Source organism: Thermoflexus hugenholtzii JAD2, from assembly GCF_900187885.1.
GTDB classification, from domain to species: domain Bacteria; phylum Chloroflexota; class Anaerolineae; order Thermoflexales; family Thermoflexaceae; genus Thermoflexus; species Thermoflexus hugenholtzii.
Genome location: NZ_FYEK01000003.1, coordinates 253,977 through 309,985, shown reverse-complemented (window position 1 = coordinate 309,985; position 56,009 = coordinate 253,977). Strand labels below are relative to the sequence as shown.

Annotated in this window: 54 protein-coding genes and 2 pseudogenes (1 of these 56 only partly in view); 42 read left to right on the top strand and 14 right to left on the bottom strand. The window is 66.4% G+C overall.

Annotated elements, in window-relative coordinates; translation table 11 throughout:
* The 22 genes from CFB18_RS01910 to CFB18_RS01805 all read left to right on the top strand — a co-directional run.
* A protein-coding gene (locus tag CFB18_RS01910) for a PD-(D/E)XK nuclease family protein (RefSeq protein ID WP_088570109.1) crosses the window boundary here: on the top strand, positions 1-843 show its 3' portion. It extends 42 nt beyond the left edge of the window; only the last 843 of its 885 coding nucleotides appear in the window; its start codon lies off the left edge, out of view; it ends in the stop codon at positions 841-843.
* Positions 844-873: 30 nt separating this feature from the next.
* A complete protein-coding gene (locus CFB18_RS01905) occupies positions 874-3,336 on the top strand; it encodes a DUF2298 domain-containing protein (protein WP_088570108.1) in 2,463 nt (820 codons plus the stop codon).
* Positions 3,333-4,946, top strand: coding sequence for a hypothetical protein (locus tag CFB18_RS01900; RefSeq protein ID WP_088570107.1), 1,614 nt, complete (start codon positions 3,333-3,335; stop codon positions 4,944-4,946). Before CFB18_RS01905 ends, CFB18_RS01900 begins: the two co-directional genes overlap by 4 nt.
* Positions 4,947-5,117: 171 nt before the next feature.
* Entirely contained in the window at positions 5,118-8,495 is a 3,378-nt protein-coding gene (locus CFB18_RS01895) for a flippase activity-associated protein Agl23 (protein ID WP_088570106.1), read from the top strand.
* Positions 8,496-8,570: 75 nt separating this feature from the next.
* The gene (locus tag CFB18_RS01890) at positions 8,571-8,957 is read left to right on the top strand and encodes a nucleotidyltransferase family protein (protein ID WP_088570105.1); all 387 of its coding nucleotides are present in this window, start codon (positions 8,571-8,573) and stop codon (positions 8,955-8,957) included.
* Positions 8,958-8,965: 8 nt separating this feature from the next.
* Positions 8,966-9,463, top strand: coding sequence for a ribonuclease toxin HepT-like protein (locus tag CFB18_RS01885; RefSeq protein ID WP_200808030.1), 498 nt, complete (start codon positions 8,966-8,968; stop codon positions 9,461-9,463).
* Positions 9,460-10,644 (top strand): ADP-forming succinate--CoA ligase subunit beta, encoded by a 1,185-nt coding sequence (gene sucC, locus CFB18_RS01880; protein ID WP_088570103.1) that lies wholly within the window; start codon positions 9,460-9,462, stop codon positions 10,642-10,644. The genes CFB18_RS01885 and sucC overlap by 4 nt, the downstream gene beginning before the upstream one ends.
* On the top strand, positions 10,641-10,994 hold the full coding sequence (locus tag CFB18_RS01875) for a HEPN domain-containing protein (protein ID WP_200808029.1): 354 nt from the start codon (positions 10,641-10,643) through the stop codon (positions 10,992-10,994). The genes sucC and CFB18_RS01875 overlap by 4 nt, the downstream gene beginning before the upstream one ends.
* A gap of 3 nt (positions 10,995-10,997) precedes the next feature.
* Positions 10,998-11,366: a nucleotidyltransferase domain-containing protein gene (locus CFB18_RS01870; RefSeq protein ID WP_088570102.1), complete on the top strand. Its 369-nt coding sequence runs from the start codon at positions 10,998-11,000 to the stop codon at positions 11,364-11,366.
* Positions 11,367-11,405: 39 nt separating this feature from the next.
* Positions 11,406-12,284 (top strand): succinate--CoA ligase subunit alpha, encoded by an 879-nt coding sequence (gene sucD, locus CFB18_RS01865; protein ID WP_088570101.1) that lies wholly within the window; start codon positions 11,406-11,408, stop codon positions 12,282-12,284.
* Positions 12,285-12,301: 17 nt separating this feature from the next.
* Positions 12,302-13,543 carry an ABC transporter ATP-binding protein gene (locus CFB18_RS01860; protein WP_159461524.1) on the top strand — a complete coding sequence of 414 codons (1,242 nt, stop codon included), beginning with the start codon at positions 12,302-12,304 and terminating at the stop codon, positions 13,541-13,543.
* Between the two features lie 45 nt (positions 13,544-13,588).
* Positions 13,589-14,656 carry a M42 family metallopeptidase gene (locus tag CFB18_RS01855; RefSeq protein WP_088570099.1) on the top strand — a complete coding sequence of 356 codons (1,068 nt, stop codon included), beginning with the start codon at positions 13,589-13,591 and terminating at the stop codon, positions 14,654-14,656.
* 93 nt (positions 14,657-14,749) lie between these two features.
* A complete protein-coding gene (atpA, locus tag CFB18_RS01850) occupies positions 14,750-16,441 on the top strand; it encodes a F0F1 ATP synthase subunit alpha (protein WP_088570098.1) in 1,692 nt (563 codons plus the stop codon).
* A gap of 15 nt (positions 16,442-16,456) precedes the next feature.
* Positions 16,457-17,113 carry a Uma2 family endonuclease gene (locus tag CFB18_RS01845; protein ID WP_088570097.1) on the top strand — a complete coding sequence of 219 codons (657 nt, stop codon included), beginning with the start codon at positions 16,457-16,459 and terminating at the stop codon, positions 17,111-17,113.
* Complete coding sequence (locus tag CFB18_RS01840) at positions 17,091-17,714, top strand: Uma2 family endonuclease (RefSeq protein ID WP_088570096.1); 624 nt, start codon at positions 17,091-17,093, stop codon at positions 17,712-17,714. Before CFB18_RS01845 ends, CFB18_RS01840 begins: the two co-directional genes overlap by 23 nt.
* A gap of 16 nt (positions 17,715-17,730) precedes the next feature.
* Positions 17,731-18,681: an ATP synthase F1 subunit gamma gene (gene atpG / locus CFB18_RS01835; protein WP_088570095.1), complete on the top strand. Its 951-nt coding sequence runs from the start codon at positions 17,731-17,733 to the stop codon at positions 18,679-18,681.
* A gap of 102 nt (positions 18,682-18,783) precedes the next feature.
* Entirely contained in the window at positions 18,784-20,193 is a 1,410-nt protein-coding gene (gene atpD, locus CFB18_RS01830) for a F0F1 ATP synthase subunit beta (protein ID WP_088570094.1), read from the top strand.
* Positions 20,190-20,933: a nucleotidyltransferase gene (locus CFB18_RS01825; protein WP_088570093.1), complete on the top strand. Its 744-nt coding sequence runs from the start codon at positions 20,190-20,192 to the stop codon at positions 20,931-20,933. The genes atpD and CFB18_RS01825 overlap by 4 nt, the downstream gene beginning before the upstream one ends.
* On the top strand, positions 20,930-21,361 hold the full coding sequence (locus tag CFB18_RS01820; protein WP_088570092.1) for a F0F1 ATP synthase subunit epsilon: 432 nt from the start codon (positions 20,930-20,932) through the stop codon (positions 21,359-21,361). The genes CFB18_RS01825 and CFB18_RS01820 overlap by 4 nt, the downstream gene beginning before the upstream one ends.
* Positions 21,362-21,463: 102 nt before the next feature.
* Positions 21,464-22,486, top strand: coding sequence for a rod shape-determining protein (gene mreB / locus CFB18_RS01815; RefSeq protein WP_088570091.1), 1,023 nt, complete (start codon positions 21,464-21,466; stop codon positions 22,484-22,486).
* 141 nt (positions 22,487-22,627) lie between these two features.
* Positions 22,628-22,846 carry a UPF0175 family protein gene (locus CFB18_RS01810; protein ID WP_088570090.1) on the top strand — a complete coding sequence of 73 codons (219 nt, stop codon included), beginning with the start codon at positions 22,628-22,630 and terminating at the stop codon, positions 22,844-22,846.
* On the top strand, positions 22,843-23,262 hold the full coding sequence (locus CFB18_RS01805; protein ID WP_088570089.1) for a PIN domain-containing protein: 420 nt from the start codon (positions 22,843-22,845) through the stop codon (positions 23,260-23,262). Before CFB18_RS01810 ends, CFB18_RS01805 begins: the two co-directional genes overlap by 4 nt.
* Before the next feature lie 116 nt (positions 23,263-23,378).
* Here the strand turns inward: CFB18_RS01805 and CFB18_RS16160 are convergent, their stop codons facing one another.
* The 6 genes from CFB18_RS16160 to icd all read right to left on the bottom strand — a co-directional run bounded on the left by CFB18_RS16160 (position 23,379) and on the right by icd (position 26,773).
* Complete coding sequence (locus tag CFB18_RS16160; RefSeq protein ID WP_268808060.1) at positions 23,379-23,513, bottom strand: hypothetical protein; 135 nt, start codon at positions 23,511-23,513, stop codon at positions 23,379-23,381.
* On the bottom strand, positions 23,504-23,812 hold the full coding sequence (locus tag CFB18_RS01800; protein ID WP_088570088.1) for a HEPN domain-containing protein: 309 nt from the start codon (positions 23,810-23,812) through the stop codon (positions 23,504-23,506). The genes CFB18_RS16160 and CFB18_RS01800 overlap by 10 nt, the downstream gene beginning before the upstream one ends.
* Entirely contained in the window at positions 23,809-24,261 is a 453-nt protein-coding gene (locus tag CFB18_RS01795) for a nucleotidyltransferase domain-containing protein (protein ID WP_088570087.1), read from the bottom strand. Before CFB18_RS01795 ends, CFB18_RS01800 begins: the two co-directional genes overlap by 4 nt.
* 13 nt (positions 24,262-24,274) lie before the next feature.
* Positions 24,275-24,907, bottom strand: coding sequence for a redox-sensing transcriptional repressor Rex (locus CFB18_RS01790; protein ID WP_088570086.1), 633 nt, complete (start codon positions 24,905-24,907; stop codon positions 24,275-24,277).
* 72 nt (positions 24,908-24,979) lie between these two features.
* On the bottom strand, positions 24,980-25,441 hold the full coding sequence (locus CFB18_RS01785; RefSeq protein WP_200808028.1) for an MOSC domain-containing protein: 462 nt from the start codon (positions 25,439-25,441) through the stop codon (positions 24,980-24,982).
* 102 nt (positions 25,442-25,543) lie between these two features.
* Positions 25,544-26,773: an isocitrate dehydrogenase (NADP(+)) gene (gene icd, locus CFB18_RS01780; RefSeq protein WP_088570085.1), complete on the bottom strand. Its 1,230-nt coding sequence runs from the start codon at positions 26,771-26,773 to the stop codon at positions 25,544-25,546.
* Positions 26,774-26,921: 148 nt separating this feature from the next.
* Between icd and CFB18_RS01775 the strand changes: the two genes are divergently transcribed.
* The 8 genes and pseudogenes from CFB18_RS01775 to CFB18_RS01745 all read left to right on the top strand — a co-directional run bounded on the left by CFB18_RS01775 (position 26,922) and on the right by CFB18_RS01745 (position 33,835).
* A complete protein-coding gene (locus CFB18_RS01775; RefSeq protein ID WP_088570084.1) occupies positions 26,922-28,418 on the top strand; it encodes an aldehyde dehydrogenase family protein in 1,497 nt (498 codons plus the stop codon).
* 206 nt (positions 28,419-28,624) lie between these two features.
* Positions 28,625-28,834 (top strand): Fe-S cluster assembly protein IscX, encoded by a 210-nt coding sequence (gene iscX / locus CFB18_RS01770; protein WP_088570083.1) that lies wholly within the window; start codon positions 28,625-28,627, stop codon positions 28,832-28,834.
* Entirely contained in the window at positions 28,827-29,507 is a 681-nt protein-coding gene (locus tag CFB18_RS01765) for an NADH-quinone oxidoreductase subunit B (RefSeq protein WP_088570082.1), read from the top strand. The genes iscX and CFB18_RS01765 overlap by 8 nt, the downstream gene beginning before the upstream one ends.
* Positions 29,508-29,586: 79 nt before the next feature.
* A pseudogene (locus CFB18_RS16440) lies at positions 29,587-30,036 on the top strand (NADH-quinone oxidoreductase subunit C); the annotation flags it as partial.
* A 174-nt stretch (positions 30,037-30,210) separates the two neighbouring features.
* Positions 30,211-31,365: an NADH-quinone oxidoreductase subunit D gene (locus CFB18_RS16435; RefSeq protein WP_407083997.1), complete on the top strand. Its 1,155-nt coding sequence runs from the start codon at positions 30,211-30,213 to the stop codon at positions 31,363-31,365.
* 24 nt (positions 31,366-31,389) lie between these two features.
* Complete coding sequence (locus tag CFB18_RS01755) at positions 31,390-32,013, top strand: 4Fe-4S binding protein (protein WP_088570080.1); 624 nt, start codon at positions 31,390-31,392, stop codon at positions 32,011-32,013.
* 51 nt (positions 32,014-32,064) lie between these two features.
* Positions 32,065-32,607: a nucleotidyltransferase domain-containing protein gene (locus CFB18_RS01750; RefSeq protein ID WP_088570079.1), complete on the top strand. Its 543-nt coding sequence runs from the start codon at positions 32,065-32,067 to the stop codon at positions 32,605-32,607.
* Between the two features lie 154 nt (positions 32,608-32,761).
* The gene (locus CFB18_RS01745; RefSeq protein ID WP_088570078.1) at positions 32,762-33,835 is read left to right on the top strand and encodes an Mrp/NBP35 family ATP-binding protein; all 1,074 of its coding nucleotides are present in this window, start codon (positions 32,762-32,764) and stop codon (positions 33,833-33,835) included.
* 81 nt (positions 33,836-33,916) lie between these two features.
* On the opposite strand, the gene CFB18_RS01740 is transcribed toward CFB18_RS01745, so the two are convergent.
* Positions 33,917-34,288 (bottom strand): hypothetical protein, encoded by a 372-nt coding sequence (locus tag CFB18_RS01740; protein WP_088570077.1) that lies wholly within the window; start codon positions 34,286-34,288, stop codon positions 33,917-33,919.
* A gap of 329 nt (positions 34,289-34,617) precedes the next feature.
* Here CFB18_RS01740 and CFB18_RS14850 point away from each other — a divergent pair, with 329 nt between their 5' ends.
* A complete protein-coding gene (locus CFB18_RS14850; RefSeq protein ID WP_143597478.1) occupies positions 34,618-34,860 on the top strand; it encodes a hypothetical protein in 243 nt (80 codons plus the stop codon).
* A gap of 292 nt (positions 34,861-35,152) precedes the next feature.
* Here CFB18_RS14850 and CFB18_RS01735 read toward each other — a convergent pair whose 3' ends face one another.
* The 4 genes from CFB18_RS01735 to CFB18_RS01720 form a co-directional block, all read right to left on the bottom strand.
* Entirely contained in the window at positions 35,153-36,511 is a 1,359-nt protein-coding gene (locus tag CFB18_RS01735) for a nicotinate phosphoribosyltransferase (RefSeq protein ID WP_088570202.1), read from the bottom strand.
* Between the two features lie 32 nt (positions 36,512-36,543).
* Positions 36,544-38,160, bottom strand: a complete 1,617-nt coding sequence (serA, locus tag CFB18_RS01730; protein ID WP_159461523.1) for a phosphoglycerate dehydrogenase — start codon at positions 38,158-38,160, stop codon at positions 36,544-36,546.
* A 14-nt stretch (positions 38,161-38,174) separates the two neighbouring features.
* A complete protein-coding gene (locus CFB18_RS01725; RefSeq protein WP_088570075.1) occupies positions 38,175-39,254 on the bottom strand; it encodes a pyridoxal-phosphate-dependent aminotransferase family protein in 1,080 nt (359 codons plus the stop codon).
* 221 nt (positions 39,255-39,475) lie between these two features.
* Positions 39,476-40,306 carry an HAD family hydrolase gene (locus CFB18_RS01720; RefSeq protein WP_088570074.1) on the bottom strand — a complete coding sequence of 277 codons (831 nt, stop codon included), beginning with the start codon at positions 40,304-40,306 and terminating at the stop codon, positions 39,476-39,478.
* A gap of 264 nt (positions 40,307-40,570) precedes the next feature.
* Here CFB18_RS01720 and carA point away from each other — a divergent pair, with 264 nt between their 5' ends.
* From carA to CFB18_RS01665, 11 genes are all read left to right on the top strand, one after another.
* A complete protein-coding gene (gene carA, locus CFB18_RS01715; protein ID WP_088570073.1) occupies positions 40,571-41,689 on the top strand; it encodes a glutamine-hydrolyzing carbamoyl-phosphate synthase small subunit in 1,119 nt (372 codons plus the stop codon).
* A gap of 195 nt (positions 41,690-41,884) precedes the next feature.
* On the top strand, positions 41,885-45,103 hold the full coding sequence (carB, locus tag CFB18_RS01710) for a carbamoyl-phosphate synthase large subunit (RefSeq protein WP_088570072.1): 3,219 nt from the start codon (positions 41,885-41,887) through the stop codon (positions 45,101-45,103).
* 52 nt (positions 45,104-45,155) lie between these two features.
* Positions 45,156-45,641, top strand: coding sequence for a permease (locus tag CFB18_RS01705; RefSeq protein ID WP_159461522.1), 486 nt, complete (start codon positions 45,156-45,158; stop codon positions 45,639-45,641).
* 126 nt (positions 45,642-45,767) lie between these two features.
* On the top strand, positions 45,768-46,382 hold the full coding sequence (locus CFB18_RS01700; RefSeq protein WP_088570070.1) for an RNA polymerase sigma factor: 615 nt from the start codon (positions 45,768-45,770) through the stop codon (positions 46,380-46,382).
* Complete coding sequence (locus CFB18_RS01695; protein WP_088570069.1) at positions 46,372-46,887, top strand: anti-sigma factor family protein; 516 nt, start codon at positions 46,372-46,374, stop codon at positions 46,885-46,887. Before CFB18_RS01700 ends, CFB18_RS01695 begins: the two co-directional genes overlap by 11 nt.
* A gap of 261 nt (positions 46,888-47,148) precedes the next feature.
* Positions 47,149-47,778 carry a TetR/AcrR family transcriptional regulator gene (locus CFB18_RS01690; RefSeq protein WP_159461521.1) on the top strand — a complete coding sequence of 210 codons (630 nt, stop codon included), beginning with the start codon at positions 47,149-47,151 and terminating at the stop codon, positions 47,776-47,778.
* Positions 47,779-47,848: 70 nt separating this feature from the next.
* Positions 47,849-48,970, top strand: a complete 1,122-nt coding sequence (locus CFB18_RS01685; protein ID WP_088570067.1) for an ABC transporter permease — start codon at positions 47,849-47,851, stop codon at positions 48,968-48,970.
* 98 nt (positions 48,971-49,068) lie between these two features.
* Positions 49,069-49,998, top strand: coding sequence for an ABC transporter ATP-binding protein (locus tag CFB18_RS01680; protein WP_088570066.1), 930 nt, complete (start codon positions 49,069-49,071; stop codon positions 49,996-49,998).
* Positions 49,991-50,962: an ABC transporter ATP-binding protein gene (locus CFB18_RS01675; protein ID WP_088570065.1), complete on the top strand. Its 972-nt coding sequence runs from the start codon at positions 49,991-49,993 to the stop codon at positions 50,960-50,962. The genes CFB18_RS01680 and CFB18_RS01675 overlap by 8 nt, the downstream gene beginning before the upstream one ends.
* Positions 50,959-52,215, top strand: coding sequence for an HlyD family secretion protein (locus CFB18_RS16155; protein ID WP_088570064.1), 1,257 nt, complete (start codon positions 50,959-50,961; stop codon positions 52,213-52,215). Before CFB18_RS01675 ends, CFB18_RS16155 begins: the two co-directional genes overlap by 4 nt.
* Before the next feature lie 13 nt (positions 52,216-52,228).
* Positions 52,229-53,464, top strand: coding sequence for an HlyD family secretion protein (locus tag CFB18_RS01665; RefSeq protein WP_088570063.1), 1,236 nt, complete (start codon positions 52,229-52,231; stop codon positions 53,462-53,464).
* A 36-nt stretch (positions 53,465-53,500) separates the two neighbouring features.
* On the opposite strand, the gene CFB18_RS01660 is transcribed toward CFB18_RS01665, so the two are convergent.
* The 3 genes and pseudogenes from CFB18_RS01660 to CFB18_RS01650 all read right to left on the bottom strand — a co-directional run.
* Positions 53,501-53,767 carry a hypothetical protein gene (locus CFB18_RS01660; protein WP_088570062.1) on the bottom strand — a complete coding sequence of 89 codons (267 nt, stop codon included), beginning with the start codon at positions 53,765-53,767 and terminating at the stop codon, positions 53,501-53,503.
* A gap of 201 nt (positions 53,768-53,968) precedes the next feature.
* Positions 53,969-55,129, bottom strand: a complete 1,161-nt coding sequence (locus tag CFB18_RS01655) for a pyridoxal-phosphate-dependent aminotransferase family protein (RefSeq protein WP_200808027.1) — start codon at positions 55,127-55,129, stop codon at positions 53,969-53,971.
* A gap of 106 nt (positions 55,130-55,235) precedes the next feature.
* Positions 55,236-56,009, bottom strand: a pseudogene (locus CFB18_RS01650) (hypothetical protein); the annotation flags it as partial.

Below are 56,009 nucleotides of genomic sequence, written 5' to 3'. Positions count from 1 at the left end.
CCGCAGTGGCTGCGGGAGGACCCGGAGATCCGTCAGGTCCTCCGGGAGGCGCTCATCGAGGTCCTGCGACCGTGGGAAGAGGTGCTATCAGAGCTCCGGGGCTTCCGTCAAGAGGCAGAAAAGCAACGAGAGACCGATCGACAGATGTTGACTGGGCTGACGCAAGCGGTCCAGCAGTTGATCGAGACCAGCCGAGCGAACTCGGACGCGATCCGGGTGTTGGTGGCTCGTTCGGAGGAGCATTCGCGGCGTTTAGAGGAGCACTCGCAGATCATCCGACAGCTGATGGAGCGGGTGGAGGAGCATTCGCGGCGTTTGGAGGAGCATTCGCAGGTCATTCGACAGCTGATGGAAAAGGTGGAGCGCCATGCCCAGGTGATTGAACGGCTTCTGGCGGCTGTGGATCGGCATTCCCAGGAGATCCGCCGCTTGGGAGCGACGATTGGGGCCATCGGGGCTCGTTGGGGCCTCCACAGCGAGGCCGCCTTCCGAGATGGGATGGCCGCGTTGTTGCAGGAGGCGGGCTGGCAGGTGGATCGCTTTCTCGCCATGGATCCGGAGGGCTACGTCTTCGGACGCCCCGACCAGGTGGAGATCGATGTGGTGATCCGGGACGGGAAGGCTATCCTGATTGAGATCCGCTCCTCGGTCAGCCGGGGTGATGTGGCGGCCTTCCAGCGGAAAACCGAGTTCTACGCCCGCCGCACCGGCCTGCCGGTCGCCCGGCGCATCCTTATCTCCCCTATGGTGGATCCGCGGGCCCGCGATCTGGCCCGGCAGATGGGGATGGAGATCTACACCTATCCGGAAGACGTTCCCCCGGAGCCTCCCGCTGGGGGTTGAGTGCGGGCTGGGCCCGATCCGGCGCGTGCTATGTTCTCCGCGCTCCTCTGGTGGTTCCTGCTCACCCTGATCGCCCTCGCGGCTTGGCCGCTCACGTTCCTTGTTTTCCGTCCCTTGCCGGACCGCGGGCTGGCTTTCGCGCGGCCTCTGGGGTTGCTGCTGATGGGCTTCCTCTGGTGGTGGGGCGGCAGCTTGGGGCTGCTGCCGCCCTCCGCTGGAGGCGCTCTGACTGTCGGGGGGCTGATCCTCGCCCTGGGCCTCTGGCTGGCCGGGCGCGCCGGAGAATCCCCGTGGGGATGGCTTCGCACGCGCCTGGGTCAGGTTCTCTTCTATGAACTCCTTTTCGCCCTCGCCTTCGCCGGCTGGACCCTCTTCCGGGCTTACAATCCCGAGATCACCTACACTGAGAAGCCGATGGAGCTAGCCTTTCTCAACGCTGTGGTGCGGGCAGAGCGTTTCCCTCCTCATGATCCCTGGCTCTCAGGCTTCGCCATCAGCTATTACTACTTCGGCTACATCCTTCTGGGGCTTCTCACCGAGCTCTCCGGCCTGCCGGCCCGCATCGCGTTCAACCTCGGGGTCTCCTCCTGGTTCGCCCTGACGCTGCTGGCGGCCGCCGGCGTGGGGTGGAACTTGTGGGCACTCTATCGGCCGGGCCGACCGCGGATGGCGGGGGCGGTTGCCCTCCTCGCGGCCTTCTGGGTGGGCCTGGCGGGGAACGGGGAGGCGATCCTGGATCTGGCCCATTCGTGCGGCTGGATCCGGGACCCCGGGTTCTGGGCCTGGCTGGACATCCCGGAGCTGAACACGTCACCTCCTGCTCGTCCATGGCCGGCGTGCTGGCCCCCCCTGGAGCGGCCCTGGGTCTGGTGGCGGGCCTCCCGGGTGGTGCGGGATTACACGCCGGAGGGCGAGCACCAGGAGGTCATCGACGAATTCCCGCAGTTCAGCTTCCTGCTTGGGGATCTCCATCCCCATGTGCTGGCGTTGCCCTTCAACCTCATGGCCGTTGCCCTTGCCCTGGCCCTTTTCCGGGCTGGGGAAAGGTTCCCCGGCTTCCAGCCGGACCGGCCGGTCAAGCCCTTGCTTCGCTTTCTGGAGACCCACGGGCCGCCTTTCTGGATCCTGCCGGTGGCGTTCGGCGGGCTGGCCTTCCTGAACACCTGGGATTTCCCGATCTACACTGGGCTGGGGCTTGCGGCGTGGGGGCTCGGGGCGTGGCGCGCTGGGCGATCCCCCTTTGCTTGGCTTCGGGAGATCGCGGGCCTGGGGATCGGGATCCTCGTGCTGGGATGGGCTTTCTATTTCCCTTTCTACCTCGGCTTTCGATCCCAGGCGGGCGGTTTGCTTCCCAACTTCCATAACGGCACGCGGCTGCCTCAGTTTATGGTTATGTTCGGCTTCCAGGTCGTTGGGATCGTGGCCGGGCTGCTCGCGCAGGCGTGGCGCGCAGCCCGGGAAAGGCAGGGAAGCCTTCGGCGCTGGGCCGCCGGCGTGCTGAGCGGCGCGCTGGGCCTCGGAGGGATCCCGGTGGCGCTGTGGGTCGGCCTGTATTTCGTGTTGCGCGAGATCGTGGCCCGTCAGAACCTTCCGCTTCCTGTGGACCTGAGCGCTCTGGAGCCGTGGGTCTGGGGGCGCTTGTGGGATGGGACGGTGACGGTGGACGGCCGATCGTTGCCGGGGAGCGGGCCATGGGTCCCGATGCTCTTGGCCGGGATGGCGATCGGGGCGGCACAACTCTGGCGGCGGGCGAACCGGGAGGGCGAGGATTTCATCCCCCTGCTGATCGTCTTTGGGGCCGCCCTGGCCTGGGCGGTGGAGTTCGTTTACATCCGGGATTTCTTCGGAACCCGGATGAACACGGTGTTCAAGCTCTACTATCAGGTGTGGGTTCTGTGGAGCCTGGCCCTGGCCTGGGTGATGGGAGCGCTCTGGGAGCGAGGGGGTCGCGCAGGCCCGGCCCTCGCGATCGGGTTCGCCAGCATGATCGCCCTGGCCGCCCTCTATCCGATCCTGATGATCCCGGTCAAAGCGGAGTTCTTCTCCCGACCGCCGACGCTGGACGGCTATGCTCACCTCGCGCAATCGGCCCCGGATGACCTGGCGGCGATCGAGTGGCTGAACGCCCACGTGCCGGGCACGCCGGTGATCCTGGAGGCGCCGGGCTGGGAAGGGATCTCGTTCCAGCCGGAGATCGGGCGCTTCGCCGCGCACACCGGGTTGCCCACCGTGCTGGGCTGGGGTGGCCACGAGCATCAGTGGCGAGGATCCTACGCCGAGATCGCCCGTCGAGAGCCCGATCTCCGGATCCTCTGGCGATCCCCGGACCTTGAAGAGACCCGAGCGCTCCTGGAGAAATATCGCGTCGTCTACGTGATCGTCGGTCAGACGGAGCGCAGGTTGTTTTCGCCTTCTGTCTTGCGGAAGTTCGAGTTGCTGATGGACCCGGTTTTCCGCCATGGGGAGACGGTGATCTACCGGAGGCGGGAATGAAGGACCCGTTGCGCCGTAGCGAGGACCGGTGGATCCTCCTCGGGCTTTTCGGGCTGGCCCTGGCCCTGCGGGCCTGGGACCTGGGGGCGCGGCCGGCGTCGCCCAGGGAAGCAGCGCAAGCGTGGGCGGCCTGGCGAGGCGGGGAGTTGCCCTCTGGAGGCAGTCCGTTGCTCGCCGGATGGAACACAATGGTCTTCGCCCTCTTTGGACCCGATGAAGGCTGGATGCGCGCCGGGAGCGCCCTGGCCGGCGCCCTCACGGTCCTGGCCCTGTGGGGCCTTCTATACCCTGTCGGACGCGCAGCGGCGATCGGGGCGGCGATCCTTTGGGCCGTTTCCCCCACCGCCGTGATGGCCGCTCGCTTCCCGGATGGCAACGCCATCGCCGCTGCGACGCTGGCCGCCGCCCTGGCCTTCGGGGGGATCTCCCGTTCAGCCCGCTGGATCGGTCCGGCCGTGGCTCTGGGAATCGGGATGACGGCAGGGCCGGCCTTCTGGACCGGCGTGCTAACCCTTCTCCCCGCGCTCGCCCTGGAACCTCCGGATCCCGCTTTTCCCCGCTGGAAGGCCTTGGGGCTTTTGGGCACCACCGTTCTTTTTGTTGGGACTTGGGGAGGGATTCGGGGGAGCGGTGTCCGAGAGGCCATCGAGATGCTCCCGGCCTGGTGGAGGGGCTTCTCCCCGGAGGGCCTCGCCCTCTGGTGGGCCTCCCTGGCCGCCCTGGTCCGCCTGGAAGCGCCCCTCCTGCTCCTTGGGCTGGCGGGCGCCTTTTTCAGCATACGGATGGGGGATCGGCGGGGGATCGCGGTGGGGGTCAGCGCGGCGCTGGCGACGGCGGTGCGCCTTGCTCGGTTCAGCGCTCCTTTCACGGAGCACGCCGTGGTGCTCCTGCCATGGACGTTGCTGGCCGGGCTGGCGGTTCAGCGGGGATGGGAGGCCCTCGCGCCGGCCCTGCGGGCGGATGTGTCCAGCGTCGGCTTCGGGATCGGGGGGATCGCGATCGGAACGGTTTGGATGGTGCTGCACGTCGAGGCCCCGGATCCATGGATGCGTTGGCTCAGCATAGGAGGCGTGATCGGGGTCCTGATCCTCGCCCTCTTCCTGGTCGAGGGCCTGATGCATCCCGAGGAAGAAAGCCCGCGGGGGAGGGCTCAGTTGTGGAGCCCGGCCTGGGTTGGGATCCTGGGAGCGGTTCTCCTCACAGCGGGCCTGGCCCAGCTGGCGACGAGCGCTGCGCTGATCCGTCGTGCTGATCCGGTACCCGGTCTGTCCGAAGCGGAGATGGCCGCCCCGGCCTTGCGGGATTTGGTGGAGACACTGCGGGAGGAGGCCCGATGGCGCCCCGGGGGGCACGGTGCGCTGCGAGTGGGGATCGTGGCCCCGGATGAGGAAGCGCCTTTCTGGGAGTGGACGTTGCGGGAGTTCCGCCTGCATTGGGTGGAAACCCTTCGGGATCCTGACGAAGCGGATTTCTGGATCGCTCCGGAGGGGATGGCTCCGGGTCTGGATCCGGTGCGCTGGGTGGGGCGCGTCTTCCCGGCGGTGATGGATCTCCGCGGAGCGGAGGGCCTGATCACGCGGTATTGGATCCTCTGGGCGCGGGCGCAGTAGAAGTCGCGGCTGAAGCCGCTTCCGCAGGCTGTCACCTCTCATAGGAGGGGCTTGAGCCTCGACTTCGGTTTATAGCGGCCGATTCTCAAGCGGCAGCCCATACAGCGCCCGGCGCGAAAAGCCCTTGCGTGTGCTATAATCCGCCTCCGGCATCTTCGCCGGAGCGGAGCGATGGAGGCAACGATCCGGGTTCCTGCACGATCCCGATGGCAGGCCCTCTGGGAGGATCTGACACCGGCGGAGCGCTTCGCCTGGGCGATGCTGCTGGCCGCCGCCGTCTTCACCCGCCTCTGGCGCCTGGGGGAGCGGGTGATGAGCCACGACGAAAGCCTCCACGTCTACTACGCCTATGAGCTCTTTAAAGGCAAAGGTTTTCAACATACTCCCCTTATGCACGGTCCCCTCAAGTTCCATCTCGACGCCCTCGCTTATCTTCTGTTCGGGGCGGACGATTTCACCGGACGCCTTCCCGTGGCCCTGGCCGGGATCGTCCTGGTGATGCTGCCCCTCTTCATGCGCCGCTGGCTGGGCCGCTGGGGCAGCCTCGCCGCCTCCCTCTTCTTTCTGATCTCCCCCATGGTGATGTATCACAGCCGCTACATCCGCGACGAGGGCCTGATGGCCCTGTGGGCGGTCCTCACCGTCTGGATGATCTTCGCTTATGTGGAAACCCGACAGGACCGCTGGCTCTACGGCCTGGCGGCGATCATCGCCCTCTTCTACACCACCATGGAGGCGGCCTTCATTTACCTGGCCATCTTCGGCCTGCTGCTCTTCCTCGCCTGGACCACGGCTGTCCTCCGGGATCCCCGCTGGTCCGGGGAGGACCGCCTGATACTGGGAGGGGGGACTGCGCTGCTTCTCCTCGGGGGTGGGCTGGCGCTGTGGGGGCTGGAGCAAAACGTGACGAAGATCCCCATGGCCTTCCTCTGTCAGCCGGAGTCCATCTCCGAATGGGGCCAGCGGCTGGCTCTGGCTGGCGGGTTGACCGCTCTAGCCGGGATAGGGGTCCTGGGGTGGCGGCTGGCGGAATGGGGACGCGCCCGCCTGCAAGAGCAGCCGACCTTCAATCTGATGATCGTCATCGGGGGTCTGAGCCTGTGGATGCTCTCCCCTGCCGCTCTGATCTGGCTGAACCCTGTTTCGCAGCTCCTCTTCGACCGCGTCTTCGTCCCCGTGTCGATCTTCGAAAGCGGCTCTTTCAGCGGGATCACCGGGGAGATGATTCGAGTCCTTGTCCTCTTCTTGCTCTTCGGGGTCCTGAGCACCGCCCTCGGGATGGCCTGGGATCCGGGGCGCTGGCCGATCCTCATGGGGATCTTCTTCGGGATCACTCTCCCGCTGTTCACGACTTTCTTTACCAACGGCGCCGGGATCGCCACCGGCTACATCGGCTCCCTGGGCTATTGGATGGCGCAACAGTGCGTCCAGCGGGGAAGCCAGCCGCTCTTTTATTACTTCGTCATCGCCCCGATGTATGAGTTCATGCCGATCCTGCTCTCGTTGCTGGCCCTCGGCTATTACCTCGGGCGGTGGATCGCCGATGTGCCTCTCACCGATCGCCTGGGCAGCGCTTTTCGCGGGTTCCTAATGGCGTGGACGGTCCTCTCATGGGTTGCTTACACGCTGGCCGGGGAGAAGATGCCATGGCTCACGGTCCATCTCGCGGTCCCGATGATCCTGCTCTCGGCAACTTTCCTGAACGACATCCTAGGGGCTCTGGACTGGAGGCGTTGGTGGCGGAGTGGTGGGGCCATCGCGGCCCTGCTGGTCTTCCCCTTCGGGGCGGCCCTCCTGGGTCTTCTGACGGCCTGGCCTCAAGCCCGCCTGGCCATGCAGGCCCCGACCCTGGAATCTCTCCGGGCAGCCAACCAGGTCATCGCAGCCCTGATCAGCATAGGAGCCGTTGTGGGGATCTGGGTTTACCTGGGCCCGCGTCTCGGCCTCGTCGGGCTCTTCCAATCCTTCACCCTTGCGATCCTGGCCGTTCTCCTCTTCGCCACCCTTCACGTGGCCTGGCGCTTCAACTTCATCACCTACGACCTGGCCCTGGAGCACGGGGTCTACGCCCACGGCGCCCCTGGCGTGAAGATCGCCATGCGCCGGATCGAGGAGATCGCTCGTGCCCTCGGGCGGGACGCCGTGACGGTGGCTTACGACAACGACAGCTCCTGGCCCTTCACTTGGTATCTGCGGGACTGGAAGCAGCGCTATTTCGGAGAGAACCCGCGGCGCGAGGACCTGGAGGCCCCGGTGATCCTGGTGGGCAGCGCCAACTGGTATAAGGTGGAGAACGCCCTCCGCAACACCCACGAGTCTTATCAATATCATCTGATCTGGTGGCCGATGGAGGATTACCGGGAGCTGACCTGGGAGCGCCTCCAGCGCTGGCTTTTGGATCCGGCGCGGCGGGCGGCTCTCTGGGACATCTTCTGGAGCCGGGACTACACCCGCTACGATCAGATCACCGGGAAAATCCACACCCTCGAGGCCTGGCCGCTGGCCCACGATTTCAAGCTCTTCATCCGGAAGGATGTGGCGGCGAAGGCCTGGCCCCTGCGCCCCCAGCAGGCGCTCGCCGCGCCCACGCCGCCACCGGATCCTTACGCCCCTGTGAGCCGGAGCCTGACCGCCGTTCAGATCCTTGGAGGCCCCGGAAGTGAGCCCGGGCGCTTTCAGGAGCCCCACGGCATCGCCGTTGGGCCGGACGGGACCCTTTATGTGACCGATGGACGCAACCACCGGGTGCAGGTCTTCTCCCCGGACGGCCGGCTCCTGCGGACATGGGGTTCCTTCTGCGCCCTTTATGAGAGTGGGGCCCCGGGGTGTATCGATCCCGACGGCCCGGGGCCGATGCCGCTGGGCGCCGGGCAGTTCAACGAGCCCTGGGGGATCGCCGTGGGGCCCGATGGCACGGTTTATGTGGCGGACCTGTGGAACCATCGGGTCCAGCAGTTCACCGCCGACGGCCGCTTCCTCCGCGCATGGGGCGGCTTCGCTCGGGTGGAGGATCCGCAGGACCAGCCCGGCACCTTCTTCGGGCCCCGGGGCCTTCAGGTCTATGGCGATCGCCTCTACGTCACAGACACCGGCAACAAGCGCGTCCAGGTTTTCGACCGTGAGGGGCGCTTCCTAACAGCCTGGGGTGGGCCCGGCGTCGAGCCCGGGCGGCTGGACGAGCCGGTGGGCATCGCCATCCTGCCGGACGGCAATCTGGTGATCGCCGACACGTGGAACCGGAGGATCCAGATCCTGACACCGGAAGGAAAGCCCGTCCGGTCATGGGAAATCATGGGGTGGCTGGATCAGTCCCCCACCACCAAGCCCGATGTCGCGGTGGACGCCCGCGGTCGGATCTTCATCACCGACCCCACCGGCTTTCGGGTCCTGGTCTTCGATGCCCAGGGGCAGCCCCTTCTCGCCTTCGGCCAGTATGGGGACGACGCCGCTTCGTTCCTTCTCCCGCAGGGGATCGCCATCGGGCCCGACGGGCACGTGTGGGTGGTGGACTCCGGAGGCCACCGGGTGATGGCCTTCCAGGTCCCGTAAAGTTGCGCCCATACCTTTCGTGAAGGAAGGCACGTGCTATAATCGGGTTCGGATCTCTTTTCCAGAGCGTAGGGGATGCCGAAGACGGCGGCGGATCTCACCCCAGAGGAGCTGGAGGCGTATCGTGAGGCCTGGCGACGGCGCTGGGCGGAGGAGGAAGCCCGGCGGGCCCGGCGTCAGGAGCGGGCCTGGGCGGTGGCCCGCGCCGCCGCCCGATTATTAAAGGAACACTTCGGTGCCCGTCGGGTGCGGGCCTTCGGCTCGCTCCTCACCCCGTGGTTCCGGGAGCGCTCCGATATCGATCTGGCGGTGGAGGGTGTTCCCCCCGAGCGTCTGGGCGAAGCGGAGGCCGCCCTGGCGGAGTTGGCCCCGGATTTCCGCGTGGATCTCGTTCCTCTGGAAGCGCTTCGGGACGCGCCCCGGCTGCTCCGCCGCATCGAAGAAGAGGGGGTGGACCTGTGAGGCCTGAGGTGCGGTTGCTGATCGGTCGAATCGAAGGGGATCTGGAGGATCTGCGGCGGGTGGTGGAACGCGCGACCCGCTTCCTGGAGCAGGCGCTTCGCTCGGAGGAAGAGGCCTATTGGGATGCCATTGCCCTCAATCTCCATGGGTTCTATTCCGGCGTGGAACGTATCCTCTATGAGATCGCCCGGGTGGTGGATCAGGCAGTGCCGGAGGGTCCCCACGGGCATGAGGAGCTCTTGCGTCAGGCAAGCGTGGAGATCCCCACCCTCCGACCGGCAGTGCTCCGGCGTAGCACGCGGGATTGTCTCGATGAATACCGTCGGTTCCGCCATGTGGTTCGAAACGTCTATGTCTTTGTGTTCGATCGAGCCCGCCTGAGGGAGCTGGCGCGCGGTCTCCCGAAGTGCTTTGAAGATGTCTCCCACGACCTTCAGGCGTTTCGGGGGTTCTTGGAGCGTCTGCACCCAGAGATCTCCAGTTCAACGCAGAGGGAGGAACAATGAAGCTACATGAGTTCCAGTCCAAACAGCTCTTCGCGCGGTATGGGATCCCGATCCCCCGGGGGAAGGTGGCGACCAGCCCGGAGGAAGCCCGGGCCATCGCCAAGGAGCTGGGGAAGCCGGTGGTCGTCAAGGCCCAGGTCCTGGTGGGCGGGCGCGGCAAGGCGGGGGGGATTCGCCTGGCGCGTACCCCGGAGGAGGCGGAGCAGATCGCCGAGCAAATCCTCAGCATGACCCTCAAAGGCCTGCCTGTGCGCCGGGTCCTGGTGGATGAGGCGGCGGAGATCCAGGCGGAGCTCTACCTGGGGCTCACCATCGACCGGGCGCGCCGGCGGGTCGTGGCCATGGCCTCCTCGGCAGGCGGTGTGGACATCGAGGAGGTCGCCCGGACCACGCCGGAGAAAATCGTTCGGGTGATCATTGAGCCGGAGCTCGGCCTGCGGGAATATCAGGCCCGGACCCTGGCGGCAGGGATCGGGCTGGATCGTTCCCTCTGGGCTTCCTTCACCCAGATCGCCCTTGGCCTGTATCGCTGTTTCGAGGAGAACGATGCGACCCTGGCGGAGATCAATCCCCTGGCTGTGGTGCCCGGCCCGGCGCTGTTGGCCCTGGACGGGAAGGTGATCATCGACGACAACGCCCTGTTCCGTCATCCGGATCTGGCGGCCATGCGCGATGAGGACGAGGAGACGCCGACGGAGCGGGAGGCCCGCAAATACGGGATCAGCTACGTGCAGCTGGATGGCAACATCGGGTGCATGGTCAACGGGGCCGGCCTGGCGATGGCGACCATGGACATCATCCAGCTCTATGGAGGGCGCCCGGCGAACTTCCTGGACATCGGGGGCGGGGCGAGCGCGGAGCGGGTGGCGGCGGCCATGCGCCTGATCCTCTCGGACCCCAACGTGAAGGCGGTGCTGATCAACATCTTCGGTGGCATCACCCGTTGCGATGAGGTCGCCCGGGGGATGCTGGCCGCCTTCGAGATGGTCCGTCCTCGTGTGCCCGTGGTCGTCCGGCTGGTGGGCACCAACGAGGCCGAAGGCCGGGCGATCCTGCAACAGGCCCAGGGGGTCGCCTTGTATACCGCCACCACTCTCGTGGAGGCCGCCCAGCAAGCCGTGCGCCTGGCCGGCGATGGGCATGGATCCTCCGCGATCTCCGGGCCGGAGCAACGGCAATGAACCGATGGCGGGACTGGTGGCGACAGGCTCAGGCGGATCTTCAGCATGCTCGAGAGAGCCTGCGGCTAGAGGATTATGCTTGGGCCTGCTTCGCAGCCCAGCAGGCTGCGGAGAAAGCCTTGAAAGCCCTTTATATGAAACGAAACCAGATCGCCTGGGGACATTCCGTGCGGTTGTTGTTAGGGCAGCTCGGCGAGGAGATCCCTGAAAGCCTGCTCGAGGCGGCGCGCATTCTGGATAAATATTACATCGGCCCCCGATATCCGAACGCCCATCCGGCCGGGGCACCCTTTGAACTCTATACTCGCCGTGAGGCGCTGGAGGCCCTTCACTCGCCGAGGAGATCCTGAGCTATGTCCGTGCGAATCTGGAAGGCTGATCGCCAGAGGATTCAGAGCGGCCTGGCGCGCTGGTTGAAGGAGATCATTGAGCCGGCGCGGGAGGTCCGCGAGGTCTGGCTGTTTGGATCCTACGCGCGAGGGGAGGAGTGGCCGGGAAGCGATGTGGATCTGTTGTTGATCGTGCGTGAGGCAGAGGGGCGTTTCGAGGATCGTGCGCTACGGTATATCCCTCTGCGCTCAGATTTGCCTCTCGAGATATTCGTCTACACAGAGGAAGAGGCACGCGCCCTATCCGGACAGCCCGGCTCTTTGGTCTGGATCGCCTTCCGGGAGGGCCAGTGCCTCTGGCGGCGGGAAGAAGACCCGGGATCCGGCGAATAAGAGCGGATGGCGGTCATTCCCTCGAGGAGGAGATCGGTGATGAGCATCCTGGTCCATCGCAATACCCGTGTGGTGGTGCAGGGGATCACGGGCCGTGAAGGCCAGTTCCACACCCAGCAGATGCTGGAATACGGCACGCAGGTGGTGGCCGGGGTCACCCCGGGCAAGGGCGGGCAGTGGATCCTGGGGGTGCCGGTGTTCGACACCGTGAAGGAGGCCGTAGAGGCCACTGGGGCCAACTGCTCGGTGATCTTCGTCCCTGCCCGCTTCGCCCCCGACGCCATCTTGGAAGCGGCCGACGCGGGAGTTCCCCTGATCGTCTGCATTACGGAGGGGATCCCCGTTCAGGACATGATTCGGGTCCGGGCTTACCTGGATCGTAAGGGCGTGCGGCTGATCGGGCCCAACGGACCGGGTCTGATCACCCCGGGGGAATGCAAGGTGGGGATCATCCCCGGCCACATCACCCGCCCGGGCCCGGTGGGCATCGTCTCGCGCTCGGGGACCCTGACCTATGAGGTGATCGCGGCCCTGAGCCAGCTGGGCATCGGCCAGAGCACCTGTGTGGGGATCGGCGGCGATCCCATCCCCGGAACCAATTTCGTGGAAGTCCTGGCGATGTTTGAGGAAGATCCGCAAACGGAGCATGTTGTGCTGATCGGCGAGATCGGCGGCACGGAGGAGGAACGGGCGGCGGATTTCATCGCCACGAAGATGAGCAAGCCGGTGACGGCCTTCATCGCCGGGCGCACGGCGCCTCCGGGCAAGCGCATGGGCCACGCGGGAGCGATCATCGAAGGGGGAACCGGCTCTGCCGCAGAAAAGATCGCCAAGCTGGAGAGCGTGGGCATCCCCGTCGCCCGCCATCCGGAGGAGATCGCGGAGATCGTGGCCAGCCGGCTCGGTGTCCGCGCGTGAAGCGTATGGATGGCGCGATGATCCGTTTCGACCGGGTCTCCAAACGGTTCCATGCCCATCGCCAGCGCCCTCGCTCCTTTCATGAGCTGTTCGTCGAAGGGTGGCGGCTCTGGCGGCGACCTCCGGCGGAGGTTTTCTGGGCACTGCGGGATGTCTCCTTCGAGGTGAAGCCCGGTGAGACCGTGGGACTGATCGGGCCCAACGGGGCGGGCAAGAGCACCGTGCTCAAGCTGGTTGCTCGGGTCCTGAAGCCCACGTCCGGCCGGGTGGAGGTGTGGGGACGGGTAGCCGCCCTGTTGGAACTGGGGGTGGGTTTCCACCCGGAGCTCACGGGCCGGGAGAATGTCTTCCTGAACGGCGCCTTCCTGGGCATCCCCCGCCGGGAGATGGCCCGCCGCCTGGAGGCCATCGTCGCCTTCGCCGAGCTGGAGGACTACATCGATGTCCCCGTCAAGCACTACTCCTCCGGGATGTATGTCCGTCTGGCTTTCGCCGTCTCCGTCTACCTGGATCCGGAGATCCTGCTGGTGGACGAGGTGCTGGCGGTGGGCGACGCGGCTTTCCAGCGCAAATGCGTGGATCATCTGATGGCCCTCCAGCAGGCCGGAGTGACCATCCTGCTGGTCTCCCACGATCTGGAAGCGGTGCAGCGGCTGTGTCACCGCGCCCTCTGGTTCGATCACGGTCGGATCCGGATGGAGGGGATGCCATCCAGTGTGGTCCAGGCCTATCTGGATCAGGTCCGCGAGCGGGAGGACCAGGCTCTTCGGGATCACAATCGGCAGGAAGGGCCCGCGCGCAGGGGGAGCGGGCGCGTGCGGATCCAGCGGGTCTACCTGACCGATGGCGAGGGCCGGGAGCGTTATCACTTCGAGACTGGGGAGACCATGCGCATCCATCTGCGTTATCGCGCGGAGAAACGGATCGAGCGACCGATCTTCGGCCTGGCCATCCATCGACAGGATGGGGTTCACATCTGCGGCCCCAACACAGCCTTCTCCGGTTTCGAGATCCCTTGGGTAGAGGGAGAGGGGGAGATCATCTATACGATCCCCACTCTTCCGCTCCTGGAGGGCACCTATTTGATCTCGGTGGCTGCCACAGATGAGCGGGACAGCGAGATCTTCGATTATCACGATCGAGCTTATGTCTTCCGGGTGGTGCGCGGCCGGCATCCGGAGCGCTATGGCCTGATGACCATGGGCGGCCGCTGGGATCACGAGCGGCTCTCGGTCCCACAGAGCCTTTCCGTCCTGTAAGCGCTTGTTCCTTGCGTTACATTTCGATGAATCAGGAGGCGGACGATGAGCGATGACCTGGCGGGGTTGCTGAAGGTCTTAACCGAGGCCCACGGCGTTCCGGGTTATGAGGCCGAGGTCCGCGAGGTGATGCGTCGTCTCCTGGAAGGCCTGGGGGAGATCGAGCAGGACAACATCGGCAGCCTGATCTGCCGGCGCGGCGAAGGCGGGCCTCGAGTGATGCTGGCAGCCCACATGGACGAGATCGGCTTCATGGTCAAGCACATCACCCCCGAAGGCTTCATCCGCTTCACCCCCCTGGGTGGATGGTTCGATCAGGTGCTACTGGGGCAGCGTGTTGTCATCAAGACACATAAAGGAGATGTGATCGGCGTGATCGGCGCTAAGCCACCTCATTTGCTTCCACCGGATGAGCGCAAGAAGGTGGTCGAGAAAAAGGATATGTATATCGACATCGGTGCCACCTCGGCGAAAGAGGTGGAGGAGGCCGGGGTGCGTATCGGCGACCCCATCGTGCCCCTGGCGCCGTTCCAGGTGCTGGCCGGCGGCAAGACATACCTCGCCAAGGCCTTCGATGACCGGGTGGGCTGCGCGGTGCTGGTGGAGGTCATGCGCCGCCTGGCTCAAGAGGGGCACCCCAACACCGTCTACGCTGTGGCGACGGTCCAGGAGGAAGTGGGCCTGCGGGGGGCGGCCACGAGTGTGGAGAAGGTGAGCCCCGAGGTGGCCTTGATCCTGGAATCGGACATCGCTGGGGATGTTCCGGGCATCAAGCCCGAGGAGTCTACGGTGAAGCTGGGCGGTGGCCCCACCATCGTCGTCTACGATGCTCGCATGATCCCGAACCTCCGCCTACGGGATCTGGCGGTGGAAACCGCCCGCGTCCTGGGGATTCCCATTCAGTTCTCGGTGATCGAGGGAGGCGCCACGGACGGCGGCGTCATTCATCTGCATAAAGGAGGGGTGCCCACGCTGGTCCTCGGCGTCCCCGCTCGGCATATCCATAGCCATGGGGGCATTGTCCATCGGGACGATGTCGAACAAGCCATCGCGCTGGTCACAGCCCTGGTGCAACGCCTGGACGCGGAGACGGTGGCCCGTCTGAGGTCATGAAGGGAAGCTGTCTGAGTTATAATTATCTCCGTGACGCCTTTCACAACGGAGTCGAAGCGGGGTTCCGATATCCCACTGGACGTGAGGTGGACGATGGCGGATCGGACGGACGCCTGGCAGGAGCTGATCGCCTCTTTACAGCAGCGCATTGAGACATACACCCCGGAGGTGGAGGTCGCTGAGATCGGCGAGGTCCTCGAGGCCGGGGATGGCATCGCCCGGTGCTCGGGCCTCCGCAACGTGATGGCCAGCGAGCTGGTGGAGTTCGAGAACGGCGTGATGGGCATCGCCTTCAACCTGGAACGCGATAACGTCGGCGTCATCATCCTGGGAGATTTCAGCGGCATCCGCCAGGGGATGAAGGTCCGGGGCACCGGCCGCATCGCCTCGGTGCCGGTCGGCCAGGCCCTCCTGGGTCGCGTGGTGGACCCCCTGGGCCGACCCCTGGACGGGAAAGGGCCTATCGTCACGGATCGCTACCGCCCCATCGAGCGCATCGCCCCCGGTGTGACCAAGCGCCAGGACGTGGACACCCCGGTGCAGACAGGCATCAAGGCCATCGACGCGATGATCCCCATCGGGCGCGGCCAGCGGGAGCTGATCATCGGCGACCGCCAGACGGGGAAGACCGCCATCGCTGTGGATACCATCATCAACCAGAAGGGCAAGGGGATGGTCTGCATCTACGTGGCCATCGGTCAGAAGCGCGCCCAGGTGGCCCGTCTGGTCGATATCCTCGAGCGCTACGGCGCGATGGATTACACCATCGTGGTGGCGGCCACCGCCTCCGACCCCGCCGCCCTGCAATACATCGCCCCCTACGCGGGATGCGCCATGGGGGAGGAGGTGATGGAGAACGGGGTGATCGTCGATGGCCAGCTGGTCAACGACGCCCTCATCGTCTACGACGATCTCACCAAGCACGCCTGGGCCTACCGTCAGGTCTCCCTGCTGCTCCGGCGCCCGCCCGGCCGAGAGGCCTACCCGGGCGACATCTTCTACCTCCACTCCCGGCTTCTCGAGCGCGCCGCCCGGCTGGCCAACAAATACATCATCGTGCCGAAGGATGCTCCCGAGGATGCTCGGGAGGGCGTCGACGGGAAGGTCTACACCGGCCCTCTGGGCTACAAGGAGGCCCTGAAGGCCCTGGAGGCCCGTCCCGATAAGGAGAACCTCAAAATCCTCAAAGTGAAGGGCTCCGGCGGGAGCCTCACGGCGCTGCCCATCGTGGAGACTCAACTGGGAGACGTCTCGGCCTACATCCCCACCAACGTGATCTCCATCACCGACGGCCAGATCTATCTGGAGACCGACCTCTTCAACGCCGGCATCCGTCCGGCCATCAACGTGGGGATCTCGGTCTCTCGGGTGGGGGGCGCAGCCCAGACGAAGGCCATGAAGCAGGTGGCCGGGCGCCTGCGCCTGGAGATGGCCCAGTTCCGGGAGCTGGCCGCCTTCGTTCAGTTCGGATCGGATCTCGATAAGACCACCCTGGCGATCATCGAGCGGGGCAAGCGGCTGACGGAGATCCTCAAGCAACCCCAGTATGAGCCGATGCCCCTGGAGGAGCAGGTGATGGTCATCTTCGCCGGAACCAACGGCTACCTGGACGCCATCCCGGTGGAGAGGGTGCGTCAGTGGGAGAAGGAGTTCTTGCGTTTCATGGCCACCAATTATCCCGAGGTCGGCCGTGATATCGCGGAACGTAAGGAGATCACCAAGGAGACCGAGGAGAAGCTGCGGCGCGCCATCGAGGAGTTCAACCGCGGCTGGCTGGCAGGGTGAGGGGAGGCTCCCGCAATGGCCGTCGCCATTCCCACCCGCATCCGGGTAGATATTCAGCCCTTCCACCCCTACCTGCTTCGCCTGTATGGGGTGAGCGAGGCAGAGTTCGAGGCTCTGGCCGACGAGGATCTCAAGGCGGAATACCTCGACGGGGTGATGATCGTGCATTCGCCGGCGAGCGTTCGACATGAGGAACGCCAGCTCTTCCTTGCCACCCTCTTGAAGCTCCATGCGGATGCCCACCGGATGGGCCGGGTGCTGGGAGGCAACGCGGTGTTCCGGTGGAGGGAGCGACGGCTCGCCCCCGATGTGATGGTGGTGCGAGACGAACAACGGATCGGCCCGAAGGAAGTGGAAGGGCCTCCGGACCTCGTGGTGGAGGTGCTTTCGGAGTCGACGCGGGACTATGATTTGGGGGAGAAGCGGCGGTTGTATCGGGAGGCGGGGGTGGGGGAGCTGTGGCTGGTGGATGTGGAGGGGCAGGTGGTGGTCGTGGAGCGGCGGGGGCGGGGGTATGAATCGGAGGAGATCCACGAGGGTTGGGTGATTTCGGAGGCGGTGCCGGGGTTCCGGATCCGGGCGGAGTGGCTGTGGCAGGAACCCCTCCCCTCCGTCCTCGAATGCTGGGCGCTGATGCGGGGGAGCGGCGATGCAGGCCCTGCGTTCGCTTGAAGTGCGAAGCGATCATCCCTACCTGCTTCGCCTGTATGGGGTGAGCGAGGCGGAGTTCGAGGCCCTGGCCGACGAGGATCTCAAGGCGGAATACCTCGACGGGGTGATGATCGTGCATTCGCCGGCGGGTTTCTCCCATGAGGATCGCCAGGCTTTCTTGCTCGCCTTGCTCCGTCTCTACGCGGAGACCCACGGGATCGGGCGCGTGGTCGGAGGGAACGCTCTCTTCCGGGTTGGCCGCCGGCAGTTCGCGCCGGATGTGATGGTCCTGCCCCGGCATGTGCCGATCGTCCGCCAGCGGGCGGAGGGGATCCCGCTCCTCGTGGTGGAGGTGCTTTCGGAGTCCACGCGGGACTATGATTTGGGGGAGAAGCGGCGGCTGTATCGGGAGGCGGGGGTGGGGGAGCTGTGGCTGGTGGATGTGGAGGGGCAGGTGGTGATCGTGGAGCGGCGGGGGAGGGGGTATGAATCGGAGGAGATCCACGAGGGCTGGGTGGTTTCGGAGGCGGTGCCGGGGTTCCGGATCCGGGCGGAGTGGCTGTGGCAGGAACCCCTCCCTTCCATCCTTGAATGCTGGCAGGCGCTTTCATCCGCAGGCTGAACAGGAGGTTGCGGTCGTGCCTACCCTTCGGGAATTGCGGCGTCGCATTCGAACCGTGCGGAGCATCTCCCAGATCACCCGGGCGATGGAGGCGGTATCGGCCTCCAAGATGCGGCGGGCCCAGGAGATGACGCTGGCCTCTCGCCCCTATTCCCAGAAGGCCTGGGAGGTCCTGGTCCATCTCGCCCATCAGGCGGAGGCCAGCGCTCTTCTGCATCCCCTGCTGGAGGTCCGGCCGGTCCATCGGGTGCTGTTGGTTCTGATCACCGCGGATCGCGGGCTGTGCGGCGCTTACAACGACAACATCATCCGCCTGGCCTTCCGGTTCGCTGCCGTGAGCCGCGCCCCGGTGGCCTTCCTGACCGTGGGCCGCAAGGGGCGGGACGCCGTGGCGCGGGTGCGGGGGGCCTTGATCGCGGATTTCTCCCCCATGCCCCGTTGGCCACGTTTTGCGGACGTGCGGCCCATCGCCCGCCTGGCGATGGAGGAGTTTCTGAAGGGAAGCGTCGATGAGGTCTATGTCGCCTATACGGATTTCATCAACACCATGGTCCAGCGCCCCCGCGTCCGCCGGCTGCTCCCTCTCCGCCTCACCGGTGCTTATGAGCCGGCGGTCCCGGAGGCCGTGGAGCGGCTGGACACCCGGGCGGTGGCCAACAAGACGTTTATCTACGAACCGGACCCGGCTCAGTTGTTAGAGGTGATCTTGCCTCGTTTTGTGGAACTCCAGCTCTATCAAGCGGTTCTGGAAAGCTTGGCCAGCGAGCATTCCGCGCGCATGGTAGCCATGCGCAACGCGACTGAGAACGCGGAGAACCTGATTTACACCCTGACCTTGAGCTACAACAAAGCTCGCCAGCAGTCCATCACCAGCGAGATGCTGGACATCGCAGGAGGCGCCGAGGCGATGCGCCAGGCTGCCCGCGCCCAGATCCAAGCGCGGGTCCGCACCCCCGCAGGCCGCTGAAGCGGCCTGTTCCGTGGATTCGGTGCGTGGAAAACGTCTCGGAAGGGACGTTTCGACATCCTGCTCTGAGCCTCAGAATCTGAATTCAGGAGGTGGACACGGATGGCCAAGGGCTCTGTGGGTCGGATCGTGCAGATCATGGGGAACGTGGTGGATGTGGAGTTCCCGCCCGAGGAGCTCCCCGATATCTATAACGCGATCGAGATCCCCCGGGACGGACACCGGCTGGTGCTGGAGGTGCAGCAGCACCTGAGCGGCGGTGTGGTGCGCTGTATCGCCATGGACACCACGGATGGTCTGCGCCGGGGCATGGTGGCCTATGATACCGGAGCCCCCATCACGGTCCCGGTCGGGGAGGCCACCCTGGGCCGGGTGTTCAACGTGCTCGGGGAGCCCATCGACGACAAGGGCCCTGTCCACGCCACGGAATACCGGCCCATCCACCAGCCCCCGCCTTCCCTGGAGGCGCAATCCACACAGATCGAGGTCTTCGAGACCGGCCTCAAGGTCATCGATCTGATCGCTCCCTTCATGCGGGGCGGGAAGGTGGCGGTGTTCGGGGGCGCTGGGGTGGGCAAGACGGTGATCATCATGGAACTCATCCGCAACATCGCCACCGTCCACAAGGGCATCTCGGTCTTCGCTGGCATCGGGGAGCGCACCCGCGAGGGCACCCAGCTCTACCGGGAGATGATCGAGGCCGGGGTGATCGACAAGACCGTGATGGTCTTCGGCCAGATGAACGAGCCCCCGGGGGTGCGCCTGCGGGTGGGCCTGACCGCCCTCACCATGGCGGAGTATTTCCGGGATCAGGGGCGGGACGTCCTGATCTTCATCGACAACATCTTCCGCTTCGTGATGTCCGGCTCCGAGGTCTCGGCGCTGCTCGGCCGCATGCCCTCGGCGGTCGGGTATCAGCCCACCCTGGCTTTCGAGATGGGTCAGCTCCAGGAGCGCATCACCTCTACCCGCCGCGGGGCCATCACCTCTATGCAGGCGGTCTACGTGCCTGCCGACGACTATTCCGATCCGGCGCCGGTAGCCACTTTCGCTCATCTGGATGCCACCATCGCTCTGGAGCGGAGCATCGCCGAGAAAGGCATCTACCCGGCAGTGGATCCTCTGGCGTCCACCAGCCGGATCTTGGATCCGCGGATCGTGGGCGAGGAGCACTACACGGTGGCCCGGGAGGTGCAGCGGGTGCTGCAGCGCTACAAGGACCTCCAGGATATTATCGCCATCCTGGGCATCGATGAGCTCTCGGAGGAAGACAAGCTGATCGTGGCCCGGGCCCGGAAGATCGAGCGCTTCTTCAGCCAGCCGATGTTCGTGGCCGAGCAGTTCACCGGCCTGCCCGGCCGTTACGTCCCGTTGAAGGAGACGGTGCGCGGGTTCAAGGAGATCCTGGAAGGCAAGCACGATGATCTACCCGAGGCCGCCTTCTACATGGTCGGCACCATCGATGAGGCGGTCGAGAAAGCCGAGCGCCTGCGCCGGGGCGAGCTGCGATGAGCCTCGAGAGGCAGGATCCGCGGGGGCGCTGGCAGCGCATGGTCGCAGACTACCGGGCCCTCCGCGAGGCGGAACGGCGGGATCTGGCGGGCGCCACCTTGCCGGAACGCATCGAGATCGTGGAGGCCCTCCAGGACTTCATGGAAGAGGTGGAGCGGATAGCAGGCTCCTCCGCGGCGTCGCCCTTTCGGGAGATGATCCGGCGTCTTCATCACATCCTGGAGGCAAACCGCATCCCCTACGTGATCATCGGAGGGCTGGCTGCCGCCTTGTGGGGGATCGCCCGGACCACTGCGGATGTGGACGTGGTGCTGGTCCTATCGTCAGATCAGACATCTTTCCTTTTAGACCGTTTGCGGGAGGCGGGCTTCCGCGCAAGCGCGGAGGCCTTCTTGCGCCTCCGGGAAGGGCGACCGGTCAAGCTCTTCTTCACCCGCCGTTTCTCGGTAGACTTGCATCAAGCCTCCTTTCGGTTGGATCGGGAGGCGATCCGGCGCGCCCGGGAGGTGGAGCTGTTCGGGTTGGCGTTGCGCTTGGCCACCCCGGAGGATCTGATCGTCTACAAACTGGCTCGTTGGGAGCCTATCGACGAGCAAGATGTGCAGGCGGTTCTGGAAAGCCAGCGAGGTTCTTTAGATTGGACCTACATCGAGGCGGCGGTGCGCGACCTGGCCCAGGAGGCGGAGCTTCCGGAGCTGCTGGTCCGCTGGAGCCGTCTGAAGGAGGAGATCGACGGATGAGCCCTCTGCGTCTGGAGATCGTCACCCAGGAACGCGCTTTGTTCAGCGGGGATGTGGATATGGTCGTGGCCCCCGGTGTGGAAGGGGAGCTGGGAATCCTCCCCGGACATGCACCGTTGCTCACTGCCCTGGGGATCGGGCCGCTGCTGGCCCGCCGGGGGAGCGAGGAGCTCTGGTTTGCCATCCACGGGGGCTTTATGGAGGTCACCCCGGAGAAGGTGATCGTGCTGGCGGACGTCGCCGAGCGGGCGGAGGAGATCGACATCGCCCGGGCCGAGGAGGCCCGTCAGCGCGCGGAGCAGCTCCTCAAAGAGCGGCCGGCCGGCGTGGATCTCAACGCCGCTCTGGCCGCCCTGCGCCGCTCGCGGGTCCGCCTGGAGGTCGCCCGCCGTCGCCGGATCCGTCGGGAGAGCTCGTCCGGACCATAAAACCTCTTTCAGCCGCCAGGATCCCAAAGAAGCGCCGGATCCGGACGGGATGAGCCATGATGGGCCCGACCACGGAATATGCAATGGAGGAGCACATCGGGGATGCTCACTAAACGTTTGGGCATTGATCTGGGAACCGCCAACGTGCTGGTTTACGAAGTGGGGCGCGGCATCGTCCTTCAAGAGCCCTCCGTGGTGGCCATGCCTGTGGATGGGGATGAGATCCTGGCGGTGGGAGAGGAAGCGCGAGCGATGTATGGCCGCACCCCGGAGATCATTGAGGTCATCCGACCCCTCCGGGACGGCGTGATCGCCGATTACTACGTCACCGAGCGGATGCTCCGGTATTTCATCAACAAGGTCTGTGGCCCCCTTCGCCTCTTCCGGCCTCACGTGATGATCTCGGTCCCCTATGGGGTGACCAGCGTGGAGAGCCGGGCGGTGCATGAGGCTGCGGTAGCGGCCGGCGCCCACCCCGGACACGTCTATCTGATCCCCGAGCCCTTGGCCGCGGCCCTGGGGGCGGGCCTGCCGGTGGACACCCCCACCGGGAACATGGTTGTGGACCTGGGGGGTGGCACCACCGAAGCGGCGGTGATCTCCATGCTGGGGATCGTGACCGCCCACTCTGTGCGGGTGGGCGGCATCCGGATGGATGAGGCCATCATCGGATACGTGCGTCGGAAATACAACCTGGCCATCGGGGAACCGACGGCGGAACAGGTGAAGATCCAGATCGGGACGGCCCTGCCCCTGGATCCGCCCCTGACCATGGAGGTGCAGGGCCGCGATCTGGTCACCGGGTTGCCGCGCACGATCACCCTGAGCTCCGATGAGGTGCTGGAAGCCATCCAGGAGCCCCTTCAGGCGGTAGTGGGAGTGGTCCGGGCGGTCCTGGAGCGCACGCCCCCCGAGCTGGCTGCGGACATCATCGATCGCGGGATGGCCATGGTGGGGGGCGGGGCGCTGCTGCGGCGGATCGACGAGTTCCTGACCCAGCAAACCGGCGTCCCGGCTTACGTCGCGGACGCCCCCATGGCCTGCGTCGCCATCGGGGCCGGAAAGGCCCTGGAGAACATCCACCTTTTCCAGCGCACGCTCACCACGATTTGGTCCTCTTTTTAGTGAATGCATGTTGAAAAAGTCATAATGTCGACGTGGGTGGCGGAAGAACGACCGAAGCATGGCAGGATTCCGCCCCCTATCCTCCAGCGAATCGGTAACGGCCTGATCCGGATGGGCCGCCTCCTTGAGGGGATGACAGCGATGGGCAAATTGCAGATCGAGCTGCCGCCGGAGATCTCAGAGGGCGAAGCCCGGCTCCTGCTGGCCTTCAAACTCTACGAACTAGGGCGTCTGAGCCTGGGCCAGGCAGCCCGACTGGCGGGTTATTCCAAGCGTGCCTTCATGGAGCTGCTGGGCCGATATGGCGTCCCGGTCATCGCCTATCCTCCTGAAGAGCTGCAAGAGGAGATCGAGGGGTGAAAGAGCCTGCCGTTGCGGACAGCACATGCTTGATTGTGCTGGAGCGGATCAGACGCCTCGAACTGCTGCACGGGCTCTTCGAGCCCCTGGTGATCCCGCCCAGTGTTCAGGAGGAGTTCGGCCGGGCTGTCGATTGGCTCATTGTGCAGGCACCCTCCGATCTGAGGCTGATTCGCGTGTTGCGCCTCGTCGTCGATGACGGTGAAGCGGAGGCCATCGCTTTGGCTCTGGAGAAGGGATGGCAGCGGATTGTGGATGACCGGAAGGCCCGCTCGTGGGCAAAGCGGCTCGGGATCCGTATCATCGGCACGGCGGGAGTGTTGATCCGGGCCAAGCAGGCCGGTCTCATTCCATCGGTGAAACCTCTTCTGGAAGCCATGCAGCAAGCGGAAGTGCTTCGCCTGGCTGGGGAGTGAGCGCGTTATGCTGGAAACCGTCCGCATCACGCCGAGCGCCTATACGGTCTCGTTTCAGGCATCGTCCTTCGTTGGGTACCAGTGATCCTGTACGTTCCGCTTTTTCACATGTAGCCTTACGGATCCTGCATCTCCGACCAGGCCTCTAGGCAGCGCTCAAGAACCCACCGGGCTTCTTGCAAGGCGTTCTTCGCGTCCTCCTCTGTCTCTGTATACATTTTGCGGCGGCGCACCGAGATCTTCATCGCCACAGAAGCTGAGCTCCCGTTCCAGGCGGAGGCGGCGCGATATCGAAGCGAGACGGTCGATCTCCTATTGGCAAGGAAGCCGGGAAGCGATCCCGGTAGCTCTTCAGCCGTACGCCGACGTCGTGGGTGCGAGGCACCTCCACCCCTGCGCCCCGCAGGAGGCCTTTCAAGGCCAGTTCCACGACTTCCTGAGATCGGCGAACGACCAGGTTCCAGGCCTGACGCTGGTAGAGGCGTTCGACTTCACGGAGGATCTCCTCCGCCTGAGAAAGATAGGCGCGAGCCATCTCCTCGTTGGTCACAGCTCGATCACCTCCCCCAGCCGGAAGTCCGGCTTCAGGTCCCAGTAGCGGACAGCGCCCTGACGCTTCCGTTGGGCTCCCAGGGCCTTCAGCCGCTCCCGCAAGCGCTCCAGGATCGATGAAAGGAACGGGTCCCGCTCATAAAGGATGTAAGCGTTCTCCGCCGTGATCCCGCGCCCCCACAGGGCCTTCAGCTGGGGCTCCACCGCTCGATCCGCCTCCTCCAGCCAACAGTAGCGCTCCAGCCGGCGGGCCGGCAGGCCCTCGGCGATCACCAGGAGATCCACATCCGAGGAGGAGCCCGCTTCTCTCCGCGCCACCGATCCGAACAGGGCGACGGCAACCAGTCGCTCTCCCCGGCTTTGCCGCAGCGCCTCCGCATAGGCCCGGGCGAGAGCCCACAACGCTCGCTGGATCTCTTCCTGGGAAATGTGCGGAGGATGCGCCATTCGCAGTCCTGCTTTATCCCTCGTTCCCCAGGTAATACGTCATCTGTTGAAGGTGGATCGCTGGGTCGATATATTGCACTAGGATCCTCTTGGGGACCTTGAGATGAATGGGGGCGTAGTTCAGGATGGCGCGGATGCCGGCTTCGACGCAGAGGTCCGCCACCTGCTGGGCGGCGGAGGCCGGCACGGCGATCATCGCGATCTGGACCCGGTGGGCCCGGACGAACTCCGGAAGTTCTTGGACATCCTGGATCACGTGGGGCCCGATGGGCCGGCCGATCTTCTCCGGATCGTTGTCGAAGATGGCCACCAGCCGGAAGCCCCGCGGGGTGAAGCCCTGATACTGAGCCAGGGCGTGCCCCAGGTTGCCGGCCCCGATCAGAATCATGTCCCACGTCCGATCCACCTTCAGGATGCGCCTCAAATGCTCGATCAGATCCGGGATGCGATACCCGGTCCCCTGCTTGCCGAAGGTTCCGAAGTAAGAGAGATCCTTCCGGATCTGGGCGGAGCTGATCCCTAGGCGCTCCCCCAGCTCTTGAGAGGAAGTGATCTCCCGACCTTCGGCGGCCATCACCTGGAGCGCCCGCAGATACACCGGCAACCGCCCCACCACAATGTCCGGCACTTTTTGCACGGCCGCCATACCCACCCTCCGTCTCCGAAATGCGTTGGAATCGCCGATTCCTATATATCACAAATTTGTGAAAAGGGGGATTTAGAGCATCTCCGGAGAGGGGGTGCGGACCGTCGGGGGGGTCTCCACCCGGATGGGAGCGCCGGGAAGGATCCATCCGCTTTCCAGCACCCGGGCGAGCATGCCGCGGCGGCCCCGCAGGGCTTCCTGAAGTCCAGGGCGGATCTCATCCATGCGCGCGCAAGGGGTGCAGGGCTTGGTGATCTCCAGCAGGGCCTCGCCGATCCGCAGGCGGTCACCGGGCTGAAGGGCGTGAAGGGAGAGCCCTCGCACGGTGATGTTCTCCCGCACGGCCCCTGGCCGGAGATCCAGGGCTTCCAGGGTCTCGAGATCCATGAGCAGGACCTGACGGGAGGATCCTTCCCGAGCGTGGGAGTCGCCCACAATGCCGTAGCCGGCCTCCACCCGGAGGGCCGGGACCGCCTCCATGGGCATTCGATGGCCCGGGCATCGGAACAGCGCTACCACCACGGGTTGGTCCATGGAGCTTGCTCCTTGGCGCAGATCTCCAGGCACGCGGCTCGAAGGTTCCCCGAGATGAGGCTGGAGGACCTGATGGCCCTCCAGCCCCCTGCGGACGAGGGATCAGAGGTTGGCCACGATGGCCTCAGCGAACTCGCTGGTGCGGACCTCCCGGGCGCCTTCCATCAGGCGCGCCAGGTCGTAGGTCACGATCTTCTGCTGGATGGTGCGGGTGAAGGCGGCCTCGATGGCGTCGGCAACCTCATTCCACCCGATGTAACGGAACATCATCACCCCGGAGAGCAGCAGCGAGCCCGGGTTCACCTTGTCCAGCCCGGCGTATTTGGGAGCTGAGCCGTGGGTGGCCTCGAAGACGGCCAGCGTGTCCCCGATGTTGGCGCCGGGGGCGATGCCCACCCCGCCCACCATAGCCGCCAGGGCCTCGGAGAGGTAATCGCCGTTGAGGTTGGGGGTGGCGATCACGTCGTATTCCTCGGGGCGGAGCAGGACCTGCTGGAACATCGCGTCGGCGATGCGATCCTTGATGATGATCTTTCCATCCGCAGGCTTGCCCTCGGCCACCTCTGCTTCGGTGATGGTCACATCGCCGAACTCTTCTTTGGCCACCTCGTAGCCCCAGCGGATGAAGGCGCCCTCCGTGTATTTCATGATGTTGCCCTTGCCGACCAGGGTGACGCTGCGCCGGCCGTTCTCCAGGGCGTAGCGGATGGCCTTGCGCACCAGCCGCTTGGTGGCCCCCTCGCTGATGGGTTTAACCCCGATGCCGGTGTTGGGCGGCAGGGTGATCTTGAAGGTCCGCTTCAGATACGCCGCCACCCGCTTGGCCTCCGGCGAGCCTGCTTCCCACTCGATCCCGGCGTAGACATCCTCCGTGTTCTCCCGGAACACCACCATGTTGACCTTGTGGGGTTCTTTGAGCGGGGATGGGACCCCCGGATACCATTTGACCGGCCGGATGCAGGCGTAGAGGTCCAGTTTCTGCCGGAGCTGCACGTTGATGCTACGCCAGCCGTAGCCCACCGGGGTAGTGAGGGGGCCTTTAATGGCCACCACGAACTCGCGGATGGCGCGCAACGTCTCCTCCGGGAGGCGCTCGCCGTAGAGCTCCTCCGCATCCTCGCCGGCATAGAGGCGCACCCAGGCGATCTTCCGCTGGCCGCCGTAAACCTTCTGCACGGCTGCGTCCCACACCTTCATCGCCGCCGGCATGATGTCCCGTCCCGTCCCATCGCCCACGATATAGCCAATGATCGGATGGTCCGGGACCACCAGCCGCCCGTTCCGCACCTCGATCTTCTTGCCGTCCTCCGGTACGCGCACATGGGTGAACATGGCGAAACCCTCGTGTGAATCTTTTCACGGGGGATTATACCGGAGGGGCAGGAAGAGGGAAATCCGCTGAAGGGCGTGAGGGATGGTTGACATAGGATCCCGGCCGGGCCTATAATCCCCACGCAACCCTGTGCACGGGGGGCTCCCCATGCAGGTCCGGAATTACATCAACGGTAAATGGGTGGAGGCGCGGTCGGAGGAGTGGTATGTGGACCTCAACCCGGCCACCGAGGAGCCCGTGGCCGAGGTGGTGAAATCCGATGAGCGGGACGTGGCCGCCGCGGTGGAGGCCGCTGAGGTCGCCTTCGAGAAGTGGCGGAAGGTCCCGGCGCCCAAGCGAGCGGAGATCCTGTATCGAGCCGGACATTTGCTGGTAGAGCGCAAGGAGCAGCTGGCCCGCCTGCTCACCCAGGAGATGGGGAAGATCCTCCCCGAGGCCCGCGGAGATGTGCAGGAGGCCATCGACATGGCCTTCTACATCGGCGGGGAGGGCCGCCGGCTCCTGGGCTACACTGCCCCGGTGGAGCTGCCCAACAAGTTCGGGATGGCCATCCGCGACCCCATCGGGGTCGTCGCCTGCATCACCCCCTGGAACTTCCCCATCGCCATCCCCTCCTGGAAGATCTTCCCCGCCCTGGTCGCCGGCAACACCGTGATCTTCAAGCCCGCCACCGACACCCCGGCCACCGCCGCCGAGTTCGTGCGGATCTTCGAGGAGGCAGGGCTTCCGCCGGGCGTCCTCAACCTCGTCATCGGCCCTGGCCCCACGGTCGGCAACGCCTTGGTCGAGCATCCCACCGTGAAGGCCATCTCCTTCACCGGCTCCACGGAGGTCGGTCGGGATCTTTACGCCCGGGCCGCCCGGCATCTCAAGCGGGTCTCCCTGGAGATGGGCGGCAAGAACGCCATCATCGTGATGGAGGACGCCAACCTGGAGCTGGCCCTGGAGGCTACCCTGTGGGCGGCCTTCGGGACCACCGGGCAGCGCTGCACGGCGTGCTCCCGGCTGATCCTCCACAAGCCCATCAAGGGGAAGTTCACAGAGATGCTGGTGGAGCGGGCGAAGCAGCTGCGGCTGGGGAACGGCCTGGAGCCGACCACCGATGTGGGGCCGCTGATCAACGAGGCGGCGGTGCGGAAAGTCCACTCCTATGTGGAGATCGGGAAGGCGGAGGGAGCCCGGCTGCTGTGCGGCGGCAACCCGGTCAAGGTCAACGGCAAGGGTTTCTTCTACGAGCCCACGATCTTCGATCAAGTGCGGCCGGACATGCGGATCGCCCAGGAGGAGATCTTCGGCCCCGTGCTCTCCATCATCGAGGCGGAAAGCTTGGAAGAAGCCATCCGCATCAACAACTCGGTGAACTATGGCCTCTCCAGCAGCCTCTTCACCCAGGACGTCAACAAGGCCTTCCAGGCCATCCGGGACATCACCACCGGCATCGTCTACATCAACCACGGCACCACCGGGGCAGAGATCCAGTTCCCCTTCGGCGGCACCCGGGGGACGGGCAACGGGCATCGAGAGGCCGGGCTGACGGCCATCGAGTTCTTCACCGAATGGAAGGCGGTTTACGTCGACTACAGCGGCCGGCTCCAGCGGGCCCAGATCGACACCACTGCCTTCGGGCAGGTGCCTGTCCAGTGACATCCATCCGGTTTATGGCGCGCGGGGCGGACCGAGCATCCGGCCCGCCCCGCTCTCCGAAGTGACAGCATCGCAGGCCGCACAGGGAATGTGTCCCAAAATCGTCGGAGGCCTGGCCGGATATGGACAACGGCTCACAGCTGGCCTGCGCACCCCTGGCAAGTAAAGTTCGCATGGTTTAGCAAAATTGTGCTAAGATTCACATGATGCGTTTCTATTGGGATGACGCGTATCCGATTGCGCAGGCGTTGCGGGCGGCCCATCCGGGCGTGGATCCCCTTTCGGTGGACTGGGACACGCTGCACCGGTGGGTGGTCGCCCTGCCGGGTTTCGCGGATGATCCGCGCCTGAAGGATCCGGCGCGGCTGGAGGAGATCCAGCGGGAATGGTTAGAGGAGGTGCTCGCCCATGGATGAGCTGCGCGACCTGAACACCATGCCGGTCCCCTCCGAGCTCCGCCACAACGTTTTCGTTACCACCATCGACCGCTTCGTGAGCTACATCTATAACTGGGGGCGCAAGCGATCGGTCTGGCCGATGATGTTCGGCCTCGCCTGCTGCGCCATCGAGATGATCTGCGCGGCGGCCAGCCGCTTCGACATCGCCCGCTTCGGATCCGAGCTGATGCGCCCCAGCCCCCGGCAGGCGGACCTCATGATCGTCTCCGGCACTGTGACCAAGAAGATGGTTCCCCAGATCGTTCGCCTCTACAACCAGATGCCGGAGCCCAAATACGTGATCTCCATGGGCGCCTGCGCCACGGGCGGCGGCCCCTTCAAAGAGGGCTACAACGTGGTCTCCGGCATTGACAAGTTCATCCCGGTGGACGTGTATGTGCCGGGTTGTCCGCCGCGGCCGGAGGCCCTGTTGCACGGGCTGCTCAAGCTCTATGCCAAGATCGAGCGCCAGTCCGTGCGGGAGGTTCCTTGGTATCAGAAAGGGGAATCCGAAGCCATCCCGGTGCCGATCCTGGGGCCGGATCTGATCGACCCCCGACGTCTGCCGGAGATCCGCGCCCGGTTGGCCGAGCTGCGCGCGCAGCAGGGAGGATCCCCGGAGGCTTCCGCGGGATCCGAGAAGGGCGCGTGATGAGCCTCGGGAAACGTTGCGCGTGCGCAATGTCCATGGGATCCCTTTCGCCTGATCATGCCCTCCAGGGGAGGTGGGGATGAGTGCGCCGACGAAGACGAAGGCGGCTCCGCTGGCGGAGCTGAAAGGCGATCTGGCAACCCTGAAGGAGCGCTTCGGCGACGCCGTCCAGCCCGCGGAATACGAGGGCGTGGTGATCGCCAACGACGTTCTGGTGGAGGCCGCCCGCTTCATCCGGGATGAGCTGGGCTACCGCTATCTCTCCAGCGTGACCGCGGTCGACTATATCGAGCAGGGCTATTTCGAGGTGGTCTACCACGCCTACCGCCTCGAGGGCGGCGGCCCCCTGGTGTTCAAAGCCCGGACCCCCCGGGATGGGGCCACCGTGCCCTCCCTGGTCTCAGTGTGGCCGGGAGCGGATTTCCAGGAGCGAGAGGCCTGGGATCTGATGGGAATCCGTTTCGTCGGCCACCCGAACCTGAAGCGGATCCTGCTGTGGGAGGGATTCCACGGACATCCCCTGCGCAAGGACTGGAAGGAGCCTTACTACGAGGAGGAGCACAAGCCCTTCAGCAGCCGATGGCCTTCCGGTCATCACGTGCGGGCAGAGGATCGGGTCTTCTGGCGCGACAACGTCCAGTATCCCCTGGACTGGGATCCCGACCAGGTCGAGGACACCTCCGACGAGCTGCTTTACATCGGCATGGGGCAGTTCGCCCGGGCGGACACGGGGGAGGTGGTGGAGCCGAAGACCCTGCGCACCGAGCGGCTGGTGGTCAACATGGGCCCCCAGCACCCCAGCACTCACGGGGTCTTCCGCATGGTGGTCACCCTGGATGGGGAGACCATCGTGCGCCTGGAGCCGGTCATGGGTTACCTCCACCGCAACCACGAGAAGATCGGCGAGCGCAATATGTATCTCCAGAACATGCCCTACACGGATCGGCTCGACTACATCTGTTCGATGAGCAACAACCTGGGATACGCCATCGCCGTGGAGAAGCTGCTGGGGATCAAGCCCCCGGAGCGGGCGGAGTATCTGCGGGTGATCATGGCGGAGTTCACCCGGATCGTGAACCACCTGTGGGCTATCGGGTTCCTTCTCAACGATCTGGGAGCCTTCTTCACCCCTGCCCTTTACGCGATCGAGGAACGGGAGCTGATCCTGGACCTCTTCGAGGAGGCTTCGGGATCCCGGATGATGTGCAATTACATGCGCTTCGGCGGCGTGGCCCACGACGTCTCCGACGACTGGATCGCCCGGGCGAAGGAGCTGGTTTATAACCGCCTCCCCCGGGCCATCGAGGAGCTGGATCGTTACCTCACCCACAACGAGCTGATCAAGGCGCGCTGTCAGGGGGTAGGGGTGCTCCCGCCGGACCTCGCGGTGGCCTACAGCACGGCGGGGCCGGTGCTGCGCGCCTCGGGCATCCCCTACGACGTGCGCCGGGCGGAGCCTTACAGCATCTACGATCGCTTCGACTTCGACGTGGCGGTCCGCTACAACGGGGACGTTTACGATCGCTACTTGATCCGCATCGATGAGATGTGGCAATCCCTGCGCATCCTCCGCCAGGCCCTGGATCAGATCCCCAAGGGGGAGATCCAGGCAGGCAAGAAGCAATATATGATCCGCGTGCCGGCGGGTCAGGCCTATGGACGCGTGGAGAACCCGAAGGGGGAGCTGGGCTTCTACATCGTCAGCGACGGCAGCCCCAACCCCTATCGCTATCACATCCGGGCGCCTTCCTTCATCAATCTCACTGCCTTAAACGAGATGTGCAAGGGCCACAAGGTGGCCGACGTGGTGGTCATCCTGGGCAGCATCGACATCGTGCTGGGCGAGGTCGACCGTTAGCCTGCAAGCGGGAGGCGACGCGCGATGATCTACGGTCTCGGCATCCTCAAGGGCCTCGGCGTCACGCTGAAGCATTTTATTTACTCCTATCTTGAGGACGTCCGCTATCTCTTCGAGGGCGGGCGTTATCAGCCGCGCCATCTCCCGGCCCGCCAGGGCCCGCGGGCCCGCGGCGTGTTCACCGTGCAGTATCCGAAGGAGAAGCTGCCGCTGCCCGAGAACTTCCGCTACATCCCCTTCCTGGTCTACGACACCCAGGAGGACAAGATCAAGTGCACCTCCTGCGGGATCTGCGCCAAGGTCTGCCCGCCCCAGTGCATCTGGATCGTGCGGGGCACGGACCCCCAGACCGGCCGTCCCCGTCCGGAGCCCGAGGCCTTCTACATCGACGCTACGATTTGCATGTCCTGCGGCTTCTGCGCGGAGTTCTGTCCGTTCGACGCCATCAAGATGGACCACGACTACGAGCTCTCCGCCTATGAACGCTACGAATCCCTGCTCTTCGACCTGCCGCGCCTGCTGAAGCCGGACACCTACCACGCCCAGATCCACCCCTCGGATTGGGCCCGGGAGCTGGCGGAGAAGGAGGCGGAAAAGGCGAAGAAGGGGGAGAAGGCGGAGAAGGCGCCGGCCCGCGCTTCCTCCTGAGCGCGTTCGTGGAAAGGACCGGCTGTGCGTGCGAAAGCGGAAGCCATCGAAATGGCGGCGGTGCTGGAAGAGGCGGTGGCCCGGCTGCGGCGGGCGGACCCGGGGCTGCGGGCGGTGATCCTGTTCGGGTCGGCGGCCTGGGCCGGGGAGGTGGCCCGCGATCTGGATCTGCTGATCCTCACAGAAGGTTGGCCGGAGGGATCCGCCCTTCATGATCTCCTGGCGGATCTTCCGCTACCGGTAGATCTGGTGATCCGACGGGTCGGGGAGCCCTTGGGCCGGCTGGCCCCGGCCATTCGCGCAGGCCGTCTGATCTGGGGCGATCCGCAGATCCTCGAGGAGGCGTTATCCGGCATGCCGGTCCCATCCCCGGAAGAGGTCTGGCAGACCCTGGCGGCTGCAGAGGATTACGCCCGCCTGGCCCAGGAGGCGGTCTCTCCCCTGCGGCGGGATCGCCATTATCGAACGGCTTTCAACACCTTGTTCGAGGCCGCCCGCTTGGCGGTGATGATTTACCTAAGCACGGACGAGGACGCGGGGGGCGCCTTCAGTGTGCGCTTCCCCCCGAGCTCGCGGAACCCTTCCGCCGCCTGATCCGTCACCTTCATATCCAATTCTGGTATGAAGGAGAGTATCCCTCGGAGCAGGCCGCGGAGGCTTTTCGCTTGTGGAAGGAGGAGGTCCAGCGTTTCATCGAGCGTCTGCTCCCCCGGTGAGAAGCTGGGAAGGAATGAAACGGGAGGCATGAATGGCGACAACGGAACAGGTGATGCAGGCGCTGCGCCGGGTGATCGACCCGGAGCTGGGGCGGGATATCGTCTCGCTGGGGATGGTCCGGGACGTTCGGGTGGAGGGCGATCGGGTCTCGCTGACGGTGGTGCTGACCACCCCGGCCTGTCCCCTGACGGAGCGCATCGAGGCGGAGGTGCGCGCCGCCCTCCAGGCCCTCCCCGGGGTGCGGGAGGTGGATCTGCGGATGTCGGCCCAGGTGCCGGCCCACGCCCGGCTGCAGGGGATCGAAGGCCTGGCCTTCAAGAACATCCTGGCGGTGGGCAGCGGCAAGGGCGGGGTGGGCAAGAGCACGGTGGCGGTCAACCTGGCGGTGGCCCTGGCCGGGATGGGGGCGGTGGTCGGGCTGATGGACGCCGACGTGTATGGCCCTAACATCCCGGAAATGATGGGCGTGCGGCGCATCCCCGCTCCGCGGGACAACAAGATCATCCCCGCCGTAGCCTATGGAGTGCGGGTGATGTCCATGGGCTTCCTGCTTCCTCCGGATCAGCCGGTGATCTGGCGCGGCCCGATGCTCCACAGCGCGGTGCGGCAGTTTTTGACCGATGTGGACTGGGGGATGCTGGATTACCTGGTGGTAGATCTGCCGCCGGGGACCGGGGATGTGGCCATCTCCCTGGCCCAGCTGGTGCCCCTGACCGGAGCGGTGGTGGTGACCACGCCCCAGGCGGTCTCGCTGAGCGACGTGGGACGGGCGGTGGAGATGTTCCGACGGCTGGAGGTGCCCGTGCTGGGGGTGGTGGAGAACATGAGCGGATTCGTCTGCCCCCACTGCGGCCGGGAGACGGCCATCTTCGGGGAGGACGGCGGCCGCCAGCTGGCGGAGCGGATGGGAGTGCCTTTCTTAGGGCGCATCCCGCTGGACCCACGGGTGCGGGAGGGTGGGGATGCGGGGCGGCCCCTCGTGATCGCCCACCCCGACAGCCCGGCCGCCCAGGCCATGCGGGACATCGCCCGTCAGATCGCCGCCCGCATCAGCGTCCTCAACCTCAGCGAGCCGGCGCCCTCCGGAGCCCCCCCTGCGCGTTGAGAGGATCCCGCGGAAGACTGGACAATGGGGAGGTCGCGCAGACCTCCCCATTGCGTTTTGGGGCATCGCGCGCCGGGTTCCTTATCCCTGCAGCCACGGCCCTTTGTTCTGGAGCACGGCGTAGGTGTTCAGGAGGGCAACTCCCGCCCACAGGAGGGACACCAAGCAGGCGGCCGCGAGGCCTCCCAGGACCGAGAGGGACTGGAGCGCTTCGCTCCTGGAAACCCCGGCGATCGTTATGAACAGCAACGGGCAGCATCCGAACACCACGCTGAGGGCCAGGTTGTAGCCCATCCCCCAGAGGGCGTGCCGTCGGGCCAGCGGATGGAGGTCCTGGACGAAGAACGCCGCCAGCCCCACGAACCAGATCCACCAGGGCAGGATGGCCAGGAGCTGATCTCTCTGGGAGAGGGGCGCCGGGGAGGGCGCGCCGGACATCGGTTCGGTGGACATCGGAGAGCCTCCGCAAAAGTCTGATCGATCTGCCTGAGATCGTGACCTCGGTGACAGCAGGAGTATAGCAAAGGGGCATCCGCCTGGGCAACTGCGCGCAGTTGCCCTACAGGTCCTGCAGGCTCTCGGTTAGGCACTCAGCCATCCTCACAAGATGATATCATTGGTATCGTAGAAACTCATGCGCCTTTCGGAAGGCTGGTGGCCGCGCGGCTCCCACGCCGGAAAGGAGGCGTGAATGCGAGATCGGTCCTGCGATTCGATCCGGGCGTTAGGTCGGGCCGTCCTCGCCGCCCTGCTGGAAGCGGTAAAAGATCTGGTCCCCCGCTTTGGCCCCATCCACGCCGCTTGGAAGACCTACCACGACGCCCTCCGCCCCGCTGGCGGAGGCCCTGAGGCGGCTGCGGGCGGGGGAGCGGGATCCGCAGGCCTTGCGCCGGGGGCTGGCCCTGGATGCCATCGATGAGCAGGCCCTTACGCTGGTGGAAGGGGCGGTGGCGGATGGGGAGCTGTGGGCGCTGCTCGAGAGGCTGGCAGAGGAGGCGCAGGGCGCTGAATCGAGCGTCGAATGAATTCGACCTTGAGAGGCCTTCGGTCGACGGTCGGCCTGCGCCGACCGGGAGTGTGTTCTTTTGCGTCGGCGGAGGCCGACGCTGGGCGCGGAGCGCCTGGGGAGGCCGATTTCAATCGGCGTGAGGCTTCGGCTGGCGGTTGGCCTGTGCGTCGAGTGAATTCGACCTTGAGAGGCCTTCGGCCGATGGTCGGCCTACGCCGACCGAAGAGGCATTTGCTGCGTCGGCGGAGGCCGACGCCGGGCGCGGAGTGCCTGGAGAGGCCGATTTTCAATCGGCGTGAAAAGGCCGTTCAGCTCTCTCCTAACGCCTCCCTCGGAGCAGTCAACGTGTTCGCCAGGGCCTCCAAGCCGGGGCTGAGGCGCACCGGATAGCGAGGGGCCTCCCGCAAGGCCTTGTAGGGCTCCGGCAGCCGCCCGAACGCCTCCCGAAACCGTTCCCGCAGCTCGGCCAGGGCCGGATGGGGGCGGAGCAGACGCCCGCCCTCCATAACCTTCTCCAGCAACGGCGTCCCCCCTTCGATCCGCTCCTCCCGCAGCGCCAGGATATCCTCCTTCATCTTCCCCTCCCCATCGTAAAACCGGAAAACCTGCTTCGGGCCGGGAAGGGACGCCTTGCCCGGGCTCAATTTGCGGGCCGGACGGCCCTCATAGGCCACCAGCTTGTAGGCCATGTCCAGCCACGGCCAGTCCTCCGAAACCCCCATCCGGGTCCCCACCCCGAAGGCGTCGATGGGCGCACCGGCCCCCACCAGCGCCTCGATGCGGTATTCATCCAGCCCCCCGCTGGCCAGGATCCGCACCTCGGGAAGGCCCGCCTCGTCCAGGATGCGGCGCACCTCCCGGCTGAGGGCAAGCAGATCCCCGCTGTCCAGGCGCACCCCGAGCAGGCGACGCCCTCGCTCCCGCAGCTCCCGGCCCACCCGGGCGGCCCGACGGGCCCCCTCCAGCGTGTCATACGTGTCGATGAGGAAGATCGCCCGCTCCGGGAAGGTCTCCGCGAAGGCCCGGAAGGCTTCCTCTTCTTCCGGAAAGGCCATAATGAACGAGTGGGCCATGGTCCCCGTGATGGGGATCCCGTAGACCTTGCCCGCCAGGACGTTGCTGGTGGCCTGGAAGCCCACTAGATACGAGCAGCGGGCGACCTTCAGCCCGGCGTCCACCCCGTGCGTCCGCCGCAGGGCGAAATCCACCACCCCTCGCCCCCGGGCGGCCGCGACGCAGCGAGCGGCCTTGGTGGCGATCATCGTCTGCAGGTGCACCTGGTTGATCACATAGGTCTCCGCGATCTGGGCCTGGATGATGGGCGCCGTGATCTCCAGGATCGGCTCCTGGGCGAACACCAGCGTCCCCTCCGGGACCGCCCACACGTCCCCGGTGAAACGCAGCTCGGCGAGGTAATCCAGGAAGGGGCGGGCGAAGATCCCGGTGGACTCCAGATACGCCAGGGCTTCCGGGGGGAAGCGGAAATCTTCCAGGAAGCGGAGCACATCCTCCAGGCCGGCTGCCACCAGAAAGCCTCGCTCCGGCGGGAGATCCCGCACGAACAGGCTGAAGGTGGCCTGGCCAGTGACTCCATGGGCCCAGTAGGCCTGGGCCATGGTCAGCTCATACAGATCCGTGACCAGGATGCGATCTTCCGGGCGCAGCATCTGGGTTCCCTCGCGCGAAGGATCGCCTGGGATCATCCCCGGATTACCATGCTCTCCGGCAGGAAGGCCTGGCGCACGTCTTCGATCTCCGGCATCCGGCGCAGGGCCTCTAAGACGGCCTCCGGGGCCGGGCTGTCCAGATTAATGAACGACAGGGCCGTCCCACCCGGTCGGTCTCGCCCCAGGCGCCACTCGGCGATGTTGATCCCGTGCTGACCCAGGAGCGTCCCCACCCGGCCGATCACCCCGGGCACGTCGCGGCTGCGCATGACCAGCAGGGCCCCGCGGGGCAGCGCCTCCATCGGGAAGGCATCCACCTGGACGATGCGAGGCTCCCCGGCGAACAGGGCACCGACGATCAGCCGCGCCTCTTTGGTGGAGAGAACCCGGCAGGCGATGGCCTGGGCGTAGGCCCCCAGGATTGGCTGGGGGGCCTCCACGATGCGGATGCCGTGCTCCTGGGCCCGCACGGGGGCGTTCACGAAGGTCACCGTGTCCCCCAGGATAGGGGTGAGCAGCCCTTTCAGCAACGCCACCCCCAGCGGCCGGATCACCGAGCGCAGCTCCTCCCCCCGCACATCGATCTCCACTTGATGGATGCGCCCCCGCACGAGCTGCATCTGCAGGCTTCCCAGCACCTCCGCCAGGCGCATATAGGGAGCCAGGGCGCGATAGTCGGCTCCCTCCGGGAAGGGGAGGTTCACCACGTTGCGGAAATCCCGTCCCCGCAGGGCGTCCAGCACCTGCTGGGCGATCTGCCGGCTGATCAGGCGCTGGGCCTCCCGGGTGCTGCCCCCCAGGTGGGGCACCGCCAGCACCCGTTCGTGAGCGATCAGGGCCTGCAGGATCGGCGAGCGCGGCGGCTCCTCACTGAAGGTATCCAAGGCCGCCCCGGCGACACGACCGGCGTTCAAGGCCTCTAAGAGCGCCTCCTCATCGATCACGGCGCCTCGAGCGGTGTTCACCACGTAGATCCCGGGCTTCATCTTCTCAAAGGCCGCCCGGTTGAGCATGCGGTGGGTTTCCCGGGTGAGCGGAACGTGAAGGCTCAGGATGTCAGACCGGGCGTAGAGCTCGTCGAGATCGGGCACCAGCTCGATCTGCAAGGCCGCGGCCCGCTCCTCAGGGATGTAGGGATCAAAGGCGATCACGTGCATCTCGAAGGCGCGGGCCCGGCGGGCCACCTCCGTCCCGATCCGCCCCAACCCCAGCAACCCCATCGTCTTGCCCGCCAGCTGGACCCCGAGGAAGCGCTCCCGCTCCCAGCGGCCCTCCCGCAGGGAGAGCCAGGCCGGGGGGATCTTGCGAAGGAGGGCCAGCAGCAGCGCGAAGGTGTGTTCCGCCACGGCCACCGTGCTGGCCGCGGGCGTGTTCATCACCAGGATCCCCCTTTGCGTGGCCGCCTCCAGGTCGATGTTGTCCACGCCGATGCCCGCCCGGGCGATCACCCGGAGCCGCTCCGCCGCCTCCAGCACCTTCGCGTCCAGCCGGACCCCGCTGCGCACGATCAGCGCGTCGCAGGTCCGGACCAGCTCCCGCAGCGTCTCCGGCGAGGGCCGTCGGGCCTCCAGCACCTCCACCTCGGGGTCCGCGCGCAGCAGCGCCAGCCCTTCATCGTCCAGCGGGTCCGTCAACGCGATGCGCCACATCTGCGGGTCCCTCCTCACTTCGCAGCGAGCCATTCATCGATATCCGTTAGCAGCGCCTCGATGTGGTGGAGCTGGATCTCCCCCATGTGGGCGATGCGGAAGGTCTTCCCCTTCAACGGGCCGTAGCCGGAGGAGATCACCTTGCCCCGCCGGCGCAGGAATTCGTTCAGGGCGCTGATGTCGATCCCCCGGGTGTTGGACACGCAGGTCAGCGTCCAGGAGCGGTGGCCGTCCTCGGCGAACAGGGCGAACCGCTCTGAGGCCCAGGCCTGCACCCGTTCCGCCATGCGGCGGTGGCGCTCCCAGCGGGCCTCCAGCCCTTCCTTTAGGATATGGTCAAACTGCCGGTCGGCGGCGAAGAGCAGGGAGATGGCGGGCGTGGCCGGCGTCTCCCCCCGGTCCGCGTAACGCGCCATGGTGAGCAGGTCGAAATAGTAGCCCCGATGGGGCACCTCCTTCGCCTTCTCCATCGCCCGCTCCGACACGGCGCAGAAGGCCAGCCCCGGGGGCAGGGCCAGGCATTTCTGAGAGGAGGTGAGGACGAAATCCAGGCCCCAGGCATCGGTCTCCAGGGGCGCCCCGCCCAGGGAGGAGACCGCGTCCACCAGGATCAGCACGTCCGGGAAGGCCTGGCGCACCGCCGTGGCGATCTCCGCCAGGGGGTTCATCACCCCCGTAGAGGTCTCGTTGTGCACGACGGTGATGGCCTCGGCGTCGGGGTGAGCGGAGAGGGCCTCCACAACCTGCTCAGGCCGGATGGCCTGCCCCCAGGCCACGGAGAGGGCGACTGCTTCTTTCCCGTTGGCCAGCGCCACCTGATGCCAGCGCTCCCCGAAGGCGCCGTTGATCAGGCAGAGGACCTTCCGGCGCACCAGGTTGCGGATCGCGGCCTCCCACAGGCCGGTGCCGGAGGCGGCGACGAAGAACACCCGCCCGCGCGTGCGGAAGATCGCCTGCAGGCGCGGGATCAGCCGCTCGAACAAAGCGGTGAACTCTCGGCTGCGGTGGCCGATCATCGGCCGGGCCTGCGCCCGGGCGACCTCCTCCGGGACATACGTCGGGCCGGGGATGAAGAGCATCGGCGCCTCTTCCATACGGGATCCACCTCCTTATGCCTCCGGTAGGGGGGCTTTCGCCCCGACCCCTTTGTCTTCGATGATACCGGGGTTCGCGGCGGAAGCCGCTCTTACACCAAGGCTCAAGCTACCTCGCCATGCCAGGGTTAGGTGATTACCCCGAACCTCGGCTTTCGATCCCATGATGGGTCGCGGCGAAAGCCGCTCCTACAACTCGGGATGCCGAAATGAATTTCGGCTTACAGCGCGTGCCACGCCTGAAGGAACCGTTCATGACGGACAGGATCTCGAAAGCGGGCCTCGCCGTTCTGGAAAGCCCGCAGGCCTTCCCGCAGGGTTTCCTCCGCCGGGGTTCCCTGCAGGGCCCGGGCGCGTTCGGGGGAGAGCGCCAGGGGGAGGATGGGCGCCAGACGCGGGCACCGGATGTAGACGTCGGCCCCTTCCGCGACGACGGCCCGGGGGAACACCCCACCGAACCCCACGAAGAGATGCACCGCCTCCTGGGCGGCCAGATCGGTGATCCCATCCCCCACCAGCATCAGGCGCCGCCCCGGCGCCCGAAATCCCTGAAGCAGGCGAGCCTTCCCGCCCTGGGCGATCAGGGGGGAAGGATCCACGCCGACCGCCGGCCCTTCCTCCCCCCGCCACCACGCGCCGGCGAAAGGATCGTAGCGCGGGCGGACGGCGTGGATGCGCTGGGCGGGGATGCCCAGGAAACGCCCCAGCCCCCGCACCGCGTCCTCCAGGCCGCCGCTGACCAGATGCACGGAGATCCCACAGGCGTGAAGCGCGTGGATCACCAGCGGGACGTCAGGAAGGAGATGATCCCGGTAGATGCGGATCAGCTCCCGGATCTCCGCGCGGGTCGGGCGGATCAGCGCAAGGCGTTGCTCGTAGATCGCCTCCAGGGGGAGATGGCCGGACATCGCGGCCTCCGTGAGGGCGGCCACCGCTGTCGCCTGGCCCCGTCGCCGGGCCAGCTCCACGATCCCCTCCACATCCACCAGCGTCCCGTCACAGTCCAAAAACACATGGGTGAACGAGACCCAGCGGACCGGTCCGGCCTCCATCCCGCCCACTCCGTGAAGGATTTCGCAAGATTATACCACGGATCGCAAGAGGGGCCGTCCCCGAATCTGAAAGATGAAGGCACGACTCCGACCTCCGGAGCCTCGGGCATACCCCATGCGTGGGTTCGTGCCCTCACTCGTATAGTGGACGACTTCCCCAGGGCGTCTTGACGGGGATCCGGCCCATGGTTAAGATATTCCCTCAAATCGCTCCATGGAGCACAAGACCGGATATGGCATCGGAGAACGGAAGGGGAGATCCGGATGCAGGGAGTTCTGGCACTGGAGGATGGGACAGTCTTGATCGGGCGGGCCTTCGGGGCGCGGGCCACCGTGGTGGGGGAGGTGGTTTTCAACACCGCGATGACCGGCTATCAGGAGATCCTCACCGATCCTTCTTATCGGGGCCAAATGGTGGTGATGACGTGTCCCCACATTGGCAACGTGGGGGTGAACGATGAAGACGTGGAAAGCGATCGCCCCCAGGTCGCCGCCTTCATCGTCCGCGCCTTAAGCCCGGTGGTCTCCAACTGGCGGGCGAAGGAGAGCCTGGAGGAGTATCTCGCCCGCCATGGCGTGCCCGGCCTGTGCGAGGTCGACACCCGCGCCCTGACCCGGCGGATCCGGGAGAAAGGAGCGATGAAGGCGGCCCTCTCCACAGAGGGGGTGGACCCCGAGACGCTGGTGGAGATGGCGCGGGCCTGGGAAGGGCTGGAGGGCCGGGATACGGTCCGCGAGGTGACCTGCGCCGCTCCCTACGAATGGATACAGGGGTCCGGCCGCTGGCAGCCCCATGGCTTCCAGCCGGATCCCGAGCGACGGCGCCACGTGGTGGTGTATGACTTCGGCGTCAAGCGCTCCATCCTCCGGCGGCTGGTCGATCGAGGATGCCGGGTCACGGTCGTGCCCGCCTACACGCCCGCGGCGGAGGCCCTCCGCCTGCGGCCCGATGGGATCGTCCTCTCCAACGGACCGGGGGATCCGGCGGGGCTGCCGGAAATCGTGGGGATCGTGCGCCAGCTCCTCGAGGCGGAGATCCCGCTCTTCGGCATCTGCCTGGGCCATCAGCTGATCGCCCGGGCCATCGGCGCCCGCACCTACAAGCTCCCCTTCGGCCACCACGGGAGCAACCACCCGGTCCTGGACCGGACCACCGGTCGGGTCCAGATCACCGCCCAGAACCACAATTACGCTGTGGACCCCGACACCCTGAACCCGGATCAGGTGGTGATCACCCATCTCAATCTGAACGACGGGACGGTGGAGGGGCTGGCGCTGCGGGATCGACCGGTGTTCTCCGTGCAATACCATCCGGAGGCCAACCCCGGCCCCCACGACGCAGACCCCATCTTCGATCAATGGGTGGAGAAGTTAGGACGCTAACGTCGGTATCCTTCCAAACCCAGCACTTTCGCTTTCGACATGAAGGCTTCCGTTACAGCGCTACAGGAAAATACAGGAAGTTATCTCGCTGCATTTTCTTTCTGTAGGAGGGGCTTTAGCCCCGAACTCTTTTGTCTATACAGGGGCGGGCTTTGGGAAACGCCCGCCCATTTGTGAAGCGAGGTGGGAATCCGGATGCCGCGGCGCACCGACATCCGCTCCATCCTGGTCATCGGCTCCGGGCCGATTGTGATCGGCCAGGCGGCCGAGTTCGACTATTCGGGGACCCAGGCCCTCAAGGTCCTGCGGCGGGAAGGCTATCGGGTGATCCTGGTCAACTCCAACCCGGCCACTATCATGACCGACCCCGAGATGGCTGATGCCACCTACATCGAGCCCCTGGTCCCGGAGATCCTCGAGCGGATCATCGCCCGGGAGCGCCCGGACGCGTTGCTCCCCACCCTGGGCGGCCAGACCGCCCTGAACCTGGCTATGGCGCTGCACGAACAGGGGGTCCTGGCGCGCTACGGGGTGGAGCTCATCGGCGCCTCCCCTCAGGCGATCCGCATCGCGGAGGACCGCCTCGCCTTCAAAGAGGCGATGGAGAAAGCCGGCCTGGAGGTCCCCCGCAGTGTCCTGGCCCGCTCCGTGGAGGAGGCGCTGGCCTTCGCCGAGCAGGTGGGCTACCCGGTGCTCATCCGCCCTTCCTTCACCCTGGGCGGCACCGGGGCCGGCGTCGCCCGTTCCCGGGAGGAGCTGATCGATCGCGTGGATCTGGCGCTGCGCCTCAGCCCCGTCGGCTCGGCCCTCATCGAGGAGTCCCTTCTGGGCTGGAAGGAGTTCGAGCTGGAGGTGATGCGGGATCGCCACGACAACTTCGTGGTGGTGTGCTCCATCGAGAACCTGGACCCCATGGGCATACACACCGGGGACTCCATCACCCTGGCCCCGGCCCAGACCCTCACGGATAAGGAGTATCAGCGCATGCGGGACTGGGCCCGGGCGGTGATGCACGCGGTGGGGGTAGAGACCGGCGGCTCCAACGTCCAGTTCGCCGTGAATCCCCGCGATGGCCGGATGCGGGTCATCGAGATGAACCCGCGGGTCTCCCGCTCCTCCGCCCTGGCCTCCAAGGCCACGGGCTTTCCCATCGCCAAGATCGCCGCACTCCTCGCAGTGGGCTACACCCTGGACGAGCTCCGCAACGAGATCACGCGGCGCACGGTGGCCGCTTTCGAGCCGGCCATCGATTACGTGGTGGTGAAGATCCCCCGGTGGGCCTTCGAGAAGTTCCCCGGCGCCGATCCGACCCTCGGCCCCCAGATGAAATCCGTGGGGGAGGTGATGGCTATCGGGCGGACTTTCAAGGAGGCGCTCCAGAAGGCGATGCGGGGGTTGGAGATCGGGGCGAAGGGCTTTGAGGGATTCCCGCCGGAGCGGCGGCCCTCCGATCTGCGGGCCGCCCTGGCCTGCCCGAACCCGGATCGTCTGCGGGCCGTCCACGACGCCCTGATGGCTGGAATGCCGGTCGAGGAGGTCGCCGCCCTCACCGGATACGACCCCTGGTTCGTCGTTCAGATGGCCGAGCTGGTCGAGCGGCAACGGGAGCTGCGCCGCTACACCCTGGCCACAGTCCCGGCAAGCCTGTTGCGCCAGGCCAAGCGGGAGGGGTTCTCGGACGCCCAGCTGGCGGCCTTCTTCGGCTGCACGGAGGAGGCGGTCCGCCGCCGCCGGGAAGCCCTGGGCATCCGCCCGCGCTACGCCCAGGTGGACACCTGCGCGGCGGAGTTCGAGGCTTACACGCCCTATCTTTACAGCACCTACGAGGAGAGCGATGAGGCTCCGCCGACGGATCGCCCCAAGGTGGTGATCGTCGGCAGCGGCCCCAACCGCATCGGGCAGGGGATCGAGTTCGATTACAGCTGTTGCCAGGCCGCCTTCGCCCTACGGGAGCTGGGGATCGAATCGATCATGGTGAACTCCAACCCGGAGACGGTGAGCACGGACTACGACACCTCGGATCGCCTGTATTTTGAGCCGTTGACCCTGGAGGATGTGCTGAACATCGTTGAGCGGGAGCGGCCCCTCGGCGTCATCGTGCAGTTCGGGGGGCAGACGGCCCTCAACCTCACCATGCCCCTGCACCGCGCCGGGGTGCCCATCCTGGGCACTTCCCCCGACGCCATCGACCTGGCGGAGGATCGAGGGCGGTTCAGCGCCCTGTTGCGGGACCTGGACATCCCTCAGCCGGAGCATGGGACGGCGACGTCCGTCGAGGAGGCCCTTGAGGTCGCCCGGCGCATCGGCTACCCGGTTCTGGTCCGGCCCAGCTATGTCCTGGGCGGGCGGGCCATGGCCATCTGTTACGATGAGGAGACCTTGAAGGCCTATATGGCCGAAGCGGTGTGGGTCTCTCCGGAGCGACCGGTGCTGATCGATCGCTTCCTGGAAGATGCCTACGAGGCCGAGGTGGACGCGGTGGCGGATGGGAAGCACGTGGTCATCGGGGGCATCCTCCAGCACATCGAGGAAGCCGGGGTGCACTCCGGAGATTCCGCCTGCGTGCTGCCGCCCTACAAGATCTCCCGCTATCACCTCCAGATCATCGAGGAATACACCGAGCGGATCGCCCTGGCCCTGGGGGTGCGGGGGCTGATCAACATCCAGTTCGCCATCAAGGACGACATCGTCTACGTCCTGGAGGCCAACCCGCGGGCCTCCCGCACCGTACCCTTCATCAGCAAAGCCACCGGGGTTCCCCTGGCCCGCATCGCCACCCGGGTGATGCTGGGGCAGTCCTTAGAGGAGATCGGCTTCACCCGTTCGCCGGAGGTTCGGGCGTTCTTCGTCAAGGAGGCGGTCCTTCCGTTCCGCAAGCTGCCGGGTGCGGACGCCATCCTGGGCCCTGAGATGAAATCCACCGGCGAGGTGATGGGCTGGGCGGAGACCTTCGGCCACGCCTTCGCCAAGGCGGAGATGGCGGCTGGGGATGCTTTACCCCTCGGTGGCACGGTGCTGCTCTCGGTGAACGATTTCGACAAAGGGAACGTGTTGAAGATCGCCCGGGATTTCTATCGCCTGGGCTTCCGACTGATGGCCACGCGGGGCACGGCGGAGGCCCTGCGACGGGTGGGATTGCCGGTGGAGGTGGTGAATAAGGTGAGCGAGGGCTCCCCCCACGTGGTGGACGCCATCCGGGAGGGGCGGGTGCAGCTGATCCTGAACACCCCCCTGGGGCCGCGGGCCTACACCGACGGCATGCGGATCCGCCAGGCGGCTGTGCGCTACGGGGTGCCGTTGCTCACCACCCTCTCCGCCGCCGCCGCCGCCGTCCAGGCCATCCGGGCCATTCGCGAGCGGGACTTCACGGTGATGAGCCTGCAAGAGCACTACGCCCGGAAGCGCAGTGCGTGAGGAATTCCGCCCTGAGGGAGCCAGATCGCATATGAAGAAAAGGGGGATCCCTATGGATGTCGGGACCGCTGTGGTGCTGATCCTCGCGGTGGGGATGGTGGGGGTGGCCTATGCGCGGGGCGGGGAGGTGGCGGCGGCCGGATGGCGGGGGGTGGGGCGGGCCGTGCGCGACTTCCTCCCGCTCTTCCTCGGGATCTTCATCGTCATCGGCTTCTCAGAGGTCCTGATCCCCCGTGAAGCGATCGCGCGGTGGCTGGGGCCCAGCTCGGGCTGGCGAGGGATCCTGATCGCCAGTGGGGTGGGGATGCTGATCCCCGGCGGGCCCTTCGTCTCCTTCCCCCTGGTCGCGATGCTCTATCGGGCCGGAGCCGGCATCGGCGCGGTGGTCGCCTTCGTCACCGCCTGGTCCCTCTGGTCCCTCACCCGGCTGCCACTGGAGTTCGCCCTCCTGGGCCCGCGCCTGATGATGGCACGTCTGATCTCCACCCTGTTCATGCCCCTTCTGGCCGGGTGGATCGCCCACTTGCTCTTCGATTAGCCCTGGGCTCTTCCCTTCCGGGGCAACTGCGAGCAGTTGCCCTACATCGTCCGGCGCGACCTGTAACTGGAGAACGCTCTTCCTCGTAGAGGAAGATGGGGTCGAAAGCCAAAGCGAGGGGGAGGGATGGGCGTCCAGGGCTCGTCGGAGGGCGAACGAGACTGGATCCTGGCTGCTCGCAATGGGGATCTGAACGCCTTTGAGCGGCTGGTGGCCGCCTACACCCGCCCCATCTACAACCTGTGCTATCGCATGCTGGGGGATCCCCACGAAGCCGAGGATGCCACCCAGGAGGTCTTCCTCCGGATTTATCGCCGGCTCCATGCGTATGATCCGGCGCACCGGCCTGCCTCCTGGATCCTGTCGATCGCGGCCCACTACTGCATCGACCGGATTCGCGCCCGGCGTCCCGTTCTCCCTCTCGAGGACGTGCACCCGGAGCCCCAGACGCCAGAGGAAGCCCGACCGGACGCGCTGGTGGAACGTCAGGAGCAGGAGGCATGCCTGCGGGAGGCCCTGGGCCAGCTGAAACCGGAGGAACGCGCCGTCCTGATCCTGTATTACTGGCATGAGCGCTCGTGCGAGGAGATCGCTTCCATCCTGGGCCTGCAGCCGGGGACCGTCCGCGTTCGTCTCCATCGGGCCCGCCTCCGCTTGGCCGAGCTGCTCAAACCCCATCTCCTCGCCGGTGCTCTGAACGGAAGGGATCCGTCTGCATCCGGAGGAGGCCATGACCTGTGACCGGTTTCGCGAGCGGATGATCGATCTCTTGGAGGGTGGGCTCACGGGCTCTGAGGCCCGGGAGTGGGAGGCTCATCGGATGCTCTGCCCGGCCTGTCAGACCCTGTGGGAGGCTGCCCGCATGGCCGACGCCTGGCTTCGAGCGGCTCCCCCAGCGCCTCCTCCTCCTGACCTCTCCCTGCGGGTGATGCGACGGATCCGGCGGGTCGCCGCATGGGAAAGCCGGGGGGCTTTCTTGCTCTTCCTCCTGATCGGCTTGGGGCTCGCGCTGGCATGGAGGGAGTTCCTTCTGGCCATCCCGGTATGGGTCCATAAGCTATATCCCCTCTTCCTTGAAGCGGGCGGGTTGCTTCAGGGGCTAAGCCGCCTCCCAGCGGCCCGCTGGGGGATGATGGTTCTCATCGGGCTCGCCGGGCTTTCCTCCTATACGCCGTCCGGATCCGACGAGGCCCGTCCGGTTCTGGACATCCTGGGGCGGTGGGGGAAGCCCGGCGGAGATTGCTGACCTCGAGGCAAGGCCTTCGTTCGAGGGCCGGGAGGAACCCCGGATGCCCTCCCGGCCCCTTCCTTTTCCCATACCTGGGGGGCTTCTTGACCCAAGGCTCGATATGGGTTACTATATTGATTGATCGATCAATCAATTTTGAACATCCTGAGGAGCCTGGAGGGCCCACGAGCTGTCTCCGGCCTGAGCTCACTCATGAATTCAACGGGGGAGGGGATGGGTCAGGGATCTGATCGTCGCCGGAGCCGAGACCGGGAGGCCATGCGTCAGCGGATCATCGAGGCTGCCTTCCGGGTTTTCCTTCGCAAGGGCTTCCGGGGGACCTCGAACCGGGAGATCGCCCGGGAGGCCGGGATCTCACCGGGCCTGATCTACTGGTATTTCCGGAACAAGGAGGATCTTTTCCAGGCGGTGGTGGAGGCCAAGTCTTTCATCCTCCCCCTGCGGCGCATGGCCCGGGAGATGCGGGGGGCCCCGCCTCGGGAGTTCCTCGCCGAGGTGATGCGGATCGGGCTCTCCCTGTATGAGGATCCAGCGAGGATGGCGGCGCTGCGGTTGTTGTTGCCCGAGGCGATCCGCAACGGCCGGATCCGACGGATCTTCGTCAATCGGGCGATCCGCCCGGGCCTGGAGGCCATCACGGCTTATTTGACCGCGCAGCAGGCCAAAGGGAGGGTGCGTCCGCTGGACCCGCGGATCAGCGCCCGTCTCTTCATGGGCCTTTTCCTCTCGCAGGCTCTCCTGAGCCATTTGCTGCGTCTCCGATCCCCGGTGCCGGCCCGCCAGCTGTTCATGGAGGCCCTGGAGGTGTATCTGCATGGGATCCTGAACCCAGAGGCCGGGGAAGGCTCGGCGGGAGGAGAGGCGAAAAATTTTTCGCCCCCAACTTGACCAACAGCATGGGTGCCGCGCCGCTACGCCTCTGCTGGGTGTGATCCTCCTTCGGGAGATGAAGGCTGGGATGTTCCAGCGCATCGGGGCGGTGATCTACAAAGAAGTGTTGCACATCGTGCGGGATCCCCGCACCCTGGCGGTGATGTTCATGATCCCCGTGGTCCAGCTCTTCCTGCTGGGCTATGCGGCGACCACCGATGTGAAGCACGTGCCCATGGTGGTCCTGGACTGGGATCGCACTCCCCAGAGCCAGGAGCTGGTGGACACCTATCGGGCGGTGGATGTCTTTCGCATCATCGGCTATGTGGAGCGACAGGAGGATCTGGCGCGGCTGCTGGATGCAGGGATCGCCCAGGCGGCCCTGCTGATCCCGAAGGGATACGGGGCGGATGTCCTGGCCGGCCGCCTGGCCACGGTGGGGCTGATCATCGACGGCAGCGACCCCGCGGTGGCCAGCAATGCCTACGCGGCGGCCCTCTCCATCGCCCAGAACCACTCCACGCAGATCCTCCGGCGGACGCTGAACCTGGATCCCCGGCGGATGCCCGGCCTGGATCCACGTCCCCGGGTCTGGTATAACCCGGAGATGCGCAGCGCCAACTATATGATCCCGGGCCTGATCGGTGCCATCCTTCAGTTCCTCACCATGCTCCTCACGGCCCAGGCCATCGTCCGGGAACGGGAGCAGGGGACGATGGAGCAGCTCATCGTCACGCCCATCCGGCCGGTCGAGCTGGTGGTGGGGAAGGTGGCCCCTTACGTCCTGATCGCCTACATCGATTTCGCCATCATCCTGACCCTGGGGGCCCTCTGGTTCCGGGTGCCCTTCCGGGGGAACCTGGGCCTGCTCCTGGCCCTCTCCGGGTTGTTCTTGCTTTCCTCCCTGGGGCTGGGGCTGCTGATCTCCACGGTGGCCTCCACGCAGCGGGAGGCGATGTTGCTGACCTATTTCCTCCTCCTGCCTTCCATTTTCCTGGCCGGCCTTCTCTTTCCCATTCAAGCGATGCCTCAGGTCCTTCAGTGGATCAGTTATCTGATCCCTCTCCGCTACATGCTGGTGATCCTGCGCAGCATCATCGTGAAAGGGGTAGGCATCGAGCCGTTGTGGGATGAGACTGTTGCGCTCCTCCTGTTCGGGGTAGCGGCCATGGGCCTGGCGGCCCGCCGCTTCCGGAAGCGGCTGGAGTAGGAGCGGCTTCCGCCGCGACCCCCTGCGTCATCGGAGACGAAGGGTTCGGGGCGAAAGCCCCTCTCACAGGAAGATCAATATCGCGGCTTCAGCAGGTTATGGCTGGCGAAGCGGTGTGGGTCGAACATCTGGAGAAACGATTCGGGGCGGTGCATGCCCTCCGGGATCTCTCGTTCGTGGTGGAGGACGGAGAGATCTTCGGGATCATTGGGCCGGACGGGGCGGGGAAGACCACGCTGCTGCGTCTCCTCGCCGGGGTCCTGCGGCCGGACGCGGGGACGATCCGGGTGCTAGGGCGGGATCTGCTGCGCGAGCCCGAGCGGATCCGTCGATCCCTGGGTTACATGCCCCAGAGCTTCAGCCTCTATGGAGATCTCACGGTCCGCGAGAACCTATCTTTCTTTGCGACGATGTATGGATCGCGGGACCCCGAATGGATCCGGCGGATGCTGGGCTTCGCCCGCCTGGAGCCGTTCCTGGATCGCCGGGCGGCGCAGCTCTCCGGGGGCATGCAGAAGAAGCTGGCCCTGATCGGGGCGATGGTCCACCGGCCCCGCTTGCTGCTCCTGGACGAGCCCACCACGGGGGTGGACCCGCTGTCGCGGCGGGAGCTCTGGGATCTGCTCAGCGAGTTCCATATGCGGGGGGTGACCATCGTCGTCACCACGCCGTATCTCGATGAGGCGGAGCGCTGCACCCGGGTCGCCCTGATGCACCAGGGGCGGATGCTGGCGGTGGACATGCCAGGGAGGCTGCGATCTTCGTTCCGCCATCCGGTGATCGAGATCCTCGCTCAGCCGGTCCTGCGGGCCCAGGCGGCCCTGGCGGCCCATCCGGCGGTTCTGGAGGCTGTGGTCCTGGGGGATCGGGTGCGGGCGGTGGTCCGGGAGGACGGAGTGGCCCTTTCCGAGCTCGTCGCAGCGCTGCGGGCGCTTCCGGGGATCGAGGTTCAGGAGGCCCGCTGGGTCCCTCCGCGTCTGGAGGAGGTGTTCGCCTACCTGATGCGTCGGGAGGGAGGCCGTGGCTGAGGTGGTGGTCCGAGCGGAGGGCTTAACCCGGCGGTTCGGCGCGTTCACCGCTGTGGATCACGTCTCCTTTGAGGTCCGGCGGGGGGAAATCTTCGGCTTCCTGGGGCCGAACGGGGCGGGGAAGACCACCACCATCCGCATGCTGCTGGGGCTGCTGGAGCCCACGGAGGGCCGGGCGTGGGTGCTCGGGCATGATGCCACCCGGGAGACCGCGCGGATCCGCCCGCGCATCGGTTACGTGAGCCAGCGGTTCAGCCTGTATCCGGATCTCTCCGTGGAGGAGACGCTGCGGTTTTATGGGGCCGCTTATGGATTGCCCGCCCAACGGCTCCGGGAGCGGATCCCGATGTTGCTGGAGCGGCTGGATCTGGCCGGGCAGTCCCGGCGTCTGGTCCGTCACCTGGCGGGAGGCTGGCGGCAACGGATGGCCCTGGCGGTGGCCCTGCTCCACGAGCCGGAGATCATGTTCCTCGACGAGCCCACCGCGGGGATGGACCCCCTGGCCCGCCGGGAGATCTGGGCGTTGCTTTACCAGCTGGCCGAGCGGGGGGTGACGATCTTCGTCACCACGCATTATATGGATGAGGCGGAGCAGTGCTCCCGCCTGGCGCTCATCCACAACGGGCGCCTGCTGGCCCAGGGAACCCCTTTCGAGCTCAAGGAGCGGGCGGGGCCAAAGGGGATCGTCGCGATCTCCGCCACGCCGCTGGAGCGGGCTTTCCTTCTCTTGCGGGACTGGCCCTTCTTCCAGCACGTTGCCTTCCACGGTGCCCGGATCCACGCCTATCCCCGGGATCCGGGGCTCTCCATCGAGGAGATCCGCCGCCGTCTGGAGGAGGCAGGCCTGGAGGAGATCTCCGTGGAGTGGATCCGGCCTTCTCTGGAGGATGTGTTCCTCTGGCTGGTGGATCAGGCGGCGCAGGAGGCGGAACTCCCTTCGCGGTCAGGAGGTGCGCTTCGATGAACGAACGCAAACACCTCGGATGGTGGCTGGGGTTGCTCGTCCTGCTCAGCGCCTGCCGGCCGGGGGCCGCTCGGCCGCTGGTGGTCTCCGGTTATCTGGAGGCGCGGACGGTCGACGTGATCGCGGTGGAGGGCGGTCGGGTGCTTCAAGTTCGGGTGGAGGAAGGGGATGTCGTCCGGCCCGGGCAGCCTCTCGTGGATCTGGACCCGGCTTTTCTGGAGGCCCAGATCCGAATGGCCGAGGCCCAGGTGGCGCAGGCCCGGGCCGCGCTGGAAGCCCTGGAGGCGGGGCCCCGGGAGGAAGATCTGCGGGAGGCGGCCGCGCGGGTGGACCAGGCCCAGGCCTTGCGGGACGGCGCCTATCAGGCCTGGCAGGACGCGCAGGCGATGCTCCGGGAGCCTCAGGAACTCCTGCTCCAGCGGGAGGTGGCCGCCGCGCAGGTCCGGGTGGCCCAGGCGCGGCTGGAGCAGGCGGTGGCCCTGAAGGACATCGCGGAGCGGTTGAAGAGCCGGGCCGAGGCGGCGATGCGGGAGTGGGAGCGGCTTCCCCCACCTCTCCGTCCGCCGTTGCCTGCGGAGGTGCGGGACGCGGCCTATGCTTACTGGTCCGCCTGGGCGGAGGTCAACCGGGCCGGCGCCGCCTACGATGGAAGCCGTGCCCTCCTGGAATACTTGGATGCGGTGATCCGGGATCCGATCGCGTTGCGGGCGCAGGTGGTGGAGGCGGAGGGGCGGTATCGGGCCGCGGAGGCCGCGTTGGAGGCCGCCCGGGCGCAGCAGGCGGCCCTCCGGGCGGGTGCCTCGCCGGAGCAGCGGGAAGCCGCGCGGGCACGCTTGCGGCAAGCGGAGGCGGCCCTGGAGGCCCTGAAAGCCCGCCGCGCCCGCTTCCAGCTTCTCGCTCCACAGGGAGGGATCGTGGCGTTGCGGGCGGTGGAGCCCGGCGAGCGGGTGGCCCCTGGGACCCGGGTGCTGCAGCTGATGGATCTCCAGACTCTGGAGCTGGTCGTCTACATCCCGGAGGCCGCGCTGGGTCGGGTGCGACCCGGGATGAAGGTCCCGGTGACCGTGGAGGGGTTCCCGGGCGAGCGGTTTGAGGGGGTGATCGTTCAGATCGCGGAGGAGGCCTCCTTCACCCCGCGCAACGTCCAGAGCCCGGAGGAGCGGGCGCGCCTGACCTTCGCGGTGCGCATCCGCCTGGAGAACCCGGACGGTCGTCTGAAGCCGGGAGTGCCCGTGGACGTTGAGCTCCCTTGAAGGAGGATCCCGAATGCGCCGCTTCGCTGCAATGCAGATGCTCCTGATGCTCGGGATCATCGGGGGGATCGGAGGATGGGCTCTTCTACGGCCCCCTCGAAGCGCCGAGGGGATAGAGATGCGGTTCTCCGGCACCCTCACGGGTCGGAGCGTTCGCCTTTCGACAGAGGTAGGGGGAACGGTGCGCTGGCTGGCGGATGAGGGGACGACGGTGGAGGCGGGAGAGATCGTCGCCGAGCTGGAGGATCCGGTCCTCCGGCAACAATTCCAGGAAGCGGAGGCGGCGGTGGAGGCGGCCCGGGCGGAGCTCGCCGCGCTGGAGGCGGGGGCCTCACCGGAGCAGCTCGCTGCCCTCGCCGCGCAGGTCCGCCAGGCGGAGGCGGAACGCGCCATGGCCGAAGGGCTCTGGCGGATGGCCCTGCGTCAGCTGCAGACGCCTCAGGATCTGGAGCGCCAGATCTTGGAGGCCCGGACGGCGCTGGCGGCGGCGGAGCAGGGAGTGGAACGGGCCCGGGCCGATCTGGAGAAGGCGCGGGCGGAGCGGGATCGTCTGCCCTTTGATCAGCGGGAGATCGCCGACCGGCAGGTGGCCGCGGCGGAAGCGGCGTTGCGGGCGGCGGAGGCGGAGCGGGATGCCGCCCGGGCCCGACTGGAGGGCCTCCTTCGGATCCGCCAGCAGCCCCTCGCGTTACAGGCCCAGGTCCATGCGGCGGAGGCGCAGGCCCGGGCGGCGGAGGCCGCCGTCCGGGCGGCCCAGGCCCGGCTGGATCGCGCCCGGAACGGGCCTGCGCGATGGGAGCGGGATGCGGCCCGGGCGGCCGTGGCCCTGGCCGAGGCGCGACGGGATCTGCTGCGCTTGCAGGTCGAACGGCTACGCCTCACCGCGCCCTTCACCGCGACGGTTTCCGAGCATCTGGCCCGTGTCGGAGAAACCCTGGGGGCCGGACAACCTGTCCTCAGCCTCAGCACGGTGGATCCCTTGGAGATCACGATTTATGTGCCGGTGGGGCAGGTGGGGCGGCTGCGTGTGGGCCAGCCTGTGAAGGTTCAGGTGGATGCCTTCCCCGGCGAAACATTCCCCGGTGTGATCGCCCGCATCGCACCGGAGGCGACCTTCACCCCCCGCAACGTCCAGACCCGGGAGGAGCGTCAGGCGTTGGTCTTCCCGGTGACCGTGCGGGTGCCCAACCCGGAGGGACGGCTGAAGGCCGGGATGCCCGCCGATGTCCTGCTTTCCCTCGGGCCCTGAACGATCCCGAGGGCAGGGAAGCCGCGCGTTCCGCCTTCAGGCGCGGAAGAAAGAGGGAACGAAGGGAACCAGCGCGTCCCAGCCTTCGGTGATCACCCGCTCCCGGGTGGCCGGATCCAGCGTCAGGGTCACGGTCTCCCCTTCCGTGCGGATCACGAAGGTGACCGTCTCCCCGTTGTTGAGAAGGATCTGAGTGATGCAGGGGCGATCCACACCCAGCGGATGTTCCGCCAGGAAAGCGAAGCACCGAACGCAGAAGGGGAGACTGCCCGTGCACAAGTCCCGATCAATGTAAATCTTCATGGGATCCTCCCCCATCCTCAAGCCCGATGCGCGTGCGATGTCTACAGGATCCAGCGTTGCGATTTCACTGAGATCCGTTTTTAGTATCCCGCTTTGGGAAGCCCCAGGATAGTGAGTTCCAACAGGGAGAAGAGGTGAAGATCGGCAGGGGGAGTGAGAGGGGGACGGCAGGAAGCCGCCCCCCTCCCGGAGGTGGGATGTTCAGCGGGTCCATTCGGCCTGGGCGGCGGCGACGCCGGCCCCGGGGGTGACCGGGTGCCCCAGGCGGCGCAGGGCGATCTCGATGGCGCTGAGGGTCTGGAGGAGGGCCGGCAGGCCGATCTCCCCCATATGGCCGACCCGGAAGGAGCGGCCGCGCAGGGCGGGGTGGATGGCCCCGGCCACCGTCACCCCGGCCGCTTCGATCTCCCGGATCAGGCGGTCATCGATCCCATTGGGGTAATAGATCACGCTCAGGGTGACGGCGGCCCAGGCGGGATCCCGGGGCACCATCTCCAGCTCCATCGACTGCATTCCGGCCCGGAAGGCGCGGGCGATCCGCTCGTGGCGGGCCCATCGCGCCTCCATCCCCTCGGCGCGGATGCAGCGGAGGGAGACGGCCATGGCGGCCACCAGGTTGACGGCGGGGGTGGCGAAATAGGCAGGGCGGCCGGCCTGGAAGGCCTCCATCACCGGGAGCCACTTCCCCCAATCGGCGTAATAAGATCGCGTCCGGGTTCGCCGGCGTCGATAGGCCTCCAGGGCGGAGGGGCGGGCGACAACGATGGCCAGCCCCGGCGGCACGGCCAGCGCCTTCTGGGACCCGGTGAGGGCGACATCGACCTCCCAGGCGGTCTGGTGAAAGCGTTGCCCGCCCACGGCGCACACGCCGTCGACGACCACCAGGGCGCCGTAGCGGTGGGCCAGGGGAGCCCAGCGCTCCACCGGGGCCACGACCCCAGTGGAGGTGTCGACGTGGGTGAGGGTGAGGACCTTCGCCCCCTGCTGCAGTGCCGCTTCGATTTGGCTCTCATCCGGCAGGGCGCCGGGCTCCGCCGTCACCCGGATAACGTGCGCGTCCAGCCATTCGGCCAGCTCGGCCATCCGGGCGGCGAAGTAGCCGGTGTCCACGACCACCACCCGATCCCCCGGCTCCACCAGGTTGGCCAGGGCCATCTCCATCGCCAGGGTTCCGGACCCGGGGATCAGGAAGGGCTGGCCGTCGGGGGCGTCGAAGACCTCCCGAAGGCCGTCCAGGGACTCCTGCATCAGGACGGCGAAGGCGGAGGACATGTGGCTGAGAGGCGGGCGGGCCATCGCGGCCAGGACCTCGGGGTCCACCTCGACGGGACCGGGGATCATGAGCAGGGTGCGTGGCGTCATGGATGGCGCTCCTCAGGAAAAGATAGAACCCGGAGGGCGAGACCGGCCATATCCGCGCACCGCCCTCCGGGGGACGGTCTCCATTTGGGAGGGCGAGGCTTGACCTTTACCGCGCTCCCTTTCGGGAAGCTGTCTTTTTTCGCCTGGAGACGGGGGGACCGCCTTTCCCCCAGATGACCCGTCCGTAGGAGAAAACCAGGTGGAAGCCCAGATTGTAGATCCGTTCCCGCACCTCGGGACGGGCCCGATAGCAGAAGCATACGGGGACGATGAGACGCTCTTTCTTCTCTCCCCTCTGATGGGTCAGATATTCCGAGATCAGGGGCAGCTTTTTAGCGAACCGCTCCACCTCCCCGACGGTGATGTTGTGTTTGGTCTCCCCTACGATCCAGATTTCGTATTTGGGGCGGGCGGGGTCATAGGCCCGGCCCATGATATCGACTTCCAGCTCGTGGTCGTCCCAGCGCAGGAAGGTGCGTTCCAGGACGTCCACCTTCCATCCCAGCTCCCGGGTGAACGTGTCGTGGATGACGATGTAGGCGGCGTCCTCGAGGTCGCCGCCGATCACATCGCTCAAGGCCCCGACCTGGCGAGTCATCTGTTCCATTAGCCGCTCCAGTCGGGCGATGCGTTCTTCCGCCTGGGCCTGGGCTTCGGTTAGGCGGGCGAGGGCTTCCTCCAGGCGGCGCTGGCCCTCCTCCAAGCGGGCCACGCGTTCTTCGGTGCGGGCCTGGGCTTCGGTTAGGCGGGCGAGGGCTTCCTCCAGGCGGCGCTGGCCCTCCTCCAAGCGGGCCACGCGTTCTTCGGTGCGGGCCTGGGCTTCGGCCAGGCGAGCGAGGGCCTCTTCCAGGCGACGCTGATTCTCTTCCACACGGGCGAG

Bases quoted from the DNA above. Each gene is read 5' to 3' on its own strand.
- CFB18_RS01720 (WP_088570074.1), bottom strand. From the start codon at position 40,306: ATGGAGGCCGGACCGGTCCGCTGGGTCTCGTTCACCCATGTGTTTTTG.
- mreB (WP_088570091.1), top strand. From the start codon at position 21,464: ATGCTCACTAAACGTTTGGGCATTGATCTGGGAACCGCCAACGTGCTG.
- CFB18_RS01725 (WP_088570075.1), bottom strand. From the start codon at position 39,254: ATGGAAGAGGCGCCGATGCTCTTCATCCCCGGCCCGACGTATGTCCCG.
- CFB18_RS01775 (WP_088570084.1), top strand. From the start codon at position 26,922: ATGCAGGTCCGGAATTACATCAACGGTAAATGGGTGGAGGCGCGGTCG.
- CFB18_RS01840 (WP_088570096.1), top strand. From the start codon at position 17,091: ATGCAGGCCCTGCGTTCGCTTGAAGTGCGAAGCGATCATCCCTACCTG.
- CFB18_RS01750 (WP_088570079.1), top strand. From the start codon at position 32,065: ATGGCGGCGGTGCTGGAAGAGGCGGTGGCCCGGCTGCGGCGGGCGGAC.
- CFB18_RS01855 (WP_088570099.1), top strand. From the start codon at position 13,589: ATGAGCGATGACCTGGCGGGGTTGCTGAAGGTCTTAACCGAGGCCCAC.
- carB (WP_088570072.1), top strand. From the start codon at position 41,885: ATGCCGCGGCGCACCGACATCCGCTCCATCCTGGTCATCGGCTCCGGG.
- sucC (WP_088570103.1), top strand. From the start codon at position 9,460: ATGAAGCTACATGAGTTCCAGTCCAAACAGCTCTTCGCGCGGTATGGG.
- CFB18_RS01890 (WP_088570105.1), top strand. From the start codon at position 8,571: ATGCCGAAGACGGCGGCGGATCTCACCCCAGAGGAGCTGGAGGCGTAT.
- CFB18_RS01685 (WP_088570067.1), top strand. From the start codon at position 47,849: ATGTTCCAGCGCATCGGGGCGGTGATCTACAAAGAAGTGTTGCACATC.
- CFB18_RS01785 (WP_200808028.1), bottom strand. From the start codon at position 25,441: ATGGACCAACCCGTGGTGGTAGCGCTGTTCCGATGCCCGGGCCATCGA.
- CFB18_RS01740 (WP_088570077.1), bottom strand. From the start codon at position 34,288: ATGTCCACCGAACCGATGTCCGGCGCGCCCTCCCCGGCGCCCCTCTCC.
- CFB18_RS01820 (WP_088570092.1), top strand. From the start codon at position 20,930: ATGAGCCCTCTGCGTCTGGAGATCGTCACCCAGGAACGCGCTTTGTTC.
- CFB18_RS01790 (WP_088570086.1), bottom strand. From the start codon at position 24,907: ATGGCGGCCGTGCAAAAAGTGCCGGACATTGTGGTGGGGCGGTTGCCG.
- serA (WP_159461523.1), bottom strand. From the start codon at position 38,160: ATGTGGCGCATCGCGTTGACGGACCCGCTGGACGATGAAGGGCTGGCG.
- CFB18_RS01765 (WP_088570082.1), top strand. From the start codon at position 28,827: ATGGATGAGCTGCGCGACCTGAACACCATGCCGGTCCCCTCCGAGCTC.
- CFB18_RS01690 (WP_159461521.1), top strand. From the start codon at position 47,149: ATGCGTCAGCGGATCATCGAGGCTGCCTTCCGGGTTTTCCTTCGCAAG.
- CFB18_RS16155 (WP_088570064.1), top strand. From the start codon at position 50,959: ATGAACGAACGCAAACACCTCGGATGGTGGCTGGGGTTGCTCGTCCTG.
- CFB18_RS01680 (WP_088570066.1), top strand. From the start codon at position 49,069: ATGGCTGGCGAAGCGGTGTGGGTCGAACATCTGGAGAAACGATTCGGG.
- CFB18_RS01735 (WP_088570202.1), bottom strand. From the start codon at position 36,511: ATGCTGCGCCCGGAAGATCGCATCCTGGTCACGGATCTGTATGAGCTG.
- CFB18_RS01700 (WP_088570070.1), top strand. From the start codon at position 45,768: ATGGGCGTCCAGGGCTCGTCGGAGGGCGAACGAGACTGGATCCTGGCT.
- CFB18_RS01870 (WP_088570102.1), top strand. From the start codon at position 10,998: ATGTCCGTGCGAATCTGGAAGGCTGATCGCCAGAGGATTCAGAGCGGC.
- CFB18_RS01860 (WP_159461524.1), top strand. From the start codon at position 12,302: ATGATCCGTTTCGACCGGGTCTCCAAACGGTTCCATGCCCATCGCCAG.
- carA (WP_088570073.1), top strand. From the start codon at position 40,571: ATGCAGGGAGTTCTGGCACTGGAGGATGGGACAGTCTTGATCGGGCGG.
- CFB18_RS01745 (WP_088570078.1), top strand. From the start codon at position 32,762: ATGGCGACAACGGAACAGGTGATGCAGGCGCTGCGCCGGGTGATCGAC.
- CFB18_RS01705 (WP_159461522.1), top strand. From the start codon at position 45,156: ATGGATGTCGGGACCGCTGTGGTGCTGATCCTCGCGGTGGGGATGGTG.
- CFB18_RS01665 (WP_088570063.1), top strand. From the start codon at position 52,229: ATGCGCCGCTTCGCTGCAATGCAGATGCTCCTGATGCTCGGGATCATC.
- CFB18_RS01900 (WP_088570107.1), top strand. From the start codon at position 3,333: ATGAAGGACCCGTTGCGCCGTAGCGAGGACCGGTGGATCCTCCTCGGG.
- CFB18_RS01655 (WP_200808027.1), bottom strand. From the start codon at position 55,129: ATGACGCCACGCACCCTGCTCATGATCCCCGGTCCCGTCGAGGTGGAC.
- CFB18_RS01825 (WP_088570093.1), top strand. From the start codon at position 20,190: ATGAGCCTCGAGAGGCAGGATCCGCGGGGGCGCTGGCAGCGCATGGTC.
- CFB18_RS01895 (WP_088570106.1), top strand. From the start codon at position 5,118: ATGGAGGCAACGATCCGGGTTCCTGCACGATCCCGATGGCAGGCCCTC.
- icd (WP_088570085.1), bottom strand. From the start codon at position 26,773: ATGTTCACCCATGTGCGCGTACCGGAGGACGGCAAGAAGATCGAGGTG.
- sucD (WP_088570101.1), top strand. From the start codon at position 11,406: ATGAGCATCCTGGTCCATCGCAATACCCGTGTGGTGGTGCAGGGGATC.
- CFB18_RS01810 (WP_088570090.1), top strand. From the start codon at position 22,628: ATGGGCAAATTGCAGATCGAGCTGCCGCCGGAGATCTCAGAGGGCGAA.
- atpD (WP_088570094.1), top strand. From the start codon at position 18,784: ATGGCCAAGGGCTCTGTGGGTCGGATCGTGCAGATCATGGGGAACGTG.
- CFB18_RS01845 (WP_088570097.1), top strand. From the start codon at position 16,457: ATGGCCGTCGCCATTCCCACCCGCATCCGGGTAGATATTCAGCCCTTC.
- CFB18_RS01875 (WP_200808029.1), top strand. From the start codon at position 10,641: ATGAACCGATGGCGGGACTGGTGGCGACAGGCTCAGGCGGATCTTCAG.
- CFB18_RS16435 (WP_407083997.1), top strand. From the start codon at position 30,211: ATGGGGCAGTTCGCCCGGGCGGACACGGGGGAGGTGGTGGAGCCGAAG.
- iscX (WP_088570083.1), top strand. From the start codon at position 28,625: ATGCGTTTCTATTGGGATGACGCGTATCCGATTGCGCAGGCGTTGCGG.
- CFB18_RS01695 (WP_088570069.1), top strand. From the start codon at position 46,372: ATGACCTGTGACCGGTTTCGCGAGCGGATGATCGATCTCTTGGAGGGT.
- CFB18_RS01795 (WP_088570087.1), bottom strand. From the start codon at position 24,261: ATGGCGCATCCTCCGCACATTTCCCAGGAAGAGATCCAGCGAGCGTTG.
- atpA (WP_088570098.1), top strand. From the start codon at position 14,750: ATGGCGGATCGGACGGACGCCTGGCAGGAGCTGATCGCCTCTTTACAG.
- CFB18_RS01755 (WP_088570080.1), top strand. From the start codon at position 31,390: ATGATCTACGGTCTCGGCATCCTCAAGGGCCTCGGCGTCACGCTGAAG.
- CFB18_RS01660 (WP_088570062.1), bottom strand. From the start codon at position 53,767: ATGAAGATTTACATTGATCGGGACTTGTGCACGGGCAGTCTCCCCTTC.
- CFB18_RS01905 (WP_088570108.1), top strand. From the start codon at position 874: ATGTTCTCCGCGCTCCTCTGGTGGTTCCTGCTCACCCTGATCGCCCTC.